The following is a 51,148-nucleotide window of genomic DNA, read 5'->3' on the forward strand; positions in this document are numbered from 1 at the left end:
GGGCCAGTCGGCCCGCGAACCTGAGGCAGGCCGACTGGCCCGCCAATGGATGGGTATCAGCCGCCCACCGAGTTGCGACGCAGGTCGCGGGCACGGGTGAGGATGATGTCTTCGAGCTTCTGCACGGTCGCAGCCTCGACCGGCGCGGAGGCCCAGCCGCCATTGGCCGCGACTTCGCGGGCAGCAGTGACGCGCAGCGCGTCGGCACGCAGGTCCTGGTCGAGGATCATGACCGTGACCTTCATCCGCTCACCGGGATTCTTCGGGTTGGTGTACCAGTCGGTCACAATGACGCCGCCCGCGCTGTCCGACTGGAGCAGCGGCATGAACGAGAGCGTATCGAGGCTGGCGCGCCAGAGATAGCTGTTCACGCCGATGGTGGTCACCTGCGAGGGCGCCATCACCGCGGCGGTCTGCTTCTTGCCGCCACAGCCCGTCAGAGCAAGTGCCGCCGCGGCGCAGAGCCCGGCGCGGACCATGTTGCGAGCAGTGAAGAGGCCGGTATCGGTGCTGCCTGTCATTGTCGTTCCCAATTCCTGAATCCTGGTGGCGAAAAGCGCTGTTACGAAACCCGCCGTCAACGCCTCTATAGCTGCCAACACACTTGCGGCAAGAGCGCCGGCGTTGACGGACCGGCCTAAGCGGGGACAGCCTAAACGCGACCTGAACGCCCGGCACGCCGACAGGCCGCATGGAACGCTTCTTTCTCCCGCCGCCGATCAGACTGTGTTAAGCTGATCTCTGACAGACACGGGAAAAATGTGCGAAGCGATTCCGGCGACAGAAAAGCCGGGCATTGCAACGCACGGCAACAGGGCCGATTGGGGTCAGACAGGTATCTGGCGAGAGTTTGTGATGAGTTCGGGGAGCAACATGGCCGCAAGGGGCGGCATCAGGACCGGCATATTGCTGGCTTGCTGCGTAAGCGTGCTCGCCCTGCCCAGCGCCGTCCTCGCTTTCACTGCCACGATCCGCGCCGCGAACTTCACTGCGCCATCGCTCGAATCCCTCGACCCCGAAGCCTCGGATGAAAACCTCTCGCGCGCCGTTGCCATGCGTTCGCTGGCCAAGGGCCACCAGTTCCCCTTCACCCCCGCCGGCACGCCCAATCGCCCTGACCGGGCCGTGACCGTTGCCGTGCGCGTCGACCCCGAGGCGGCCAAGGCCATCATCGTGCGCCACCGCTCGTCGGTCGCCAAGGCGGAGCAGGAACCGGGCAGCCTGCGCATGGCCCCCACCGGCTTCAACCTGGGCGTGGCGCGCGGCTACCAGAACTTTGCACAGAATCTCGTGCAACCGCCCGCCAGCCGCAACCCGGCGGAGATCCCCGATCTCCAGAAGTTCAGCCTGTCGCCCGGCGCTTCCGCGACCAACACCGATTCGCGCTTCAGCCCGCGCATCTCGATCGACGAAAAGCGTGCGGCGGGCCGGGCTCCGCGCACGTTCGCGGGTGACGCCGGCGAAGTCGATCTCGGCGGCGCCTATCGCGTGACCGACAATCTCAATGTCACTGCCGGCGTGCGCTATTCCCAGGACCGTGAGCGCCTCCTGCCGCTGACCGACGGCAAGCAGGACAGCCAGGCCGTCTATGTCGGGACGCAGTTCAGATTCTGACGAAAATCCGACGCCTCAAAGTATTGTGACAGTCCTATGAAGCAGATGGCCGAAAATTCATCGATCGGCGACTGCGCGCACTTGCCCTGACCCCGTGCATTTCCTAGCAAAGACGTGGTGGAGCCAAACTCATGCGAAAGGCACTCTATGGCACGCGTTGCAATCGTTACTGGCGGAACTCGGGGTATCGGAGAAGCAATTTCACTCGCATTGAAGGATCGCGGGCATAACGTCGTTGCGAATTACGCAGGCAATGATGAAAAGGCGAAGGCATTCACGGAACGGACTGGCATTCCAGCCTACAGATGGGACGTAGGCGACCACGAGGCGTGCCTCGACGGTTGCGCAAGGGTGGCCGAGGAGATCGGCCCGGTCGACGTCGTCATCAACAACGCCGGCATCACCCGTGACGGCGTGCTCCACAAGATGAGCTTCGACGACTGGAACGAGGTGATGCGAATCAACCTCGGCGGATGCTTCAACATGGCCAAGGCGACTTTCCCCGGCATGCGTGAGCGTGGCTGGGGCCGCATCGTCAACATCGGCTCGATCAACGGCCAGGCCGGTCAGTACGGCCAGGTCAACTATGCCGCCGCCAAGTCGGGCATCCACGGGTTCACCAAGGCGCTGGCACAGGAAGGCGCCAAGTATGGCGTAACCGTCAACGCCATCGCCCCCGGTTACATCGACACCGACATGGTTGCAGCCGTACCGCCGTCGGTGCTGGAAAAGATCGTCGCCAAGATTCCGGTGGGCCGCCTCGGCCACGCCTACGAAATCGCCCGCGGCTGCGCATTCCTCTGCTCGGAAAACGCCGCATTCGTCACCGGCTCGACGCTGAGCATCAACGGCGGCCAGCACATGTACTGATCTGGCTCGTGCGGGACGGCTGGCCTCGCCGGTACGTCCCGCACGATACCTGCGCTGCGGGCGCTCCAGTGGAAAGCCCGAAGCGCTGCGGCGCAAGGTTTACTGTCGCGCAACCTCTTCGGGATCCGATGGTTTTCATCGATCCGAACAACTAGGGTCGCGCCATGGCTTCCCCCTACCATCCCCCCATCAAGCGATCGGTCGAAATCGCCGGCCACAAGACCTCGATCAGTCTCGAGCCGGTATTCTGGGACTTGCTGAAGGACCGGGCCGCCGCGGAGAAGATCCCGGTCAATGCCCTCATCGCCCGTATCGATGCGGAGCGTCTCGAGGCCGAAACGCCGCCGGGTCTCGCCAGCGCCGTGCGGGTCTGGCTCGCGCTGAGCTACCAGCGGACCCTGTAACACCCATCGGTCAGGCTGGACGCGAATATCGCAGCGCGTCCTCCCGAACCGTCTGCGGACAGGATTGCCCGCCCAACGGGAAAGGGCGGCCACCTTGCGGCGCCGCCCTTCGGGGACCTCCCGACCGCCATCGGGATAAATTGCTTCACGTGGAACTTCAGTAAGTTGCCGGCGGATCGCTGGCAGGAAAGCTTTCGTCGCTCGCTTCGTCCACCTTGTTCCAGCTTGTCGGCCGGTTCTTCATGGAACTCGGTCCGGCTTCACGAACCTGCGAGAAGTTCTCGTCGCCGCCCGCATAGGCCATGTCTTCCTTGTCGCGGGTCGCATATTTGTAGAGCGCGTAACCGGCAGCGCCGGCTGCAGCCATCTTGATCAGGCCCATTGTCCAACTCCTCTCGTCTGTACAAAGGAGTAATGCATGGGAACTGCAGGTGGTTGCAGCCTTTCGGTCAGTCGCCGCCGACCCGTTCAACCTGGGCGCCGACCAGAGCGAGCTTTTCCTCAAGCCGCTCGTACCCGCGATCGAGGTGGTAGAGACGGTGCACCTGGGTCTCGCCCTCGGCTGCAAGGCCGGCAATCACGAGACTCATCGAGGCGCGCAAGTCGGTCGCCATGACTTCGGCCCCGGTCAGCCTGGAAACGCCGTGGACGATGGCCGTGCGGCCCGAAGTCTCGATATGTGCGCTCATGCGGTTGAGTTCGGGAACGTGCATGTAGCGGTTTTCGAAGATCGTCTCGTTCAGGACGCTGGTGCCCTCGGCCCGGCACAGCAGCGCCATGAGCTGGGCCTGCATGTCGGTGGCAAAGCCGGGATAAGGCGCGGTGGACAGATTGACCGGACGCAGCTTTCCATCGGCCGCGACGTGAATTCCGCCCGCGCGCGGTTCGACCGACACCCCGGCATCGCGCAGCGCCTGCACGGTCGCTTCCATGTCCTCGATCCGCGCGCCCTTGAGCATGACTTCGCCGCCGGTGATCGCCGCGGCGCAGGCATAGGAACCGGCCTCGATGCGGTCCGGCATGACCATGTAAGTGGCGCCATGCAGGCGCGGCACGCCATGAATGGTGAGGTCCGACGTGCCGATACCCTCGATCTGCGCGCCCATCGCCACGAGCAGGTTGCACAAGTCGACGATTTCCGGCTCGCGCGCGGCATTGTGCAGCGTCGACTTGCCGTTCGCCAGGACCGCCGCCATCAGCGCATTCTCCGTCGCGCCGACCGAAACGACCGGGAAGGAATAGCGGCCGCCGGGCAAGCCGCCATCGGGCGCGATCGCCTTCACGTAGCCCGCGGCCAGTTCGATCTGCGCGCCGAAGGCTTCCAGAGCCTTGAGGTGCAGGTCGATCGGACGGTTACCGATGGCGCAGCCGCCCGGCAGCGATACGGTGGCCTCGCCCATACGCGCCAGCATCGGCCCGAGGACGAGAATCGAGGCGCGCATCTTGCGCACGAGGTCATAGGGCGCGACCGAACTGGTGATGCGCGTCGCCTGCAGGGTCATGACGCGGCCGAAGTCTTCCGGGCGCGATCCGGCGATCATCGTCGAGACGCCGAATTGGTTCATGAGGTGCTGGAAACCGTCGATATCCGCCAGTCGTGGCAGATTGCGCAGGGTCAGGGGTTCGTCGGTCAGCAGCGCGCAAGGCAGCAGCGTGAGCGCGGCGTTCTTGGCACCAGATACGGGAATCGTTCCGGAAAGGCGCTTTCCGCCTTCAATGATGATCTTGTCCATTTATTGCCATTTAGTGGAATTCGTGAGGGCGGCAAGCATCGCACGCAACCTTCCGGTCACCGAAGAATTAGGCTTACTCATGTTGCACCGCCACATCCTAGAGGCTTTAATCAGCCCGCAACAAAGTGAGGCGAAGACTTAGTCCATGTCAGACAACAATTTCCGCAAGCCCGTCCGCAAGGCCGTCTTTCCTGTTGCCGGTCTGGGTACGCGCTTCCTTCCCGCCACAAAGGCGATCCCCAAGGAACTGCTGCCGGTGGTCGACCGTCCGCTGATCCAGTACGCCGTGGACGAAGCGCGCGAGGCGGGAATCGAGGAATTCGTCTTCGTCACCGGTCGCGGCAAGACCGCAATCGTCGAACATTTCGATACCGCTTACGAGTTAGAGGCGACGATGAACTCGCGCGGAAAGTCGCTCGATCCACTGGATCCGACGCGCATCCTGCCGGGCAATCTCGTCACCGTGCGCCAGCAGGTACCGATGGGACTGGGACACGCGATCTGGTGTGCGCGTGCCGTTGTCGGCGACGAGCCCTTCGCGATCTTCCTGCCCGACGAGCTGATGTACGGCTCGCCCGGCTGCATGGCGCAGATGATCGAGGCCTATAACGAAGTTGGCGGCAATCTCGTTTCGGTGATCGAGGTGCCGCACGAGGAAGTCTCAAGCTACGGCGTCATTGCGCCGGGCGAAAGCAGGGGCAACCTCACCGAAGTGAAAGGCCTTGTCGAAAAGCCCAAGGTAGAGGACGCGCCGTCGAACAAGATCGTTTCGGGCCGCTATATCCTCCAGCCCGAGGTCATGGGCCTGCTCGCCAACCAGGGCAAAGGCGCGGGCGGTGAAATCCAGCTCACCGATTCGATGGCCAAGCTGATCGGAGAACAGCCTTTCCACGCCGTGACTTTCGATGGCCGCCGCTTCGACTGCGGATCGAAGGTCGGCTTCGTCGAAGCCACTCTCGCCATCGCGCTCGACCGCGAGGACATGGGCGCCGAAGTGCGCTCGATGATGAAAGCCATGCTGGGCTGAGAGACCGCACGGGCGCGCTGCTGCGGCGGCACGGCGCCGGGGCGGGGGCTGTCACGGCCAAACCCGTGACGCGGAACTATTGGCGGACCGGATCGGCCAGCCGCGCCATGATCGAAGCAACATAGGCCTGCGTCTCGCGGATGCGCGGGATGCCTCCGGCCTGCTGCACGCGCATCGGGCCTGCGTTGTAGGCCGCCAGCGCCTTTTCGATATCGCCGCCGAATGCGTCCAGCTGCATGCGCAGGTAACGCGCGCCACCTTCCAGATTCGCCATGGGATCGGCGGCATCGACACCCATCTGCCGCGCCGTGCCGGGCATGAGCTGGGCAAGGCCGCGCGCGCCGGCCGGAGAAACGGCCCGCTCGTTCCAGCGGCTTTCCTGCCAGACAACGGCTTCGAGCAGGCTGGGGCTGATATCGTATTTCGCCGCCAGTTCGGCGACGCGCGCGCGCCAGCGCGAGGGACCGGCTGCATCGAGGGCATGGGTGATCGATTGCGGCTCAAGGCCTGCGTCGAGATGCCCGGGAACGGCCAGCGCTTCGGCGGGAACCGGTGCCTGATCGGTAATCCGGACGGGGCCGCCGGCAATCCAGGTATAGCCGCCCTCGCCCACCTGCAGGACATCGGCGCAGGCAACGCCCGGCACAGTCAGGAGCGCACCACCCAGGGCAGCACTGATAGCGTTACGCATGTCCAAAGGTCACGATTCCCTCGCCAGTCCCGGCCCCATACCGCAATTGCCGCTTGTGCCTCAAGCGGATTGCAGCATGGTAGCCGGGTCCGGCGAGTGCCCAGTTCGGGTCAGTCGAGGCCAAGCGCCTGTCGGATGGAGCGCCAGGACAACAGCTTGAAGTTCTGCGCATCGGGGGCGTTGTCCCCATCCTGCGCAATGAACAGTCCTTCCGGGAACTGCGGTCCGAAATCGCCGAGCACGACCTCGATCCCGTCGGTATCGCTGGTCCCGTCGATCGCCCCGCCATTGATGCGGAATCGGCCTGCAAGCTTGCCCGAAGCCGAATCGAACACGGCATAGGCATTGTCGCCCTGACTCGAAGCCACGAGCCAGCTGCTGCCCGGCAGACGGGCCATGGCGAGCCCCTCGACATCATCGACCAGCCCGTCCCCGGCCCCGACGCGCGCGAAAGCTTCGGCTTTCAATTCGCCCTGCAAGGGCACGCGCCAGATGCCGACATCCTCTTCAGCGACGAAAAGCGTGCCTGTCGCATCGTCGACGACGCAGCCTTCCGACTGGCTGGCGAACTTCACCTGCCGCAGAAAGTCCGGCACGATCCGGCCGTCCTTTTCGTACAGGCCACTTTCGGCAACCGTACCGTCCTTGAGCACGACATAGGCGCGCGCCAGTTCGTTCTGGCCGAGCGAACCGCCAAGGCAGAACCCATAGGCCTCGGCCGGCACGTGACCGGCAGGCAGGAAGGTATCCGAACCGATTTCCGTCAGCTTGCCCGTCGCGCCATCCAGCCAGAACAGCGCGATGCGCGGATCTGACCGGTCGGTGCGATCGCTGGCGGCAACCAGAATGCGGGTCGTGCCATCAGCCATGCGTACTTCACGCAGGTCGACATTGTTGATCGCCCCGGCCGCGAAGAAATCGCGAACCTTGCCGTCGAGGCCATAGACGTAGAGCCCGGCCTTCTTGTCGGTGCCGACGATCAGGCTCGCTGCGGGATCGACCGCATTGCGCCAGATCGCCGGGTCGTCGGCGGCATCGGCCCTGGCCGTGCCTACCGGCTGGGTCTCACCCCGGGCCGGAACGTCGATGGCAGGCAGATAAGGCCGCGGCGCCCCGCCGGTGGTCGCGCAGCCGGCGAGAAGCACGGCCGGGAGCATCGCCCCCGGCCCGGCATTCACAAGATGACGCCAACCCATCAGAAGTTCAGCCGCGCGCCGAACTTGAAGGTCGGGCCGTACTTCTCGAACTGCAGCAGGCGCTGCGCGTCGGCGAAGTTCTGGTAGGCGAAGAACTTGGCGTTGTTGATGTTGATGACGTCGAGCGTCAGGCGCAGATTTTCAAGCACCTTCAGCTTGCCCGAGAAGTCGAGCTGGAAGTGGTTGTCGACATAGCGGTCCTTGGCTGCCGAAGCGCCCACCTCGTCCAGGTACTTGTCGCGATAGGTGCCGGCCAGACGCAGGTCGATCGGACCCTTCTCATAGCCGAGCACGACGTTGAAGGTATTCTTCGACGACTTGGGCAGCGAGATCTTGCGACCGTCGGCCAAGGTGCCGTTGGCGTAAGTGTACGTGTAGTTGAGCTGTGTCAGCAGGCCGTCGAAAGGCGCCGGCAGCATCGTGTAGGCCTGGCTGAAGCTGGCTTCGAAGCCCACCACTTCGGCGCTGTCGCCGTTGATGGTGGTCTTGAACTGGTCGTAGAGCGTACCCTTGTAGGTGTAATCGTCGAAAGTCTGCGTGACGGCGTAGTTCTTTACGTCCTTGTAGAAGGCGCCGAACGAGATCGCACCGTTGCCCGAGAAGTAGTATTCAAAGCCAACGTCACCATTCCATGCCTCATAGGGCTTGAGGTCGGGGTTGCCGAAGTCAGCCTCGTTGTCCTCGTTGACCGTGGCCTTCGGCGCGAAGGCGGAAAGCTTGGGACGCACGAGGCTCTTGTAGCCGGCGGCGCGGAAGACGAGGTCATTCTGCGGCGCCCAGCGGACCGTCAGGCTCGGGAGCCAATCGGTATAGTTGCGCTTGATCTGCACCGTCTCGATCAGCGGCGAGTCGAACTTCTTGTTATCGCGCTCGGTCAGGACATTGCCGTTGAGCACGTTGCGGGTGTGCTCCATGCGCACGCCGCCGATCACGCGCAGGGCATCGGAATCCCAGCGGGTCAACGCGTAGGCCGAGGTGATGTCTTCCTTGATCGAGTAGTCGCTTGCCGCCGAGTCATTGGCGGAGTCGTATTTGCGCAACTCGAAGTTACCCTCGTTGGCACGGTAGAAATCGGCAGAGCCGTTCTTGTTGGCCACCGGGCCGAGGCTGATGCCGTCGAGGCGGTAGGTCTGCTCGCCCAGCACGTCGGCCAGGGTGAAGTCGCCGTCGTAGCCCTTGAAGACCGAGACGTTGAAGTCGTACGACTTCTTGCGCCAGCGCTGCTTGGCGCCCGCCTGGATGGTGAAGTCGCCATTGCCAGCCGCGAAAGTGCGGGCAAGGTCGGCCTTGATCGCGTACTCGCGGTCCTGGCTGTCCGAAAGCGTGGTCAGCTCAAGCTTGTCGAACTCGTAGGCCGAAGCCGAATTGACAAGGTCCGCGCCGCTGGCGATTTCGTAGGTCGGCACGCGCGGATCCGAATAGTCCCAGCGGATCGCGGCGCCATCGCCTTCGAAATCCTTGGCGAAACGCATCGGATCGACCGAGAAATTCTCGCGTTCAGAAGACTTGGCGTAGCTGGCCGACCAGTTGAACTTCCAGGTGCCGGTATCGGTGTCGCTGCCGATCACGACGGAACGGATGCGCTGGCGCTCGAAACGATCCTTGAGATCGCGCTCGATCGTGAAGCCGCCTTCCTTCTTGCCCTTGGAATTGGTGACCTGGGTATCGGCAATGGTCACGTTATTGCCGCTGCCCGTGATGTCGAGTGCATCGCCGAAATCGAACGTCGTACGGCGACGGTATTCGTGGTCGTCGAACTGGCTCCAGTTCCCCTTGAGGTAAGCGACGGTCGTGTCCGAAGCGCGCCAGTCGAAGTTGAGCGTCGCGTTGAAACGCTTACGCTTCACGTCGTAATCGCGATATTCGACGGTGGGGCTGTAGACGAGGCCGCCATCGGTCTTCTTCCAGCTATCCGATTCGACGTTATCGGTCTCGAACTTGCGTTCGTAGTAGCTCACGCCGCCCGAGACGCCGAAATCGTCGCCGATGCGCTTCGAGAAATCGAAGCCGCCCTTCGGCGTGATGTCACCCGAGTAGTCGTTGTAGCTGCCCTCGGCGCGGACCGCGTAATAGTCCTTCTTGCGGTCGAAGGCGCTGGTCGTCTTGATTTCGATCGAGGCGCCGATGGCGTCGGCATCCATGTCCGGCGTCAGCGACTTCTTCACTTCGATCGATTCAATCGTGTCCGAGGAAATGACGTCGAGCGCGACCTGGCGGGTGTCCGATTCCGGCGCGGGAACACGCACGCCGTTCAGCGAGGTCGCGTTCAGCTCCGGATCGAGACCACGCACTGCAACGAAGCGGCCTTCGCCCTGATCGTTGAGGATGTTCACGCCGGGCAGACGGCGCAGCGATTCGGCTACGTTCTGGTCCGGGAACTGGCCGATGGCATCGCGCGTCAGCACCGATTCCACGCCGTCCGCAGCCTTCTGGCGCGAGAGCGAGCTGGACAGGTTGGCCGCCTGGCCGACGACAAGGATGTCGCCCCCGCCGATGGCGCGCATGTCGAAATCGCCCGAGACGCTGCCCGCCTGCGGTACTTCGATGGTTCGCGATTCGATCTCGGCGCCGACGTAGCGCGCTTCCAGCGTGTAGGTGCCCGCCGGAATGTCGGCGATGATGTAGTTTCCGCTGCGGTCGGTCTCCACCGAACGGTCCAGCTCGACGATCCGGACCGAGGCCGACTGCAGAGCCCGGGTGCCGGTGGCGTCATAGACGTTGCCGGAAACTTCACCGGCGTGGGCGATCGAGGCGAAAGAGGCCGAAGCCAGCAGCCCCGCGAGGAGGCGAGCGGTAGAATTCATGTTGGTGAGATCCCTGTGACTTTTATTCGATGTCGCGGGGCGCCCACTAGGCACGAACGATGACACTGCCGTGCCAATCTGACGACAGTTTGATGACAATAGGTTGCAAAACAGCAACTTAGGTTAAATCTCTGGCCCGGGAAAAACGGCGCAAGTCCGCGCCTTCAGCACCGACAGCACTTACATTCGACATGGCGATGAAAGAAGAATGGTGCTGCTGGGGAGGATTGAACTCCCGACCTCACCCTTACCAAGGGTGCGCTCTACCGAATTATTCGGTAATACACGGCGCATAATCCGCAGTTTTCCGTTTACTTTCTCTCTGATTCCCCCCCATTGGATTCCGTACTTATTCCGTACGAAATGCGAAGGATAGTAGCAGTGGCACTTGACCTCAGCAGGGTTGGAGAACGTGATCGACTCAAAGCGCAGCGAGAGCCACATTGGCAAAGACTTCGTGCCGGTTGCTTTCTCGGCTTCCGCCCATCAAAGCGCAGCGGCAAGGGCACATGGATTGCCCGCGTCTATGATAGCGATAGCGGTAAGTACCATTTGAAGGCTTTAGGCGACTTCGGAGCGCTACCGGGCAATGCCATATTTGCCGCCGCGAAAAAGGAAGCCGAGGCACTAGCCGAACAAGTAGAAGCTGGCGGAGAGGTTCGCCGGAAGGTCGAAACGGTAGCAGATGCCTGCCGCGAATACCTGAGCGAAAACCCCGGCAAAATTGCTGAGGGCGTTTTCCGTCGCCACGTTTACGGCGATCCCATTTCAAAGTTGAAGTTGGACAAGCTGCGCCGTCACCATCTCAAGGATTGGCGAAAGCGGCTGGAAGATGCCCCCGCAATTGTCAGCCGCAAAAAGGACGGCGAGATACGCACAAGGGCGCGTGCCTTTTCTACTGTAAACAGAGATATGGTGCCACTTCGCGCCGCGCTGAACAAATTTCTTGCCGCAGGCACTCCAAATAGCGAGTCGGCTTGGCAGGAGGCACTCCGCCCTTTCGAGAAGGCGGACAAACGGCGCCTGCTCTATCTCGATAAGGCCCAACGCCGCTCTTTGGTGGATAATGTCGCCACCGAAGCGAAGCCGTTTGTCCGTGCGCTATGCTTGTTGCCGCTGCGTCCCGGCGCAATGGCTCATCTTGTTGCTGGGGACTATGACAAGCGCACCTCAGAATTGACAATCGGAATGGACAAGACTGGCAGCGAACGTCGTATCCTATTACCAGCCGATGTGGCGGCAATGTTTGCCGAACAAACACAAGACAAGTTACCCGCCGCACCTATGTTTATGCGGGCCAATGGCAAGGCTTGGGACCGCAACACATGGGGAGATGCGATAGAGAACGCGGCGAAGGCGGCGGAATTGCCGAGGGGTACAACCGCTTATACCTTGCGCCATAGCACCATCACCGACCTTGTAAGCGCCGGACTCCCCTTGCTTACCATCGCACAAATCTCAGGCACCAGCGCGGACATGATCGAGCGGCACTATGGGCACCTCACTGGCGATGCTGCATTGAGGGCATTAGGGGCGTTGGCGCTTTGAACACAGATTTCATAGCTCAAATTGCACTATACCGATCAGCGTTGCTTTTCTCACGTGCCAAGATCTCTGATCACAATACGAGCGAGCCATCTGCAACTCTAAATAGTCGCGATCTCGTTGACACTCAAAGGAACGGCAATAGAGACTCTCTGTTTTACTATCACAATTCAGGTCCGTAGATGGAGGAGTAAGAGGCATCCGAAAGTGTAGCGACAATCAGATGCCTCCCTATTGATCTAGCGCACCACCGCGTCTTTTTCCCTCACAGTGTCCGAACCAGTCCGATCGGGTCGAATTGCATCATCATAGGCGCTTAAAGAGGCCTCAATAATCTGCTTTGTGCGGGCCAATCGATCTTCAACCCATTCACGTAGAGATTGAGACGAAGGTAAAGCAAAGTCAGCTATTCTTGCAGGGGTAAGTTTACGACCGTAGGTGAACCTCCACTTCTCCGCATGCAACGAGGCGGCGGCAATAACTAGATCAACCTCATCTACACCCGATCTTGGCAGTAGAACAAGGCAATCATCGTTTACTGCACAATCTTCGAGCTGCACAAAGGACTCACCAATACTACCAGTTTGAGCGACGGTAACAAACGGAGCTTGAATTAGGCTTGGGAAATCTAACCATCCATAACACCCATTATAGCTTTCTGTTGGAGAAATCACGAGGGAGTCCCCATCAGCGATACCTTCACGGCTATGTAGCTCCTTCATGCCGTAAAAGATTTCAAAACTGCCACCTACAGTGCCTGGCTTGGCAGGTAGAGCGCTTGAGTTTTTCTTTCTCTGGCTGGTGAGCATTTCCTTGTAAGGCTTAACGGCAATTTCATGCGCCGAAACGGCACGTCGTTGCTGCACCACCTCAACAGCATATCGCGCATAAAAGGAAGCCATCCGCCGAAGGAGAACATCAACCGCGCTCTTAACCTCATCATCTTCGGGTGGCGCAGATGGTATGTAAGCTCCTACGGCCCACTCGTCTTTACCATTAATCGATGCCAATCCGGAGAAGCCAGCCACTGGCTGCTTATTTACGACTGAATCTGTAGCCGCCGGGATTTGGTTTGGCTCCGACGCTCGTTGAACCCGAGTGCCCTTTCTAAGCACCCAGCCGTCATGATGAAGCCGTACAAACACTGACTTTCGACTTGAAGAATGAGGAACACCCTTTTCAAGAAATATTATACTCGTCGTTGCCGATGCATATGGCTGAAACAATTCATCTGGAAGTTGGATGCTTGCAACCAATGTATTGTTTTTTAAAATTCTCTCTCTCCAAGCACCCTTATCTTTCTTAACAAGGATACTAGTCGGCAAAATTACGGCAAGTTTTCCGTTTCTCTTTAGACCATTTAGGGCGAGATCAACAAAATCTTCCGCAGCCGTATCCGTTTTCTTATGTGGAAACGGCGGATTCATGAGGGCAATGTCTGCGAAGCCTTTCTTGAAATCGCGAGAAGAAAATGCGTCAGCTTGATAAATGCCTGTGGAGCCATCCCCTCGCAGGATCATATTGGCAACACATAGAGCAGCCGTGACAGGCTCACTCTCGAAGCCGATTAACTGACTCGCCACTACCGCCACCATGTGCTCTCGTGACATATTATGCTCGCGGAGCATTCGATCCATACAAGCGACGAGGAAGCCACCTGTTCCACATGCAGGGTCAAGAACGATATCGTCCTTACCAGCCTGCACTATGTCAGTCATAAATCGAGCTATATGCCGTGGCGTGAAATACTGACCAATTGTATTCCCGCCTGTATACCTAAAGAATGTTTCGTAAAGTTGACCAAGATAATCATGCTCAGCAGTTAATACCGTAACATTTAATCTTTCCAAAATAGCAGCAATTCGTCGCGCACGAGAAGCTAGCTTATTGTTTGCCTCGGGAACTTTTATGCTGCTGGCGAGCTTAGGCTTTCCAGCCTTTATGAAAGCCTCTTTACAGGAGTAGTTTATATCTTTCAGTATAAACTCAGGATCACGACGAATATTTCCTTGAGACTGCCAAAGCGCCAACATAATCGCGGCGACTACAGCAGGTCTGAATTCGTCTTTAATGTTAGACTCTCGAAGTAGACGATTTATTTCTTCGGCCCGCTCTGCAAGCACTTCCGGAGGAGGAACTGTGGGGCGTAATTCATTAGTCGTTGCTGGAGAAGCAACACGGACAAGGTCGTCGCGTGTCGGTATCCAATTGATTGGCTGCCCTTCATACGTGATAGGCACCCAAAGCGAACCGTTCCATTTATTAACTCGCAATTCGAAGTCGGAATCGTCCGCGCCTGCGAGGCCGATGGCAAGGGGATGAAAGCCATCTTTAATAAAGGCCGCAGCATAGCTTTGTGCCTCTTCAACAGCGAGATCAAGCTCCGAGGCCCTAGCCTTGGCCTCGATCACCGCCATCGGTTCTTCGGTCTGCCTGTCGAGCAAGATGGCCTCGGGCACACCTGCCCCTTTTCCCCTCTTGCTAGATTTAGCAAGGACCGACGCTAACTGCGGAAAAGCCCTATATTCATGTTGGAAGAGGACATCACCAACTGGCGGACGCTTTCGGTTCCAGCCCTGTGTATCCAATAGATCATTCAAAAGGTGCTCCGACCGTCGTTCAGAAGCCCGTTTCGAAGATGCCGACGCCACATTATATCCTTCGCACTGATTATCCATCTCCCCTATGGCAGACGGATTCTCACGGCGCAAACTGGTCGGGTGTTCTTTTAGGTATACCTATCCGAGACGTTTTTAGAGACACGTTCGATTGTCTCATTAGGGTTGCGAATCACTTTATGAGACGATATCAGGTCGTAGTCTAGAGGCTATTGAGACAAGGTGTCGTTATGCTGATCGGTTATGCAAGGGTAAGCTCGTCGGGCCAATCGCTTGAGGTTCAGCTTGACGCATTGAGCGCTGCTGGCTGCGATAAGGTCTTTCAGGAGAAGAAGAGCGGCACCAGCGCAGACGGTCGACATGCTCTTGCCGACGCCATCGATTTCGTTCGGGAGGGCGATACTCTCGTGATTACGCGCCTAGATCGGCTGGCACGTTCATCGGTGGACCTGCACAACATCATCGCCCGGCTAAATGCGAAGGGCGTAAAGTTCCGGTGCCTTCAACAGGCAGGGATCGATACCGATAGCGGGATGGGCAAGCTCGTACTTGCCATCCTCGGGGCAGTCGCGGAATTCGAAACGGACATCCGCAAAGAACGCCAAAGAGAAGGCATTGAGAAGGCTAAGGCGAAAGGCGTCTACAAAGGACGGAAGCCTTCGGTTGATGTTTCTGCCGTCCAGAACCTTAAGGAAGAAGGCTTTGGTCCTAGCGAGATTGCTAAAAGGTTGGGTATCGGACGGGCCAGTGTTTACCGAGCACTAGCAACAGGGGCCTCCGAGAGCACGACAACCGCGAGCTAAGTCCGCCTAGAATGATCTGAGAATGCGGGAAAAGCTCGCATTCTGGCGCTCAACAGTGCCGTTTGACGACAAAGGGGGCCTGCATACCCGGCGAGGCCCTTTTGTTGCTGTAGGGTCTAGAATTGCAGGATTTCGCCACAATTCTAGACTGGTTCGCAGCGTCGCCTGTCTCGCTCGCGATTTTCAAGTTCTTCATATTTCCGGCGAACCTCAGCAAGTGCTGCCGGATCAATCTCGCCATTCTTCCTGCATTGCCTTGGCAACGGCCTATGAGGGTGCAATGCACAATTAGCACTACAACATGCCGCTATCTGCTGAAGATAAGTCCCGACCCAATATGGGTCGTATATGCAGTCCTTACACTTGAGACGAATAGCCTCCTTCGGTGTTGTTTTCATAATGTCTTTCAATCAAATAAATTCCTCCATTCCGTAACAATGCCGAATTACATTATTTCATCGCGGCGGTGAAATTACCTTAATCGCTATACACAGCGCGAACAAGCCTTAGTACAAACGATACTATTGCGGTGTTAATTCATTTATTACTTATGAGTTCATGAAATCCGTTATTTGAGTAAATGGGTATTTACGAATCCCCCTTCCTTTGCCATGAGAATCAAGCAGTTCGGCAAAATCCAACTGCGGGGCGTGGAATCCCCTTTGTTGCGTAGCTCGGTCGAGTTTCTCGGCCGGGTGACCGTTCGCGTATGTCCAAGGCTCGCGCCCAAAGGCGGCGGTGCCCCGGGCTACGCACGGGGATTCCAACACCCGGCTCAGGGCCGGGGAACGCCTCCAACAAGTACGGAGGTAGAGTTGTCTTTGAAGCCATACGCGACGACAGCAGCAATCATTCTAGCTGCTTCCATCACTCCCCTTGCACAGGCCAAAGTTAACGTCCCTTTGGTCGCTCTTAGCGATCTCGGACCTCAACCAACAGACGTTCAAGCTGGCGTTCGTCAGGCCGCACAGACATTCCTAAAGGACCCGTTCAGCGCAGAATATCAGATCGGCCCGCTCTATCCGGGTTATTGCAAGGGACGCGGCAAGTGGGACGTTCAATGGAAGGGTTGGGCTACCAACGTTCTGATTAACGCGCGGAATTCCTATGGCGGTTACACAGGCTACCAAGTGCATACCGTTCTATTCGATGGCGACAGGGGTGTCCGCATCATAAAGGGCGAGAACTTCGGAGCTTATGGCCCCTCAAAGGGTCTTTTGGGCGGCGGCGCAGGTGTTTGCCAGATCATTACGAGGTAACGACGATGCAGAAAGCTTCAACTCTGTTATCTGTCACTGCATTAGCCTTGGCAATTGCATCGGTAACGGCAGCTCCTCTATCCATTGCGGCCCCGCAAAAGTCCAAAGCTGAACCGGCTCAGTGTACGAAGCTCAGAACAGACTACGACGATGCCAGCAAGAAGCTCGCTTTGGCGCAAGCGTACGACGTGCTCGACCATAGTGCTATCAGATCGACGATGCGGAATTCCGAGAACAGCAATGTCATTGCTCAGGCCCGGATGACCTTCGATATCATGAAGGGCCAAGGCTGCTCCGTTCCAGATTACACCCCATCAGCAGGGCGATACGGTTTACAGTCCTTGCAATGTGCTTCGGCTTTGCAGGAGCAACGAACAAAGAATGCTTTTGCTGATCTCGACAATCGCCCTCGATCCTACGAGACACCAAAGGAGTGCGATACGACTGCGTGGACCCATTCCACTAATTGACGGCTAGAAGGGGGGCCTAAGTCCTAACAGGCTGCGGCCTCCCCAACAGGATTGCCTTTCCAGTGGGAACCCGGAAATATCTCGAATCTCACATTTTGCTGATATTTCAGTAATTTGAAATACTGCCTCCGACGCCCTTGTTCGTGAGACAGAATCTTATTTCCGATAAGCAACGATCCTTGACCTATGGGGCGGTTCTTCCAACCTTTCGAATGAGTCGATTTCCCCGGCGTTCAAGTCCTTCCTCCTGCAGGAAGTCCTTCACCGCTTCTCGTTGCCATAGCTTGCTCAGATAGTCTGAGTTGCTCCCTCCACACTCTTCCCGAACCTCTTTCGTGGTAACCTGCTGCCTACCGTCTGCGAACAGTCGCCGCACTACCTCCATAAAGGTCTGCTCCTTGGACGTCAGCTTCGGCGGCAACGGATGCCAATCGTTGATACTGCAAGCCGGAAATGCCTCTTCCAACAATGCGCGTCGCTTCCCCTTGTTCGGCGCGATCAGGTAAATTGTCGCATCACCGGCAACCCCTTCATGAATGTTCCGCAGATTCGAACGACAAGCAGCCTGATAGACGTGATGTGCAAACTCACCATCGGCTAGACCATCTTCGTAGCCCGGCATGTCCAATCTGTCCGTCGAAGCGGCATACAGGGCTTCATATCCGCTTTGCCCATAGTGCAGGCAACCGATGATAATGACGTTCTTGATTTCGCGATGATCGTTGCGGCCTAGATGACGGCCCCAGTGTAGGAACTCAACGTTATCCTGATTCAACGATACCTTGATTTCGTCGGTGATCGAACACCCGCTCACTTCCTTTGGGTGTACGACAAGCCAACGCTCCTCGGCCTTGGCATTGATCGTTGACGCGACAACGCTTAGCACATTTGCCCGGTCGACCTCTTTTACCAATGTCGACTTGTTCGCTCCTGTAGACCACCAATGCAGACTCAATCTACTATAGCAGACATCGACGGCTGGCAGGAATTCGACCTTCCCCGTTCTCCTCTCCCAATGCTTGTAGCTTTGCCGGAGCGGAACTGAGGCATCGAGAATAATGCAAGGGGCTAGATCATCAGGTAATTGCGCGCTTGCGCCGACCACGACCAAGCCACCAGCTTTTTTGTAGCGGTTGTCCTTGCGCAAGACGGCATAACGTCCGGCAAGATTGCCGAGACCTTCAAGAGCCCGCACATAATCCTTGTTGGTCCAGTCCTTTGTAACAATCCCAAGCTTCCTTGCCGCGTCTCCCAATTCCTTCGGAATGAACAGCATATGCCCTGGAATCCGGTCCTTGTTGTCGAGGCGCAATCGTTCGATTTGTGCCGCCAACTCGGGATTGCTGGCCCCTAGGACATCAACAAGTCCCTCGAACACTGAAAGCTTAAAGGATACGGGGATAGCTGGGGTAAGTCCCTCATCCCATAACCGCAATGACCTAGGCTTTCCGGCATAATGGAAGGCGGCTATGGCCTCAAATCCGCCTGCTTCGATCATTTTCCGCCGTGCCTGTTCATGGGTAACGAACAGAACCTTTGCCTGCCCGGCCTTAGCCCTCCCAATCCCGTAACTGGCATACTCCTTATCCGGTGACAGGCAGGCGTAATCAGCCCTGTCGAGGCCACAGCCTGTCTTATAAGTGTCGATTTCTTCCAGAGTCGACAGCATGATGATAACGCTGCCATCACCATCAAAACCGCGATTTTTCCAATCCCTGATGAAGGCCTGCACTGCCCTTGATTTGCCTCCGCCACAAGGAATGGGAGCTATGTAGAATGAGGGCTTACAGGTGGATGAAAGGCACTCCGTCATCTTCTCTTTGAGAACTTCTAGGCCCTTCTTCGAAGGGAACTCCGGGAATGTATTGAAATTATAAGATGGTAATAGTCTTTCTATTTCATGTTTTGAATAAGAATTATACATAATTAAATTTAAATCTTCCTGAAAATAGAAAAAAATCAGACCTCATATCCCTTATAGAGAAGAGTCGTATTTTCTTCGATCAGAAGGATGTATCAGAAAATTCAGCAACGAAAAGCCTTGGTGAATTTTGTTATTGATTTGGCTTTTGTAATTATTAATATTACCCAATTCTATTTATGTCATTATTTTTGGTATTTCATTGACATCAGGATATTTCCCATTCGCGGAATTAAAAGCGAAGCTACTTCCAAGAATGGTAGAGAAAAGAATTCAACCCTCTCAAAGACCTGAAGTATGAAGGAATGTTAATTTAAATTATATAATTGTTTATATAATATCTATAAATACGTGCGGTTTAAATTTAACAACTGATTTAAGACGTTTAGATTGATGTATTTCAAACAACGCACCATTCTTCATAATGCCGGTATTCCGGTGCATAAGAAGTAATATTTGATGGTTGGAAAGGCTCATAAGAGCCTGAATGCCCTTAGAACTGGAAAGTTCACAGTGGCTTTTTCTATCCGGAGTTACTCAGACGGCCTGCCGGATGATGGAATAGCCCTATTTGGCGATTACAGCCTCGTACAGCGCGATTTCGAGAAAATCGCTACCCCAGTGCCAAAATCAGAGAAAGGCGCTGTACGGCGATATATGAGGAATTTTCGCCGCTAGGCTGTCGAAGCCCATGGACACTTCGGGTGCCCCAAGACGACCGATGTCAGCCCCCTTGTTTTCCATACGCATTCCGTACGGAAGCAAAACCAGCCACCTAAGTATTTGTAAAATGGTGCTGCTGGGGAGGATTGAACTCCCGACCTCACCCTTACCAAGGGTGCGCTCTACCACTGAGCTACAGCAGCGCCTGCAACCGGCTTAGTCCGGCGCCGTCTCCCCGTCGATGCGGGGCAGGGGCGCGCTATTGTCTGCGTGCGGACCAATTGTCAAGCGTCGCTTGCGCTTTCCCGAACATGGATGCATTGCGCTGGCCATGAACGACGATGTCCGCACGCCTCAGGCATCCCCCGCAGCCGCGCAGACTCGCGAGGAAAGGCTGGCCGCCAAGCTGCGCGAGAACTTGCGCCGCCGCAAGGCCCAGGCCCGCGCCCTCGGCTCTCGCGACGATGCTTGCGGCGATGGACCGGCGGACTGAGCCGCTTGCGAAAACGAATCGGGCAGGCTTTCCAAATCGCCCCCGGAAAGCTAGGGGCTGCGGCCTGAAAGTTTAGTCCGACCCTTTCAAAGGTACCGCCACGGCCAAGACGCCGCCAACTAAAGGATACCCACCTTGCCTCGCCTGATCCTCGTCCGCCACGGCCAGAGCCAATGGAATCTCGAGAACCGTTTCACCGGCTGGTGGGACGTTGACCTCACCGAGAAAGGCGAAGCGGAGGCCCGTGCGGCCGGCGCGCTGATGAAGGAAAAGGGCATCCTGCCGACCGTCGCGTTCACTTCGCTGCAGACCCGCGCGATCAAGACGCTGCACTTCGCGCTGGAAGCCGCGGGCATCCTGTGGATCCCGGAAACCAAGGACTGGCGCCTCAACGAACGTCACTACGGCGGCCTGACCGGCCTCGACAAGGCCGAGACCGCGGCCAAGCACGGCGAGGACCAGGTGAAGATCTGGCGCCGCAGCTTCGACACGCCGCCGCCGGTCCTGGAACGCGGCAGCGAGTTCGACCTGTCCTCCGACCCGCGCTACGCCGGGATCGACGTGCCGCAGACCGAAAGCCTCAAGGACACCATCGCGCGCGTCCTGCCCTATTACGAGAGCTCGATCGTCCCGCACCTGCGCACCGGCGCGGACGCCACCGTGATCGTTTCGGCCCACGGCAATTCGTTGCGCGCACTGGTGAAACACCTGTCGAACATCTCCGACGAGGAGATCACCGGTCTCGAGATCCCGACCGGCCAGCCGATCGTCTACGACCTCGACACCGACCTGAACGTGGTCGACCGCTACTACCTTTCGGAGCGTTGAAGTGAGCGAACAGCCGACCGTCGCGATCATCATGGGCAGCCAGTCCGACTGGCCGACCATGCAGCGCGCCGCCGCCATGCTCGACAAGCTGGGCGTGCCCTACGACGCGCGCATCGTTTCCGCGCACCGCACGCCCGACCGTCTCGTCGCTTTCGCCAAGAGCGCCGAGGACGAAGGCTTCAAGGTGATCATCGCCGGAGCGGGCGGCGCGGCGCACCTGCCGGGCATGGTCGCATCGATGACGCACCTGCCGGTGCTGGGCGTGCCGGTCCAGTCGAAGGCGCTGTCGGGGCAGGACAGCCTGCTCTCGATCGTGCAGATGCCGGCCGGCATTCCGGTCGGCACCCTGGCGATAGGTGAAGCGGGCGCGGCCAATGCCGGCCTGCTTGCCGCCTCGATCCTGTCCACCGGCGATGCCGAACTGGCCGAACGCCTCAAGGCATTCCGCGCCGAGCAGACCGAGAGTGTGGCCGAGCGCCCCTCCTGACCGGCAGCCGAAACGCATTCGTTCCACCCCCAGACCAAGAAAGCACACTCCCGGGCCAATGATCCCCCCAGGCGAAACGATCGGAATTCTCGGCGGCGGCCAGCTTGGCCGAATGATCGCGGTGGCGGCCGCGCAACTCGGCTATCGCTGCCATATCTTCGCACCCGAAGCCGATTCGATCGCTGCCGAGGTGAGCGCGCAGTTCACTTGCGCAGACTGGCACGATGCCGAAGCTCTCGCCCGTTTCGCGGCGGACTGCGCGGTCGTGACCTACGAATTCGAGAACGTGCCGGTCGCGCCGCTGCTCCAGCTTGGCGACACCGTGCTCCATCCCCATCCACGCGCCCTGGAAACCGCGCAGGATCGCCTCAACGAAAAGACATTCGTCACGGATCTGGGCGGCACGCCCGCCCCCTTCGCCCCGGTCGATTCGGCAGCTGACCTCGACGCGGCCATCGCCGCCATTGGCGCGCCGGGCATCCTCAAGACCCGCCGTGACGGCTATGACGGCAAGGGTCAGTGGCGGATCATGAAGGCCGAGGACGCCAAGGGCCTCGACCTGCCCGCCAAGCCCCTCATCTACGAGGGCTTCGTGAACTTCTTCGCCGAATTTTCGGTCATCCTGTGCCGTGGCGCGGACGGCGACATCCGTTATTTCGATTCCGCCCAGAACGTCCACGAAGGCGGCATCCTCTCGCTCAGCACGGTCCCGGCCAGCGCCGAGATCGAGGCACAGGTTCCCGCCGCGCGCGAACTGGCGGCCAAGGTCGCCGACGCGCTGGGCTACGTCGGCGTGCTGACGCTGGAATTCTTCGCGACCAGGGACGGCCCGGTCTTCAACGAGATGGCGCCGCGCGTGCACAATTCGGGCCACTGGACCATCGAAGGCGCGGTCACCAGCCAGTTCGAAAATCACGTCCGCGCGATCTGCGGCCTGCCGCTGGGCGGCACCGGGCTTGCCGCCAAGGGCGTGGAGATGCGCAACCTGATCGGCGACGAGGCGCACGACTGGCCTGCGATCCTGTCCGATCCGGCCAACCACCTGCACCTTTACGGCAAGGCAGCCGCGCGCCCCGGTCGCAAGATGGGCCACGTCACCCGCCTGACGCTCGACTGAAGGCGCGAAGCGGGGTGAAGCAGGACATCTTCCTCATCTATGCCCGTGCCGCCAACGGCGTGATCGGGCGCGACGGCCAGTTGCCGTGGCGCCTGCCCGCCGATCTCAAGCGCTTCAAGGCCCTGACCATGGGCAAGCCGATGATCATGGGCCGCAAGACTTTCGAGAGCTTTCCCAGTCCCCTCCCCGGCCGCCGGCACATCGTCCTGACGCGCGATGCCGCATGGCAGGCTTCCGGCGCCGAAGTCGTCCATTCGGTGGACGAGGCGCTTGCCGCTGCGGGTGCAGGCGAAGTCGCGGTGATCGGCGGCGCGGAGATCTACGCCCTGTTCATGGACGAAGCCACGCGCATCGAATTGACCGAAGTCCATGCGGATTTCGTAGGCGACACTTTCATGCCACAACCCGGTCCACAATGGCGCGAAGCGGCGCGCGAAGAGCACCCGGCGGAAGGCGAGCGTCCCGCGCACGCTTTCGTGACGCTGCTCCGCCACGTATAGGCCCAGAAGACATGATTCGCCTCGACAACCGCGACCCCATCCCCGAATCCTGCCGCGGCGCGATCGTCGCGCTGGGCAACTTCGACGGATTCCACCAGGGCCATCAGGCCGTGGTCGGCGAAGCGATCGCCTGGGCCCGGGCTGAAGGCCGTCCGGCCGTGGTGGCCACCTTCGATCCCCACCCGGTGCGTTATTTCCAGCCCGATGCCGAACCGTTCCGGCTCACCAGTCTCGACCAACGGCAGGAACTCTTCGCGGCCGCCGGAGCCGATGCCATGCTCGTATTCCATTTCGACGCGGCGATGGCGAACATGACGGCGGAGCACTGGATCGAGGCGATCCTGGCCGGCCAGCTCGGCGCTGCCGGGGTCGTGACCGGGGATGACTTCACTTTCGGCAAGGGCCGCGGCGGCAATCCTTGCGTCCTGCGCGAAATGGGCCCGCGCTTCGGCATCGCTTCGCGTTCGGTCGGGGCGGTGCACGATGATGGCGGCCCGATCAGTTCCAGCCGCATCCGCGACGCGTTGCGCGCCGGCGAGTGCGAGACGGTCAAGCGCCTGCTGACCCGCCCCTTCGCCATCCGCGGCGTCGTCCAGCACGGCGACAAGCGCGGCCGCGTGATCGGTTTCCCGACCGCGAACCTCGAAATGGGCACGTACCTGCGTCCGCGCTACGGCATCTACGCCGTGACCGGTCACCTGCCCGGCGGGCGCACCGTGCTCGGCGCCGCCAACATCGGCATACGCCCGACCTTCGATCCCCCGCGCGAACTGCTCGAGCCGCATTTCTTCGACTTCTCCGGAGACCTCTACGGCCAGGAAATCGAAATCGCCTTCCACCACTACCTGCGTGCAGAGGCAAAGTTCGACTCGCTCGACGCGCTGATCGCGCAGATGACGCTCGACTGTGCAAAGGCCCGAGAACTGCTGGCGGGCGTAGCCTGAAACGCCGGTCTTTGCAGGCCAGCGCCACGCGATCAGCCCCGGGCCCTCGCCGGACACGGTGAGAGCGGCCCGGTACAAATCGGTAGCTCAGCCCTGTCCGATTCTGCTCAAATCTGGCGGAACTGGCGCTCGACACGAATGCGCACCCTTTTCCGAAGCCGCAGATTGCTCTAACGCCCGCCGATCATGACCGAACAGCGCGATTATCGTAACACCGTCTTCCTGCCGAAGACCGATTTCCCGATGAAGGCCGGGCTCCCCCAGAAGGAGCCGGGCATTCTTGCGCGCTGGCAGGAACAGGACATTTACGCCCGCACGCGCGAGGCCCGCGCGGGCCGCGACAAGTTCATCCTGCATGACGGCCCGCCCTACGCCAACGGCGACATGCACATCGGCCATGCGCTCAACCACATCCTCAAGGACATGGTCGCGCGGACCCAGACGCTGCTGGGCAAGGACGCGCCCTACGTTCCGGGCTGGGACTGCCACGGCCTGCCGATCGAGTGGAAGGTCGAGGAGCAGTACCGCAAGAAGAAGAAGAACAAGGACGAAGTCCCGGCCGAGGAATTCCGAGCCGAATGCCGCGCCTATGCGCAGAGCTGGGTCGACGTGCAGCGCGAACAGCTCAAGCGGCTGGGCGTCAACGGCCATTGGGACAAGCCCTACCTGACGATGGACTTCGCCGCCGAGGCGACGATCGTCACCGAACTGCTCAAGTTCGCCGAGAACGACATGCTCTACCGCGGCGCCAAGCCGGTGATGTGGAGCCCGGTCGAGAAGACCGCGCTGGCCGAGGCCGAGGTCGAGTACGAGGACATCGTCTCCACCCAGATCGACGTCGCCTTCGAGATCGTCGAGGCCGAGGACGAGGACCTGCTCGGCGCCTCGGTGGTAATCTGGACGACCACGCCCTGGACGATCCCCGTCAACCAGGCGATCGCCTATGGCAGGCACATCGATTACCACATGATCGAGGTCGATGGCGGCGCGCGCTACATGGTCGCCGAACCGCTCGTCGAAAACTTTCTCAAGCGCATCGGCGCCGAAAGCCACAAGCTGCACTTCTTCATCAAGGGCGCTTCGCTTGCGGGTACCAAGGTGCGCCATCCGATGCATGCGCTGGGCGGCTTCTTCGCCGAACCGCGCCCGCTGCTCGACGGCTCCAGCTTCGTCACCACCGAAAGCGGCACCGGCTTCGTCCACATGGCCCCCGACCACGGCGAGGACGACTTCGACCTGTGCAAGGCGAACGGGATCAGCCCCAAGTTCGCAGTCGAGGGCGACGGCCGCTACCGCGAGGACTGGGGCTGGCTCGGCGGCGAAGGCTCGGTCATCAACCCGAAGTTCAACGCGCCCGACGGCCCGATCTGCAACGACCTGCGCGAAGCCGGCGGCCTGCTGGCGGCCAGCGCGGACTACAGCCACTCCTATCCGCACTCTTGGCGGTCCAAGGCCAAGGTGATTTTCCGCTGCACGCCGCAGTGGTTCGTGCCGATGGACAAGGCGCTGGGCCACCTGCCCGCCACCACCCGCGCCGAGCAGCGCTGGGAAGGCGAAGGCGGCGCGGTCGACCGGCTGGACGAGGAAGAGGGCGCTGCACCGACGCTGCGCCAGGCGGCGGTGCAGGCGATTGCAGACACCCGCTTCGTTCCCGAAAAGGGTCGCAACCGCATCGGTTCGATGGTCGAAGGCCGCCCTGACTGGGTGCTGTCGCGACAGCGCGCCTGGGGCGTGCCCATCACCCTGTTCGTCAACCGCGAAACCGGCGAATACCTCGTCGACGCCGAGGTCAACGCCCGCATCATCAACGCCATCCGCGAATCGGGCGTCGATGCCTGGAGCGAAGCCCGCGCGCAGGAATTCCTAGGCCCTGACTACAAGGCCGACGACTACGAGCGCGTCACCGACATTCTCGACGTCTGGTTCGATTCCGGTTCGACCCACGCCTTCGTCCTCGAAAGCGGCAAGTGGCCCGAACTGGCCCCGCACGGGGATCACGTCGGCCCGATCGCCGATCTCTACCTCGAAGGTTCCGACCAGCACCGCGGCTGGTTCCAGTCCTCGCTGCTCGAAGCCTGCGCGACGCGCGGCCATGCGCCTTACAAGGCCATCCTCACCCACGGCTTCACGATGGACGCCAAGGGCATGAAGATGTCCAAGTCGCTGGGCAACACGGTCAGCCCGCTCAAGGTCATGGAGCAGTACGGCGCCGACATCATCCGGCTCTGGGCGCTCTCGGTCGACTTCACCGAAGACCACCGCATCGGCGACGAGATCCTCAAGGGCGTGGCCGACCAGTACCGCCGCCTGCGCAACACCTTCCGCTACATGCTGGGCGCGCTCGCCGACTTCGACGAAGCCGAACGCCTGCCCGTCGAAGCGATGCCGGAACTGGAGCGCTATGTGCTCGCCCTGCTCGGCAAGCTCGACAAGACGCTGCACCAGGCGGTCCACGACTACGACTTCAACGAGTACGTGCGCTCGCTGATCGACTTCTGCAACGAGGACCTGTCGGCCTTCTTCTTCGACATCCGCAAGGACTGCCTCTACTGCGATGCGCCGACGGATCCGAAGCGGCGCGCCTATCGCACCGTCCTCGACACGCTGTTCCATGCGCTGATCCGCTATGCCGCGCCGGTGATCGTCTTCACCGCCGAGGAAGTCTGGGGCACGCGCTATCCCGATGCCGACAGCGTCCACCTGCTCGAATGGCCCGTGATCCCCGAGGTCGAGGCCGACCTTGCGCGCTGGAATTCCTTGCGCGACCTGCGCGAGAAGGTGACCGAAGCGATCGAACCGCTGCGCCGCGAAAAGATCGTCGGCTCCAGCCTCGCTGCCGAAGTGACCGTCCCGGCATCGGCCCCCGAAGCCGACTTCGCCGAGCTGTTCATCACAGCGACAGTGACCCGCGGGCAAGGCGACACCGTGTCTGCGTCCCCGACTTCCCACCACAAGTGCGGCCGCTGCTGGCGCCACCTGCCGGAAGTTTCCGAGGACGGTGCCCTGTGCGATCGCTGCGACGATGTCGTGGGCGCGATGGAACACCCTGCGTGAACCGCCTCTTGCGCAACCGACTGCTGGGCCTGCTGATCGCGGCCGTGGTCTTCCTCATCGACCAGGGCTTCAAATCCTGGGTGGTGAACGGCCTCAACCTTCGCGAAGTGCAGGTCATCGAGCTGCTGCCGTTCTTCGACCTCAACTGGACGCAGAACTTCGGCGTTTCGCTTGGCCTGTTCACCGCCGGGTCGACCGAGGGGCGCTGGGCGCTCGTGGCGATGACTGCGGCAATCGCGACCTTCGTGTTCGTCTGGCTGCTGCGCGAGCGCAAGATGGCCGACATTGCCGCACTGGCCCTCGTGCTCGGCGGCGCGCTCGGCAATATCCGCGACCGTTTCCTGTTCGGCTACGTGATCGATTATGCCGACTTGCATTTCGGGGATTTTCGTCCCTTCCTGATCTTCAATATCGCCGATGCCGCCATTACCATCGGCGTCCTGATTATCCTTGCCCGATCCCTGCTTTCGCGCGAGAAGCCTGATTCAACGGTCGAAACGGCCCCGGAGAGTTGATTTGATGCCCAAGATGAAAACTGGCGCCCTCGTACTCGTCACTGCAGGCGCCGTGTTCCTGTCCGGCTGCGGCAGCACCGGCCTGTTCAACCGCAACCGTCCCGACGAGTTCGCGGTGCAGCGCCAGTCGCCGCTGGTCGTGCCGCCAGATTTCTCGCTGAGCCCGCCCAAGGAAGGCCAGCCGCGCCCGACCGACGGCACGCTGCAGCAGCAGACGCTCGACGCGATGTTCGGCGGCCCGCAGGCCCGCAGCGAAATCGAGAAGACCACGCTCGGCATGGCCGGCACGCCCGATCCGGCAATCCGCTCGACGGTCGGCGATCCCGCGACCTACACGGTCGCGAAGGGTCAGGTCACCCGCCAGATCCTCTCCGCCCCGGAAGGCGACGGACGCGACGCGCAGACCGCCATCGGCGGCTGATTGCCACATCGGAATGCGAAAGGGCCGGGGCGATTGCTCCGGCCTTTTTTGTTGGCAGAATGCCCGGTTGCGAGAAGCGGTCATGGCTGGCCTGGACTGCCAAGTGCCACAGCGAGTGGCAGGCGCTGCCATCCGGAACCTACGGCCTGACCTCGCCGCGATCAGCCGTCGCCTGTAACCCCGTCGTCTCCGGCCTCGGAGTCCTCCATCTCGACGAGGAGCTTGTCGATGCGCAGGCCGTCCATGTCGACGACTTCGAAGCGCCAGCCCTGTTCGGAGAAGACTTCACCCTCGCGCGGGACTTTCTTCAGGACCGCAAGCACGAAGCCGGCCACGGTGGCATATTCGCGGTCATGCGACAGATCGATGTCCAGCCGCTCGGCAAAGGCATCGGCCGGCATCGAACCCGACACGAGCAGTGAACCGTCGGCGCGTTCGACGACCATCGGCTCGTCGCCTTCGTCCTGATGGCTGACGAAACTGCCGGCCAGCGCGGCAAGCATGTCCGAAGGCGTCACCACGCCTTCAAGGTGGCCGTACTCGTCATGGACCACGGCCATCGAGACTTCCGCCTGCTGCAACTTGCGAAGCGCGTCCATCGCATCGAGCTGGTCGGGGATGACCTCTGCCTTCTTCATCATCGCGCGGATATCGACCTCGCGCCCTTCAACGAGCGCGGCGAGGACTTCGCGCACCTTGAGGATACCCAGTACCTTGTCGGGCACGTCCTCGTCGGCCACCGGCAACAGCGAATGCGGCGACCCGGCGATGCGCGCACGCAGTTCCTCGCTGGTGGAATCGACGTCGATCCAGTCAATCTGGTTGCGCGGGGTCATCAGTTCGCGCACCGGCCGGTCGGCCAGTTTCATCACCCCTGCCATCATCGCCCGCTCGTCCTCGTCGATCGCACCCGAACGGGTCGCCTCGGCGAAGATCATGTGCAGTTCCTCGGCGGTCAGCTGCTCTTCCCCGCCTCGGCGCACCGCCAGCAGGCGCAGGATCAGGCCCGATGACTTGTCGAGCAGCCAGACGAAGGGCGCCATGATCTTTGCCAGCAATGCCATCGGCCGGGCCATGATGATCGCCACCGGCTCCGCTGTGCGCAGGGCAAGCTGCTTGGGTACCAGTTCGCCGATCACGAGGCTGCCGTAGGTCGTCGCAATGATGACGAGGGCAAAGCCGATCTGGCTGGATACATGGTCCGGAACGCCCAGCAGCGCCAGCCGCTGGCCCACCGGTTCACCCAGGCTGGCGCCCGAATAGGCGCCGGCAATGATGCCGATCAGGGTAATGCCGATCTGCACCGTGGAGAGGAACTTGCCAGGGTCCGACGCAAGATCGAGCGCGGTCTGCGCCGCCTTGCTGCCCTTGTCGGCGGACACCTTGAGGCGCGCCGCCCGGGCGGACACGATCGCCAGCTCGGACATGGAAAACAGGCCGTTCAGCAGAATCAGGCCGGCGATGATGAGGAGGTCGGTCCAGGGAAAGGGCGTCACAATGTCCCTGCGCTAGCAGAGATTTCCGCAATAGCGAAGCGCTGCGTTGGCCGGCAACAAACGCTCACAAGAGAAACGTGCCTCTGGAACATAGGCGAGGCCCAAGCGTTTGGCGGGCATCATCAATTCGCCATTCATGTTCACTACTACACAGATGAATGCGAAGATCGCTATGACAGAGGAAGGGCCAAGACCATGAAAAGAACTCGCCTGTTCACGGCAACTGCCGCCGCCATTTCGCTGATCGCCGTATCGGGCTGCGTCACCGATCCGAACACCGGCGAGCGCAAGGTTTCACGCACCGCCATCGGCGGCGTGGGCGGTGCCGGTCTTGGCTACCTGCTGGGCAGTGTGATCGGCGGAAAGACCGCCCGCATCGTCGGCGCTGGCATCGGCGGTGTCGCCGGCGGCGTGGTCGGCTACCAGATGGACAAGCAGATCAAGGAACTGAAGGAACAGACCGCCGGTTCGGGCGTCGATGTCAGCCAGGAAGGCGACGGCATCCTCGTGAACTTGCCCGACGTGACCTTCGCCGTCGATTCGACCGCGATCAGCCCCTCGTTCCAGGCGACGCTCGACAAGGTCGCGCAGAGCATGATCCAGTATCCCAACAGCCTGATCGACGTCTACGGCCACACCGATTCGACCGGTTCGGACGCCTACAACATGGACCTGTCCAAGCGTCGCGCCGATTCCGTCGGCCGCTACCTGATCTCGCGCGGCGTTTCCTCCGCGCGCATCCAGACCCAGGGCATGGGCGAAAACTACCCGGTGGCCGATAACTCGACCCCCGAAGGCCGCGCGCTCAACCGCCGCGTGGAAATCAAGATCACGCCGGTGACGACTGACGAGGCCGCCGCCGCTCGTTAAAAGCTCAACCCGTAGACGGGACGGGAAAGGGGCCGGCGCGTGGGAACGCCGGCCCCTTCTTTTGTTCGTGGCCTCGGATTCTCGCGCGCGATCTTCCCCAGTTCGGCCGCGCACCGATCATTTCCTTTTGCGCATGGGCGCTCTAGTTAACCGGGTGTGACGCCCGCTTCGCGCAAGATCCTGCTCGTTTCCGCTGCCGGCCTGGGGCTGTGCGCCGCCGTGGTTGCGAACCGCGGGCTTGGCCAGGTGGGCGCGTTTGCCGTGCTCAATCCGGCCGTCGATGCCACGAAGGCACAAGAAGACATGCTCGCCGCGCGCCGCGAAGGCGATGCCGCACGCCAACGCGCCGAAAAGCTCGAGAAGCAGGCCCGGCAGGTATCCCAGCAGGCCGAAAGGACCGCGCGTGAGGCCGCCGCTGTCGCCGCCCGCATCCAGCAGACCGAAGCGGCAATCGCGGTACTGACGGCGAAGGTCCGGCTCGTAGCCTCGCAGCGGGCCGAACTGCGCGCGCGGCTGGCCGAGCGACAGACGCCGCTGGCCGGGCTGACCGGGGCGCTACAGCGCCTGTCGCGCCGCCCCCCCTTGCTCGCCCTGCTGCGGCCGGGATCGGTACGCGATGCCGTCTACCTGCGCGCCCTGCTCGATACGATGCTGCCCGAAGTGCAGCGCCGCACCGCCTCCCTGCGCAGCGAGATCGAGCGCGGCCGGGCGCTGGAGCGCAATGCCCGGGCCGCGGCCAACGACCTGAAGATGGCCGAGGCGGAAATGCGCCGGCGGCGCAGCGAACTGGCCACCCTGGAAGCCCGCCAGCGGCTCGCCAGCCGCAAGGCCACCGGCATCGCTGCGCGTGAAAGCGAACGCGCCCTGGCCCTGGCAGAAAAGGCGCGCGACCTGGGCGACCTCGTCGACGAGATGAGCAGGCAGGGCGAACTGCGCGAAGAGCTTGCGTCGCTGCCCGGGCCGATCATGCGTCCGCCGCGCCCCGAAGAGGCGCAGGTGATCGCTTCCTCGCAGTTCGTCACCCCACCCGAGGGGCTGCCCACATACATGCTGCCCGTCACCGGTCGCGTCGTGACCGGCTTCGGCGAGGATGCGCCCGGCCTCAACCGTTCGCGCGGAATCACCCTGGCGACCCGCGCCAATGCCCAGGCAGTCGCTCCCGCGCCGGGGCGCATCGCCTATGCCGGGCCCTACCGTGGCTACGATCGCATCGTCATCATCGAGCACGAGGGCGGCTGGACCTCGCTGGTCACCGGCCTTGCCCGTCTCGATGTCGACGTCGGCGAGCGGGTGGTGGCCGGATCGCCGCTGGGCATGACCGGCCCGGGCCAGCCGCAAGTTCTCGTCGAACTGCGGCGTGATGGCGAGCCCGTTAATCCCCTGCAATATATCCGGTCGCTATAGAGCGGTGACGAAGATCGCTGCTCGGCACCGTCCCGAGAGCCTGGCCCGCACCGCTGGCAATTGGCGCAAAGGGCCGGTAATGTACGCAATCATGTGCCAAGTCCGGCTCCGGCCGGCGTGACGAACGAGAGGCAGTCAAGCCCGATGAAGATCAGATCCATCCTGCGCGCGACCATGCTGGTTTCCGCCGTGGCGGTCCTGCCGGTGGCAACGTCCGGCCTTTCGGCCGTCGACAGCCGCGTAAATCCGGGTTTCGACAAGCTGTTCACCATCTACGAACTGGTGAAGCAGAACTATGTCGACCCGGTCGACGACGACAAGCTGCTCAAGGGCGCCATCGACGGGATGCTCGCCAGCCTCGATCCGCACTCCAACTATCTCGACGGGCCTTCGCTGCAACGGCTCGAGACGATGATCGACGGCAACTATTCCGGCCTCGGCCTCTCGGTCGTCGAGGAAGACGGCGCGGTCAAGGTGGTTTCGCCGTTCAAGGGCAGCCCGGCGGAGAAGGCCGGAGTCAAGGCGGGCGACTACATCACCCACCTCGACGGCGTGCTCTACTATGAGCGCGACCTCGACGAGGCGGTGTCCAAGATGCGCGGCCCGGCGGGCACCTCGATCCGCCTGACGATCTATCGCCCCGGTCGCGACGAGCCCTTCGACGTCAACGTCACCCGCGGCGTGATCGAACTTGAGCCGGTGACCTGGGAACTCAAGGACGACATCGGCGTCATCTCGGTCAACGAATTCTCGCGCGATGTCGGCAACGACGTGAACAAGGCGATTGCCGACCTCAAGAAGCAGGCGGCAACGGCAGGCGGCAAGCTCGACGGCCTCGTGCTCGACCTGCGATCCAACCCGGGCGGTTCGCTCGACGAAGCCGTGGCGCTGTCGGACCTGTTCCTCGACAAGGGCGTGATCGTCTCGCAACGCGGCCGCATCGCCAGCGAGAACCAGTACTATCGCGCCGAGACCATGTTCCGCGGCGACGTGGTGAAGGGCATGCCGGTGATCGTGCTGGTCGACGCGGGCTCCGCCTCGGCTTCGGAAATCGTCGCCGGCGCGCTGCAGGACCAGCACCGCGCGGTGGTGATGGGCGAGCGCACCTTCGGCAAGGGTTCGGTGCAGTCGTTCATCCAGTTGGACAAGAACAGCGCGGTCAAGCTGACGACGGCGCGTTACTTCACGCCTTCGGGCCATTCGGTGCAGGAAGGCGGCATCGTCCCCGACATCAAGGTGCCGCAGATGTCCGATCCGGACGCGCGGGCACGCGCCGAGCGGGCGGTGCGCGAATCCGACCTGCGCGGCCACCTGATCAACGAGGCGGCGCTGGAGGACAAGGACCTCGAGACCGACAAGATGGACGACCCGCGCTTCAAGGTTTCGGCCGAGGAGCTGAAGGAAAAGGGCATCGACGACTTCCAGCTCCACTACGCGATCGCGACGTTGCAGCGCACCGCCGGCAAGCCGGCGCTCGCCACCAATGCGCCCTCGGGCAAGAAGAACTGAACCGGCCGGACACGGGGAAGCTGATCATATGACCGTCGCCGTCGCCAAGCCCTTGCGCGCCGCCCGCCTGCTTGCGCTCGCCATTCCGGTGGCGCTGCTGGGCGGCGCCTACCTCAGCCAGTACGGCTTCGGCCTCTACCCATGCGAGATGTGCTGGTGGCAACGCTATCCGCACATGATCGCGATACCTTTCGCCCTCCTCGCCTTTTTCTGGCGGCCCGTCGCACCGCTGGTGGCCGTCGCCGCCCTTGCGGTGCTGGTCTCTGGCCTGATCGGCGGCTTTCATGCCGGTGTCGAATATGGCTGGTGGACGGGCGTGACGGCCTGCACCGCCAGCGTGTTCGACGGCGGCGGCGATCCCCTTGCCGCGATCATGAAGGCCCCGGTGATCCGCTGCGACGTTGCGCCGTGGGATCTGTGGGGGATCTCGCTGGCGGGCTGGAACTTCCTCATTTCCACCGGCGGCGCCCTGCTCGTGTTCATGCTGGTCGCGATGAACGGCAAGGTGCAGCTCAAGGCGCCGGAAAAGGCGTAAGACATAAGGTTTGGACGCAAGCATGGACGCGAAATCGGAACGCAACGCCCGGATCCTCAGGGTCGATCAGGCTGGTGAATTCGGCGCCACGCGGATCTACGCCGGCCAGTTGGCGGTGATGGGTACCCGCGCCGAACATTCGAGCGAGATCGCCGGCATGGCCGAGCAGGAAGCCGATCACCGCGCCCGATTCGACGCGATGATCGCCGAACGCGGCGTGCGCCCCACTCTTCTCCAGCCGCTGTGGTCCGTCGCCGGTTATGCGCTGGGTGCGGCCACCGCGCTCATGGGTCCCAAGGCCGCGATGGCCTGCACCGCCGCGATCGAGACCGAGATCGACCGGCACTACACCCAACAGCTCGAGGAGCTGGAAGGCGACGACGACACCGAATTGCGCGAGACGATCCGTGAATTCCGCGACGACGAGCGCGAGCACCGCGATGCCGCGCTGGCCGCCGGGGCCGAACAGGCACCCGCCTATCCGCTGCTGTTCAACGCCATCCGGCTGGGATGCCGCGCGGCCATCAAGCTGTCCGAACGAATCTGAGGTTCGCCGGAGAAATTGATCCGCATCAGGGCTTTCTTCCTGGCTTCACCTACCGTTCAAGGCCGGTCAGGTCTATATCCTGTCCGATAACGACCAATTTCGAAGCATGGAGCATAACCGATGGCCCGCCTCCTGACTGCCGCCGCAGCCCTCGCCGCCCTGTCCGCGGGCCTGACTTTCGCAGCCGCTCCCGCCACCGCGCAGGAAGATGACGGCGAGAAGGTCAATCAGGTCATCGTCTTCGGCGACGATCCCTGCCCCGAATCGTCGGGCAACGAGATCACCGTCTGCGCGCGCAAGGCCGAAGCGGAACGCTATCGCATCCCCGAGCCGCTACGCGGCGTCGATGCCCCCAAGGCCGATGCCTGGACCAACCGGGTCGAAGCCTATGAGACCGTCGGCGCTTTCGGCACGATGAGCTGCTCACCGGTCGGCGGCGGCGGTTCGCTCGGCTGTACCCAGAAGCTGATCGACCAGGCCTATGCCGAGAAGGCCAACGCCTCGGACGTGAAGTTCAGCGAACTGATCGCCGCCGAGCGCGCCAAGCGCCTCTCGACCATCGATGCCGATGCGGCCGCGCAGCAGAAGCGCGTCGAAGCGGCTGAAAAGGCATATCTCGAACAAAAGGAGCGCCAGCAGGCCGAAACCGACGCTGCCGAGGACAAGAGCGGCACCGCGACCATCGCCACTCCGGTCGAAGAGCCCGCAGACAAGTAAGCGCTACCGCCTGAGCCCTCCGGCCCGAGCAGCAGCACCGAACACGAAAAAGGCCGGGAGCGATCCCGGCCTTTTCCATTGGCGTTTCCTGCTCGCCCGAAACTCAGGTGAGAGCGATGTCGGGGGCATCTTCCTGCTTCATGCCGACAACGTGGTAGCCCGCATCGACATGGTGCGTCTCGCCGGTCACGCCGGAGGACAGGTCCGAGAGGAAATAGAGGCCCGAACCGCCGACGTCCTCGATCGTGACGTTGCGGCGCAGCGGCGAGTTCAGCTCGTTCCACTTCAGGATGTAGCGGAAATCGCCGATGCCGCTGGCGGCCAGCGTCTTGATCGGGCCGGCCGAGATCGCATTGACGCGAATGTTCTGCGGGCCGAGATCGTTGGCAAGGTATTGCACCGAAGTCTCGAGCGCGGCCTTGGCCACGCCCATGACGTTGTAATGCGGCACGACCTTTTCCGCGCCATAATAGGTCAGCGTCAGGATCGAGCCGCCGTTGGGCATCATTTCCATCGCCCGCTTCGTCACCGCGACGAGGCTGTAGGCGGAAATGTTCATCGTCATCAGGAAGTTTTCGAGGCTGGTGTCGACGTACTTGCCGCGCAGCTCGTTCTTGTCCGAGAAGCCGATGGCATGGACGACGAAATCGATCGTGTCCCAACGTTCACGGATCTGGTCGAAGCACGCATCGACCGCTTCCATGTTCGCCACGTCGCATTCGACGAGAAAATCGCTGCCAAGGCTTTCGGCCAGCGGCTTGACGCGCTTGGCGAGTGCTTCCCCCTGATAGGAGAAGGCCAGCTCGGCGCCGTGTTCATGCAGCTTCCTGGCAATGCCCCAGGCCAGCGACTTATCATTGGCTAGGCCCATGATCAGGCCGCGTTTCCCCTGCATCAGACCGGTCATTCGTGTTCATCCTGTACTTCGTTATCGTCCTGGGCCGAGGACGCCCGCGCCCGCCTGAGCAATTCGCGCTCTTCCGGCGATTCCGCGAGCGCCGCATTGAGTTCGGCGCCCACGACCATCCCTAGTCCGACAAGCCAGAAAAAGAAAAGCGCGATCATCACTCCGGCGAGACTTCCGTAAGTCAGATCGTAAACGAAGAAATTGCGCAACACCTGCGGGAGCAGCCACACGACCAGCAGCCACCAGCCGGTGACGAGTGCGGCTCCGGGCCACTTGGGGTAGATCCTGCGCTGGTAGGCCCGCGGGGTCAGCAGGTAAAAAAGCGCGTAGATTGAACCGAATAGCGTAGCGGTCGAGATCGTGCGCGACACTATGATCTGGTCGATCACCGAATCGAGGCGCGGGAACAGCACCAGCAGGACTTCCTCGATCGCCCCGATCAGGACCTGCGAGGACAGCGAAACCAGCAAGAGGATCACCGAACCGAAAATCAGACCGGTGGAAAACAGGCGATAGCGCCAGAAGGCCCGGTCCTTGGGCATGCCGTAGGCACGGTGAAGGATATCGCGGATCGTCTCGATCAGGCTCGTCGCGGTCCACAGGCCGAACAGTCCGCCAACCCAGAGCAGCCAGCCATGCCGCGCCGCCACGACATCACGGGCGACCGGGTCGATCACTTCCGCCACGCGTGGCGGCATTGCGATCAACAGGGCATCGATCGAGGCGTCGAGCCGGGCCTGCTCGCCAAGCGCCGAGAAGATCGCGGCCAGGGCGATGAAGAAGGGAAACAGTGCCAGCAGGGTCATGTAGGCAAGATTGCCGGCGTGGATGAACCCGTCGTGCCAAGCCCCTGAGAAGACCCGGCGCAGCACTGCAAAGAAACGCGATCCGGGCCCCGCCCGGCGCCGCAGCTCGTCCTTGATCCGGTCACGCCGCCGGAGCGCCTCGCGTCGCCGGGCCTCGGGAGAGAGGTCCTCCATGACCCGGTCCAGCGGGCCGTCCTGTTCTATCGGCGGTTCGGCCTGCACCGGGCGGTCATAGGTCCCTGGCCGTCACACGCCGAGCTTGCCGCGCACGTCGCGGGTATCGCGCCAGCCTTCCAGCCGCTTGGCTAAGTCGCTGTCATGTTCCGGCAGCACGATTTCGAGGGTGATGAGCTGATCCCCGCGCGAACCGTCCTTGCGGCTGAAACCCTTGCCCTTGAGGCGCAGGACCTTGCCCGAGCTGACCCCCGGCGGAATCGAGAGCATGACCGCGCCGGACGCCGTCGGAGCCTTGACCTTCGCTCCGGCCAGTGCCTCGTCGAGCGTGATGGGCAGGTCGATACGCAAGTCGTCGCCGTCCCGGTGAAAGAACGGGTGATGCTGGATATGCACCGTCACCGTTGCATCGCCGGGGCCGCCCGGCCCTGGCTCACCCTTGCCGGCAAGGCGCATCTGCGTGCCTTCCTCGACCCCGGCGGGCAGCTTGAGGTCGATGGTCTTGCCATCGGCAAGGGTAATGCGCTGGTCCTTGCGTTCGGCTGCGTCGGTAAGCGAAACGGAAAGTCGGTAAGACACGTTGGCGCCGCGCGGCGCGCGGCCGCGACCGCCGCCCATTCCTCCCGTGCCGCCCATTCCACCGCGTGGGCCGCCACCGCCGAAGATCCCGCCGAACAGGTCTTCGAGATCGATGCCGTCGTTGCTGCCGAAGCCGCCGCCAAAACCGCGCTGGCCGCCCGGCCCGCCGCCGTAGCCGCCGCCGTGACCGCCGAAGCCGCCCATCGTCGGGTTACCGTCGGCATCGATCTCGCCACGGTCGAACTGCGCGCGCTTGGCCTTGTCGGAAAGCAGGTCGTAAGCCGCGGTGACCTGACTGAAGCGGTCTGCGGCCTTCGGATTGTCCTTGTTGGCGTCGGGATGAAGCTCCTTCGCAAGCTTGCGATAAGCGGACTTGATGTCCTTCTCGCTCGCCCCGCGCGAGACGCCCAGAATGGTATAAGGATCTGCTGCCATGGTGACATTTAGCTAGGTGTCCAATTGGCTTACGGCAAGCACTGTGTGTACGGATGTGCTTCTGGCGGCTTTCCCGAGGGGAAGCGGGCCGCTATTGGCGTTCCCATGCCCTGTATTGCGCACCCGAATTGTCCCCGATCAAGGCAGGAACCCCGCGCTTGCACGACAAGAGGCGGCGCAGTGACAAGCCCGCGCGCAATCGGCACCGCGGCATTCGATGAATTCAACCCGACAGGATATTCCCATGGAAGCTGAACAGGCCCGCGAGGTCATCCCCCACGGCGATCCCCTTGCGCTGTTCACGGCGTGGTACGACGAGGCCCGCGAAACCGAGCCCAACGATTCCAACGCCATGGCACTGGCCACCGCGACGCCCGACGGCCTGCCGTCGGTGCGCATGGTCCTGCTCAAGGGCTACGGCCCGGACGGCTTCGTGTTCTACACGAACGGCCACAGCCGCAAGGGCCGCGAGATCGCCGCCAACCCCAATGTCGCGCTGCTGTTCCACTGGAAGAGCCTGCGACGCCAGATCCGCATCGAAGGCCAGCTCCAGCCGGTCAGCGACGCCGAGGCCGACGCCTATTTCCATTCCCGCGCCCGCGATTCCCAACTGGGCGCGGTTGCATCCGACCAGTCGGCCCCGCTCGACAGCCGCGCGACCTTCCTGGCCCGCTACGAAGCCGCGCGCGACAGGTTCGCCGACGGCGAGGTCGACCGGCCGCCGCACTGGGGCGGTTTCCGGGTAGTGCCCAGCGCCATCGAATTCTGGCACGATCGGCCCTATCGGCTGCACGAGCGCCGCCGCTTCGTGCGTGACGTAACGGCGGACGGTCATGCCGGCGCATGGTCCAGCACCCTGCTCTACCCGTGAGGTCCAGCACTTGAGCCAGAATCACGATCACGAATCGGCCGGACTGAACCGCAGCGCCGCTCTTGCCAGCATCAGCGCGGCCCTGTTCCTGCTGGCCATCAAGGCCTGGGCCGCGTGGTCGACCGGCTCCATCGCCATGCTCGGCAGCCTTGCCGACACGACGCTCGACCTCGTGGCCAGCATGGCCACGCTGCTGGGCGTGTGGATTGCCTCGCAGCCGGCGGACGACAAGCACCGCTTCGGCCACGGCAAGGCCGAAGCCATCGCCGCCCTGTTCCAGATCGTGCTGATCTCGATCTCGGCGCTGGGCATCGCCACCCGCGCCATCGAGGAATTCCTCTCCGGCGGGCGGGTCGAGGCGGCCGACATGGGGATCGGCGTCTCGGCAGTGGCGATCGTCGTCACTTTCGCGCTGCTTTCGTGGCAACGCTATGTGATCCGCAGGACCCGGAGCCTCGCGATCCATACCGACAGCGTCCACTACCAGTCGGACCTGCTGCTCAACGTCGCGGTGATCGCAGCGCTCGCGCTAGACCAGTATGCGGGGCTGCGCGGCGCGGACCCGCTGTTCGGCCTTGGCATCGCCCTGTGGCTGGGATGGGGCGCGTGGAATGCCTCGAAGGCCGTGCTTAACCAGTTGATGGACCATGAATGGCCCGAGGAAAAGAAGCAGCACGTACTGGAGCTGATCGCCCACAATCCCGACATCAGCGGAGTCCATGACCTGCGCACCCGCGTTTCGGGCAACAAGCACTTCGTGCAGTTTCACGTCTGGGTCGACGCCAACATGACCGTGCGTCAGGCCCACCGGGTAATGGACGACATCGAGGCGACCATTCACGCCGAATTCCCCGAAGTGGAAATCCTGATCCACACCGATCCCGACGGCCTCGTCGACGAAGTGGGCGATGCCGGCAAGGACATCCTGCCCCCGATCCGGGTCGAAGCCACCAAATAGCGGCGGCCCGCCTCAGTCCTCAGTTCGAGGGAAACAGCGCCAGCAAGGCGCCCAGCTCGTAGTGCAACGCCTGTTCCTGCCGCGCTTCGCTGGCTCCCAGCCGCACCACCGTCAGCAGCTGGCTTGGCGAACCGATGACGTACTGGCCATGTTCGCCAAGGCAGGCAAAGACGTCGGACTTGGCGGTGCCGGGATAGAGCCTTGCGTTCTCCCCCGGTTCGGCCCGGTTGAGCCAGACCCCGGCGCCATAACCCGGATTGCGCGGGCTGGGCGCCAGCATGAACTGGACCCAGCGACGCGGCAGGATCTGCGCGCCCTTTACCGAACCGTTGTGACGCAGGAATTCGCCCAGGTTCGCCCAGTCGCGCGCCGAGGCGTCGACCATGGCCGCCCCGATCATCGTGCCCGACCGGTCATATTCCACGCGCATGGTCCTGAGCCCGAGCGGATCGAGCACGCGGTTGTCGAGATAGTCCTCAACCGCACGGCGGCGGCGGCCCGGATCGCTGTCCGGCGACAGCACCCGCGCTGCGAGGTCGGAAAGAATCACCGCGCTGGCGGAGGAATTCTCGAAGACCTGCCCGGCCGGCGCTTCAAGCGGCTGCGCTTCGGCATAGGCGGCCATGTCGTCGCGGCCATCGAGGAACAACATGCGGATACGGTCGGACTGGCGGGCGATTTCGCCGCTCGTGGCATCGCCGGTCTCGCTGTGGCGCAAGCCCGAACGCATCTGCAGAAGCTGCTTGAGCGTGATTTCGCCGCGCGGATCGCCGGGTCGCTGCCACGCGGGGACCGGCGCCGATTCGTTCAGCCGCAAGCGTCCGTCGCTGACCAGCTGGCCGATCATCAGCGCCGTAACGCATTGACCCATGGCCCAACCCTGTAGCGGCGTCCTGGCCGAAACGCCCTCGCCATAGCGCTCGGCGATCACCGAGCCGCGCTTCATCACCACCAGCGCATCGGTCCGCCCGACCGCATCGTTATCGAACAAACGGTCGATCGCGCGGCCAAGAGCATCGCGGGGCGCTCCGCCTTCGTCCTTGATTGCGGCCTGCGCCTGCGCGCTGGGCGGCGGCGGCGCATCTGCTCCACTGTTACTGCAGCCCCACAGGGTTGGCAGGGCGAGGAAGGCGAGGATATGGGGGAGGCGGCGCACCGTCATGATGCGCGGTGTAGTGTGCGAGGCGCGAGCGGATGGCAACAGCCAAGGTAAATACGACTGGTGACAGGCAGCCCTCGCGCTGGAAGCGCAATCTCGTGCTGCTGGTGCTGGCCGTGGCGGGCACCGCCCTCGCCTTTTCATGGAACAGCCTGGGTGCGCAGGCGCGAGTCAGCACAGCCTATGGCGCGCGGGTCGGCTGCGTATGCCGCTTCGTCTCGAATCGCGACCTGAACAGCTGCAAGGGCGATATCGCCGTCGCCGGTCTGGGCCGTACCGCCAGCCTGATGTTCCTCTCCGACGATGCCGAGAGCAAGTCGCTGACCGCCAGCGTTCCGCTGCTTGCCAGCGCCAGGGCAACCTACACGAAGGAACGCGGCTGCCAGCTGGAACCCTGGGAGGACTAGGTCGCCTAAGGTTCAGACCGCAATGACTTCGGCTGCCTCGGTTTCCTCGATCCAGCCGCCGCCCACGACGCGCTCACCGCAATAGATCACGGCAGCCTGTCCCGGGGCGACGCCGTATTCAGGATGAGCGAACCGAATCGCGGTTCCTGCCCCATCGCCCAGCGGCCCTTCCAGCGTGACCGGAACCGGCTTGGCCAGCGAACGCACTTTCGCGGTCAGCGGCGCGTCGGGCAGAGGCCCGATCCGGTTCGTCTCCGACAGGCGCGCGGCGGCTACGCCGAGCAGCCGGCGCGGACCGACGAGAACCCGGCGCGTCTCGGCATCGAGCCGCACGACATAAAGCGGCTCGGGCTGGCCGCCGATCTCCAGCCCCCGACGCTGGCCGACGGTATAGTGGATGATCCCGCGATGCTCGCCGAGCACTTCGCCGCTGGTCGCATGGACGATCTCGCCCGGTGCCTCGCCCTCGGGGCGCACCTGACGCACGATCTTGGCGTAGTCGCCGTCGGGAACGAAACAGATGTCCTGGCTGTCCGGCTTGGCCGCCACGCGCAGGCCCGCCGCTTCGGCCAGCCGGCGCGTCTCGGTCTTCGGCAGACCGCCCAGAGGAAAGCGCAGGAAGTCGAGCTGGGCCTCGGTCGTGCCATAGAGAAAATAGCTCTGGTCGCGAGCGGGATCGACCGCGCGGTGCAATTCGGACCCGGCCGGGCCGAGGATGCGCTGGACGTAATGCCCGGTCGCCAGGCAATCGGCACCCAGTTCGCGCGCCATCGTCAAGAGGTCGGTGAACTTGGGACCCATGTTACAGCGGATGCAGGGGATCGGGGTCCGGCCTGCGAGATAGTCGTCGGCAAAGCGCTCGACCACTTCCTCGCGAAAGCTGCTCTCATGGTCGAAGACATAGTGGGCGATGCCCAGACGGTCCGCCACGGCACGCGCATCGCGGATATCGTCGCCCGCGCAGCAGGCACCCTTGCGCCCGGTCGCCGCGCCGTAATCGTAAAGCTGGAGGGTAACGCCGATGGTCTCCGCGCCTGTCGCCGCTGCAAGCGCGGCTACGACCGAGCTGTCGACGCCGCCCGACATGGCCACGACGATGCGGCGCGCGGAAAGAGGTTCGGGCAGCTGGAACAGGGCGGACGGATCGAGCCTGTCGAGCAGTCCGGCAATATCGGGAGTCGCGGTCATGCGCGGCTCCATACAGGGCTACGCCCCGTTTTCCTACCTTTCAGCGCGATTTCGAAACCTCTGGCCCGGAAACGGAAGGTAACTGCGCATCGGCGTCTTTACCCTCCCTTCACCATGTCTAGCGTATGGCAGTTCCATGAACATCGCCTTTGATCATGAAACCTGCAAAGCAGGGCATGCGCTGGGTCGCACGAGCGAGGAGTTCACGGGGTTCCCATCGGCCCCCGACTGGAACGACCTGCGAACGCGCCTGTTCGCGGCCCATGAGGTGCGGACGATTTTGGGCGGTGAAGGCGCGCCGGTCCGCTTGCGGACTCGCGGCAGCTTTGCAGGTGAGGCAGCATCATTGCTAAATACTTACGGGCTGCACTCAAGGGCTGTTAACCTTGAAGTTTCAGCCAATGGCAAGCCTGAAGGGGCCAAGGTCGCACCAGTTGCCGGCGACAACAATGCCGGCGGACGAGGGTAACGATGATCGAGAACCAGAAGATTCGCCCAGCCCAGGTGATCGGGCCGCTTGGTGAGCCGCTGACGATTGAGTCGCTGCCGCCCCCAAACACGACCCGCTGGGTCGTGCGCCGCAAGGCCGAGGTCGTTGCTGCCGTCAATGGCGGCCTGCTGACGATCGACGAGGTTTGCGAACGGTACCAGCTTACGCTGGAGGAGTTCGCATCGTGGCAAAGGGCGGTCGATCGCTCCGGCATGCAGGGCCTTCGTGTGACCAGAATTCAACACTACCGCGACCTCTACGAGCGTCAGCAGAAGTATTGAGTCACGGCTTTCAGCCCGGCTGAAATCGCCTGAAACGACGGTAAACGGTCGGTTTGCCGTCGTTTCTGATTCTGGCGCCGCCAATTTCCGCTTCCATAGCAACGCATTAAGCGCTCGACGCTGGTCGGACGGTATATGTCGTGAACCGACTGAAAGTTGCCAGTCGGTCAACGCACGTATATGTCGGCACGCATGAAATTCTGCCGCAAGTGCGGCCCGGATCACCGTATCCGGGACCAATAGCGGCAAATCGCTCCGCACCGGACAGGAGTGTTCGGAGAGGGGTTATTGCGGTGAGCCGATGAATTACGACACCAAGATTGAAACCGTGCAGGAAGAAGACGCGCGCGCTGCAGGCGAATTGCTGTCTGGTGCCGACGATCAGGACCGCGTCCTGCGCCGCCGCATCTGGGTGGCAGCCGCCATCGCGCTCGTCCTGATGATCGGCATCTGGGCCCTCACCCACTTGCGCGGCGGCAGCGACCTGACCGACGAAGCCGACATCCAAACGCCCGTCGTCACCGTCGTCATCCCCGGCAAGACCACCGTGCAGGGTGAAATCAGCGCCACCGGCACCCTTGCCGCGCGCCGCGAAATGCCGGTCGGATCGGTTGGCGAAGGCGGCGAAATCCGCCAGGTTCTCGTCGAGCCGGGCGACTGGGTGGAGCAGGGCCAGGTCCTCGCTATCGTCGACCGTTCGGTGCAAAGCCAGCAGATCGCCAGTCAGGCCGCGCAGGTCGATGTCGCCCGCGCCGATGCCCAGCTGGCCCAATCCAACCTCGACCGCGCGCTCAAGCTCGTCGATCGCGGCTTCATCTCGAAAGCAGATGTCGATCGTCTGACCGCCGAGCGCAATTCCGCCAATGCCCGCGTGCGCGTGGCGCAAGCCACCCTCGGCCAGTTGAAGGCGCAGGCGGCGCGTCTCAATATCGTTGCCCCCGCGGCAGGCCTCGTGCTCGAGCGCAAGGCCGAGCCCGGACAGGTCGTCGGCGGCGGCACCGGCGTGCTGTTCCGGCTGGCCAAGGGCGGCGAGATGGAACTTCTCGCCGATCTGAGCGAAGACGATCTCGCCAAGCTGAGCGTGGGCGTCACCGCAGAAGTGACTCCGGTAGGATCGGACAAGACCTTCACCGGCCAGGTCTGGCAGATCTCGCCCGTCATCGATCCCGAAAAGCGCCAGGGCAAGGCGCGCATTGCCCTCTCTTACGCCAAGGAACTGCGTCCCGGCGGCTTCGCCTCGGCCACCATCGAGACCGGCGCCGTCGTCGCCCCGATGCTGCCGGAATCGGCCATCCAGAACGATGACAAGGGCGCGTTCGTCTATGTCGTGGGCAAGGACAGCCAGGTCCAGCGCCGCGACGTGAAGACCGGCCTCGTCACGGCCGAGGGCATCGCCATCAAATCCGGCCTCAGCGGCACGGAGAAAGTCGTGCTGCGCGCCGGCGGCTTCCTCAACAACGGTGACAAGGTCCAGACCAAACTTGTCACCGAGAAGAACTGATCAGGACGCATGAGCCTGCGCAACATCTCGGCATGGTCGATCCGCAATCCGATCGTCCCCATCGTCTTCTTCATCGGCGTGATGATCGCCGGCATTGTCTCGTTTTCGCGCATGGACGTGAACAACATGCCGGACGTCGAATTTCCCGCCGTTCACGTGATGGTCTCGCAGCCCGGCGCCGCGCCGAGCGAGATCGAGACGCAGATCACCCAGAAGATCGAGGCGGCTACCCGCTCGGTCCCGGGCGTTGAAGAAATCCAGTCGACGGCGTCGGAGGGCAGTTCCTCCACTTTCGTGATGTTCTCGATCGGCACCGATCCGGATGTCGCCACCAACCAGGTCAAGAACGCGGTAGACCAGATCCGCAGCGACCTGCCTGACGGCATCCTTGAACCGCAGGTCACCAAGGTCGAGGCGGGTGGCGGAGGCCAACTTGCGCTCTTTGCGGTCAGCGCCGATGACATGACGATGGAGCAGCTCAGCTGGTTCATCGACGATACGATCTCCAAGAAACTGCTGTCGATCGAAGGCCTTGCCTCGGTTTCGCGCCAGGGCGGCGTCGACCGCGAAATTCGCGTGGTGATCGATCCCGACAAGATGGCCGCGCTCGGTGTGACGGCCCGCGACATCAACAACGCCCTGCGTGCGGTCAACACCGACGCAGCCGGCGGCCAGGCCGAGATCGCCGGATCGCGCCAGTCGGTCCGCGTCCTCGGCAATGCCGACACCGCCTTCGACCTTTCGCACACGCGCATCAACCTGGGCGGTGGCCGTTCGATCAAGCTGTCCGATGTCGCCAAGGTCTATGACGGCTACTCGGAACAGACCCGCATCGCCAAGCTGCACGGCCGCGAAGTGGTGACCTTCGGCTTCGAACGCGCGCTCGGGGCCTCGGACGTCACCGTCTACGACGAAGCGGTTAAGGCACTGGAAAAGATCAAGCAGGACAATCCGCGCGTCCATATCACGCAGCTGTTCTCGCAGGTGGACTACACCAAGGACCAGTACACCAGCTCGATGGAAGCACTGGTCGAAGGCGCGGTGCTGGCCATCGTGATCGTCTACCTGTTCCTGCGCGACTGGCGGGCAACCTTCATTTCCGCCATTGCGATCCCGCTCTCTGCGATCCCGACCTTCTGGTTCATGGACATGATGGGCTTCACGCTCAACTTCCTGTCCCTGTTGGCGCTCAGCCTCGTCGCCGGCGTGCTGGTCGATGACGCGATCGTCGAGATCGAGAACATCGTGCGCCACATGCGCATGGGCAAAACGGCCTATCAGGCGTCCATCGACGCCGCCGACGAGATCGGCCTCGCCGTTGTCGCCACCACATTCTCGATTGTCGCGGTGTTCCTGCCCGTCGGCCTCATGCCCGGCATTCCCGGCCAGTTCTTCAAGGCTTTCGGCCTGACCGTCGTCGTCGCGGTGCTGATGAGCCTTGCCGTTGCGCGTCTCATCACGCCGATGGTTGCGGCCTATTTCCTCAAGGCTCATGGCCATGCCGAGCATGGCGAAGGCCGCGCCATGGACCTCTACATGAAGGTCCTCGCCTGGACGCTCGATACGACCGAGGCCAAACGCCGACGCGCGCGGATCAAAGAGGTCCCTGCGGACTTGTGGTACTATCCGGCGGGTGCTCTCGCCATGGTAATCATCCTCGCGCTGGGCGCGGGGGCCGCGGCGGCGGTCTACTACCTGATTCACATGGTGCTGACTTCAGCCGGGCTGAAGAATGGCGCGGTGATCTTCGCCGCCCTCATCGCGCCGATTGCAGTGCCGATCGTCGCCTTCCTCATCGGCCGGATGGCCTACGGCGTAGCGGCGGGCTTCGGCCATTTCGGCCGCTGGTACCGATTCTTGTCGGAGCGCGTTACCGCGCGCTCGCGCGACCACCGCTTCTATGCCTTCTGCGGCGGCGTCTACGCGCTCGTGGTTACGGCTGCACTGCTCGTCGGTTCGCAGCAGCAATTCCAGCCCAACGAGAACAACGACACCAGCCAGGTCAATATCGAGATGGTCCCTGGCACGACCATCGAGCAGACCGCCGCCCTGTCCGACGAAGTCACCCGCCTGCTCGAGAAGCAGCCCGAAGTCGAACGCGTTCTCGAAGCCTCGCGCGAAGCAGCGGCCACGCTCTACGTCTCGCTCAAGCCCGCCAAGGAACGGGAAACGACCAGCAAGCAGTTCGAGCAGCGCCTCGCCCCGCAGCTCCAGAAGATCGCCGATGCCCGCGTGACATTCGCCAGCCAGGCTGGCGGCTTCGGTACCGGGCGTGACATCTCGGTCATGCTTTCGGGCAACGACTCCGAATTGCTCAATGCCACGGCGCAGAAGCTCGTCGAGGAAATGCGCGGCATCAAGGGCGTCGTCGCACCGCGCATCGCCGCGGACCTCAAGCGACCGGAGCTGGTCATCGTGCCGCGGCTGGACCTGGCCGCACAACTGGGCGTGACGACGACGGCGCTGAGCCAGACGATCCGCATCGCCACCCTGGGTGAAATAGACCAGAACGCGGCCAAGTTCTCGTTGAGCGACCGCCAGATCCCGATCAGGGTCATCATGCCGCGCTCCTCGCGCCGCGATCTCTCGACGATCGAGAACATGCCGGTGCCGACGGCGAACGGCGGCTCGGTCCCCCTCAAGCGCGTGGCAGAGATCCGCTTCGGCGCAGGCCCGACCCAGATCCAGCGCTACAACCAGTCCCGCCGCGTCTTCGTCGGGGCCGACCTCGGACAGGGCCAAGTCAAGGGACCGATCCTGGAGCAGATCCAGAAGCTCCCGATCATGCGAAATCTGCCAGCGGGCGTCTCGAACGCTCCGGTGGGCGAGGACAAGTGGCAGGCGGAGATGGTGAACAACTTTATCATCGCCGTCATCAGCGGCATCTTCCTCGTCTTCGCGGTGCTGGTGCTGCTCTACAAGCGCTTCGTCTCGCCGCTGGTGAACATGGCCTCGCTCCTGCTTGCACCGCTGGGCGGCATGATCGCCCTCACCATTGTCGGCCAGCCGGTCTCGATGCCGGTCTACATCGGCATTCTCATGCTTTTGGGCATCGTCGCCAAGAACTCGATCCTGCTGATCGACTTCGCGATCGAGGAAATGGCGAGCGGCGTCGACAAGCTCCACGCCATCATGGACGCCGGCCACAAGCGTGCCCAGCCGATCATCATGACCACCGTCGCGATGACCGCGGGCATGGTGCCGACCGCCGCCTCGCTCTCGGGTGACGGTGCCTGGCGCGCGCCCATGGGCATTACGGTGATCGGCGGCCTGCTGCTCTCGACCTTCCTGACGCTGATCATCGTCCCGGCCGCGTTCAGCCTTGCCGACGGCTTCGAGAAGCGGATCGGCCCGCGCCTGCGCAAGTCCCTGCTCACTTTCGAGCCGCATCACGCACACGAAACCGGTCACGCCAACGACAAGGGCGGCACAGCCGTCCCTGCGGAATAGTCGGCCAGGGCAAGGAAACAGGGAACCTTGCAGGGCACGGCGCGTAAGACTGGAGTGGTAACGCAAGACAGACCGAGGGAGGATCGCGCAAGGCGCATGCGCCTGTTCGCGACAGGGTTGCTGCTGTTGATGGCCGTGTCCTTCATGGTCCTGCGGCGCCTTTCTGCCCTCTATCCCAACTGGGACCCGGTGCTGGGCTATGCAATCGCGTTCACCGAGGCCGCAATGGTCGGCGGCCTCGCCGACTGGTTCGCGGTCACCGCGCTTTTCCGTCGCCCGCTGGGCCTGCCGATCCCCCACACCGCCATCATCCCGGTCAACAAGGACCGCATTGCCGATTCCATGGCGAACTTCCTGCGCGACAATTTCCTGACGCCGCAGGTCGTCGCCCGGCGCCTGCATGGCTACAACCTTGCCGCGAGCGCCGGTGCCTTCCTCGCCGATCCGCGCCGCGAGGAGCAGTCGCGCCTGCGGGCTGGGGCTGCCGGGCTATTCGCCGATATCCTGGAATCGCTCGACCCCGACCAGATGGGCGGCATGGTCAAGGCGGGCCTGCGCAGACAGCTCTCCAGAATCGATCTCGCGCCGCTGCTGGGCCAGATCCTTGCCAACGCTATCGCCGACAAGCGCCATCTGCCGGTGCTGGAATCGGTGCTGCGCAAGATCGGCGAGGCCATAGAGGCCAACGAGCCGATGATCCGCGAGATGATCCATCAGCGCGCCAATGCGATCATGCGCTGGACCGGGCTCGACGAACGCCTTGCCAACGGCGTGCTCGACGGCGCCTATCGCCTGCTTGCCGAAGTGATCGTCCAGCCCGATCACCCCTTGCGCGCCAAGATCGACGAATCGCTCGGCCGCCTTGCCGACGATCTGCGCCACGATCCGGCGATGCGCGCCAAGGTGGAGCGGATCAAGAACGAGTTGATCGAGAACCCGGCCATGGCGGCCTGGCTTGACGCCATGTGGGAACGCGCCCGCGAGGCGCTGCTTCGCGCGGTGCGCAATCCGGACAAGGCACTCTCCGGCAGCCTGGGCGATTCGATTTCCCAGTTGGGCCTTGCCCTCGGTGAGGACCAGCGCCTCCAGGCCCTCGTCAATCGCTTCGCCCGCAGGACCCTGGTCGGCGTGGCTTCGCGCTACGGCTCGGAGATCGTCCGGCTGGTATCCGAAACCGTGAAACGCTGGGATGCCAAGACCGTCTCGGACCGGATCGAAGGCGCCGTCGGTCGGGACCTGCAGTTCATCCGCGTCAACGGCACCCTTGTCGGCGGGCTGGTCGGCATGGCAATTCACACCGTGGAACGATGGCTGTGAACACAGGGAAACCTTTTCTGACCACCGGGCGCTACGACTTGTGGCAACCGGGACCGGGCGATCTCGAGGGGCTGGTGCGCCTGCTCGAGGGCAAGGACATGACCCGTTTCCTGGGGCCTGCGCGCGCGGACTACTTCTCGCAATTCGAACGACTGAGCCGCAATACCGGCAGCTGGGCGCTCTACGGCTATGGCACCTTCTACGTCCGCAAACGCGGCGAGGCCGAACTCATCGCCAATTGCGGCATCTTCCATTCCTGGCGCGGCTTCGGCAAGGGCATGGACGACGTGCCCGAAGCGGGCTGGATCGTGCGCCAGGACCACTGGGGGGAAGGTCTCGCCGGCGAAGTCATGGGCACGGTGCTGCCCTGGTTCGACAGGGTCCATGGCAGGCGCCGGATCGCCTGCATGATCGAGGAAGGCAATACCCCTTCCGAACGCCTCGCCACCCGCCTCGGCTTCAAGCACTACGGACAGCACGAAGCGGAAGACGGCAAGACGATCCTCAACCTCTTCGAGCGCCTGCCGGAGTGATCGGTCGGAACGGTACTCCGCGCTAGTGCATCAGGTACAGTATGGTCTGCTGATAGAACGACGGCGTCGGCTGACCCTTTGCGTCCAGCGCGGGCTCAAAGGCGGTTTCCCGGATAATCTGGCAGGCAAGTTCGTCGAATGCCCTTTCACTGTAGGATTGGGTCACTTCGCACTTGGTAGGCATCCCTTGGGCATCGATCATCGCGCGGACGTTCACCCGTCCCTGCCGACCGGTCATCGCCATCCCGAGCGGATAATGCGCGCTAATCCGCCTGACCATTTTCTCGACGCTTTCCGGCTTGGTTGGACGTGACAGGGTTGCCTGCACTTTCGGGTCGAGCCCCCAGCTCTCCATCATCGCGTCGACGCATTGCCGCATTGCCTTGAGCGGGGCATCCATTTTCCCTGTATGCAGGACGATGCGGCGCGGCCCGGAAACGAGCGCAATGCGATCGACCGCCTTTTCGAATTCCGGGTCCGGATCGGGGCTGACTGTGAGCCCTTCCTCCTCAAACTCGGTTTTCCTCCGTTCGAACGCTCCGGAAAACAGGAATGACTTACCGTATCCTTCCAGATTGCCCGCCTGAAGCCGGTCGATCGCTAGCGTTTCACCGGGGCCGAAGGCAATGCCTGCATTGGTACCCGAACGGATGCCGTTGAGGTCCTTGCCCGCCAGCGAAAACTCGAAGTGGTTGCGCGAACCATAGCTGTGCATGCGCAGGAGAAAGGGACTCTCGTCGGTGCCGAACTTGCGCAAGAGCATGCAGGCCTTGTCCGCATAGTTGACCACCCATTTCGATGCGGGTTCGAGCATGACCTCTTTCGCCCGCACAGGTGCAGTCATGCCGCCGGTCAGGAGGACCAGACAGAAGCTCCACAAGATCGTCAAACGTATCGGCATGCGCACAAGCTCCAGAACCAGGGATCATCCGGTCAGCTTCGGGCGCGGTCAGACAGAAAAAGACCCCCGGAAGCAAGCCTCCGGGGGTCTCTGTCATAAATCGTTGGAAACAGGCCTCAAAGCTTGCCGGTGAGTT

The 51,148-nt window shown here is 62.3% G+C and carries 47 protein-coding genes and 1 tRNA gene; 32 read left to right on the forward strand and 16 right to left on the reverse strand.

From position 1 onward, the window contains the following. Window positions 1–56 precede the first annotated feature (56 nt). On the reverse strand, window positions 57–521 hold the full coding sequence (locus SPHV1_RS05435; RefSeq protein WP_054945029.1) for a DUF3576 domain-containing protein: 465 nt from the start codon (window positions 519–521) through the stop codon (window positions 57–59). Between the two features lie 334 nt (window positions 522–855). Here SPHV1_RS05435 and SPHV1_RS05440 point away from each other — a divergent pair, with 334 nt between their 5' ends. From SPHV1_RS05440 to SPHV1_RS05450, 3 genes are all read left to right on the forward strand, one after another. Continuing rightward, window positions 856–1,614 (forward strand): hypothetical protein, encoded by a 759-nt coding sequence (locus SPHV1_RS05440; RefSeq protein ID WP_054945065.1) that lies wholly within the window; start codon window positions 856–858, stop codon window positions 1,612–1,614. A 147-nt stretch (window positions 1,615–1,761) separates the two neighbouring features. After that, window positions 1,762–2,484, forward strand: a complete 723-nt coding sequence (phbB, locus tag SPHV1_RS05445) for an acetoacetyl-CoA reductase (protein ID WP_054945030.1) — start codon at window positions 1,762–1,764, stop codon at window positions 2,482–2,484. Between the two features lie 164 nt (window positions 2,485–2,648). Next, on the forward strand, window positions 2,649–2,888 hold the full coding sequence (locus SPHV1_RS05450) for a ribbon-helix-helix domain-containing protein (protein WP_054945031.1): 240 nt from the start codon (window positions 2,649–2,651) through the stop codon (window positions 2,886–2,888). A gap of 157 nt (window positions 2,889–3,045) precedes the next feature. On the opposite strand, the gene SPHV1_RS05455 is transcribed toward SPHV1_RS05450, so the two are convergent. Next, on the reverse strand, window positions 3,046–3,270 hold the full coding sequence (locus SPHV1_RS05455) for a hypothetical protein (RefSeq protein ID WP_054945032.1): 225 nt from the start codon (window positions 3,268–3,270) through the stop codon (window positions 3,046–3,048). 67 nt (window positions 3,271–3,337) lie between these two features. Further along, the gene (murA, locus tag SPHV1_RS05460; RefSeq protein ID WP_054945033.1) at window positions 3,338–4,621 is read right to left on the reverse strand and encodes a UDP-N-acetylglucosamine 1-carboxyvinyltransferase; all 1,284 of its coding nucleotides are present in this window, start codon (window positions 4,619–4,621) and stop codon (window positions 3,338–3,340) included. Between the two features lie 145 nt (window positions 4,622–4,766). Between murA and SPHV1_RS05465 the strand changes: the two genes are divergently transcribed. Next, the gene (locus SPHV1_RS05465) at window positions 4,767–5,648 is read left to right on the forward strand and encodes a UTP--glucose-1-phosphate uridylyltransferase (RefSeq protein WP_054945034.1); all 882 of its coding nucleotides are present in this window, start codon (window positions 4,767–4,769) and stop codon (window positions 5,646–5,648) included. A 76-nt stretch (window positions 5,649–5,724) separates the two neighbouring features. On the opposite strand, the gene SPHV1_RS05470 is transcribed toward SPHV1_RS05465, so the two are convergent. The 3 genes from SPHV1_RS05470 to SPHV1_RS05480 all read right to left on the reverse strand — a co-directional run bounded on the left by SPHV1_RS05470 (window position 5,725) and on the right by SPHV1_RS05480 (window position 10,339). Next, window positions 5,725–6,339 carry a lytic transglycosylase domain-containing protein gene (locus SPHV1_RS05470; RefSeq protein ID WP_054945035.1) on the reverse strand — a complete coding sequence of 205 codons (615 nt, stop codon included), beginning with the start codon at window positions 6,337–6,339 and terminating at the stop codon, window positions 5,725–5,727. Window positions 6,340–6,449: 110 nt separating this feature from the next. Then, window positions 6,450–7,535, reverse strand: coding sequence for a phytase (locus tag SPHV1_RS05475; protein ID WP_054945036.1), 1,086 nt, complete (start codon window positions 7,533–7,535; stop codon window positions 6,450–6,452). After that, window positions 7,535–10,339, reverse strand: coding sequence for a TonB-dependent receptor (locus tag SPHV1_RS05480; RefSeq protein WP_054945037.1), 2,805 nt, complete (start codon window positions 10,337–10,339; stop codon window positions 7,535–7,537). The genes SPHV1_RS05475 and SPHV1_RS05480 overlap by 1 nt, the downstream gene beginning before the upstream one ends. Window positions 10,340–10,720: 381 nt before the next feature. On the opposite strand from SPHV1_RS05480, the gene SPHV1_RS05490 reads away from it, so the two are divergent. Then, window positions 10,721–11,887, forward strand: coding sequence for a tyrosine-type recombinase/integrase (locus tag SPHV1_RS05490; protein ID WP_054945038.1), 1,167 nt, complete (start codon window positions 10,721–10,723; stop codon window positions 11,885–11,887). A 236-nt stretch (window positions 11,888–12,123) separates the two neighbouring features. Here the strand turns inward: SPHV1_RS05490 and SPHV1_RS24310 are convergent, their stop codons facing one another. Next, a complete protein-coding gene (locus SPHV1_RS24310) occupies window positions 12,124–14,328 on the reverse strand; it encodes a class I SAM-dependent DNA methyltransferase (RefSeq protein WP_197277653.1) in 2,205 nt (734 codons plus the stop codon). A gap of 404 nt (window positions 14,329–14,732) precedes the next feature. Here SPHV1_RS24310 and SPHV1_RS05495 point away from each other — a divergent pair, with 404 nt between their 5' ends. The 3 genes from SPHV1_RS05495 (at window position 14,733) to SPHV1_RS24885 (ending at window position 17,034) form a co-directional block, all read left to right on the forward strand. Beyond that, window positions 14,733–15,305, forward strand: coding sequence for a recombinase family protein (locus SPHV1_RS05495; RefSeq protein WP_054945039.1), 573 nt, complete (start codon window positions 14,733–14,735; stop codon window positions 15,303–15,305). 572 nt (window positions 15,306–15,877) lie between these two features. Further along, window positions 15,878–16,564, forward strand: coding sequence for a hypothetical protein (locus SPHV1_RS25400; protein ID WP_197277654.1), 687 nt, complete (start codon window positions 15,878–15,880; stop codon window positions 16,562–16,564). A gap of 5 nt (window positions 16,565–16,569) precedes the next feature. Continuing rightward, window positions 16,570–17,034 (forward strand): hypothetical protein, encoded by a 465-nt coding sequence (locus SPHV1_RS24885; RefSeq protein WP_156367262.1) that lies wholly within the window; start codon window positions 16,570–16,572, stop codon window positions 17,032–17,034. Between the two features lie 184 nt (window positions 17,035–17,218). Here the strand turns inward: SPHV1_RS24885 and SPHV1_RS05510 are convergent, their stop codons facing one another. Together SPHV1_RS05510 and SPHV1_RS05515 are read right to left on the reverse strand one after the other, a co-directional pair. Beyond that, on the reverse strand, window positions 17,219–18,766 hold the full coding sequence (locus tag SPHV1_RS05510; protein ID WP_054945042.1) for a hypothetical protein: 1,548 nt from the start codon (window positions 18,764–18,766) through the stop codon (window positions 17,219–17,221). A 980-nt stretch (window positions 18,767–19,746) separates the two neighbouring features. Continuing rightward, a tRNA-Thr gene (locus SPHV1_RS05515) sits at window positions 19,747–19,821 on the reverse strand. A 128-nt stretch (window positions 19,822–19,949) separates the two neighbouring features. Here SPHV1_RS05515 and SPHV1_RS25405 point away from each other — a divergent pair. From SPHV1_RS25405 to SPHV1_RS05555, 9 genes are all read left to right on the forward strand, one after another. Next, window positions 19,950–20,111 carry a hypothetical protein gene (locus SPHV1_RS25405; RefSeq protein WP_197277655.1) on the forward strand — a complete coding sequence of 54 codons (162 nt, stop codon included), beginning with the start codon at window positions 19,950–19,952 and terminating at the stop codon, window positions 20,109–20,111. A 135-nt stretch (window positions 20,112–20,246) separates the two neighbouring features. Beyond that, window positions 20,247–20,939, forward strand: coding sequence for a 2,3-diphosphoglycerate-dependent phosphoglycerate mutase (gene gpmA / locus SPHV1_RS05520; protein WP_054945043.1), 693 nt, complete (start codon window positions 20,247–20,249; stop codon window positions 20,937–20,939). A 31-nt stretch (window positions 20,940–20,970) separates the two neighbouring features. Then, window positions 20,971–21,426 (forward strand): 5-(carboxyamino)imidazole ribonucleotide mutase, encoded by a 456-nt coding sequence (gene purE / locus SPHV1_RS05525; protein ID WP_174888124.1) that lies wholly within the window; start codon window positions 20,971–20,973, stop codon window positions 21,424–21,426. A 58-nt stretch (window positions 21,427–21,484) separates the two neighbouring features. Then, entirely contained in the window at window positions 21,485–22,543 is a 1,059-nt protein-coding gene (locus SPHV1_RS05530) for a 5-(carboxyamino)imidazole ribonucleotide synthase (protein WP_054945044.1), read from the forward strand. Window positions 22,544–22,557: 14 nt separating this feature from the next. Continuing rightward, a complete protein-coding gene (locus SPHV1_RS05535) occupies window positions 22,558–23,043 on the forward strand; it encodes a dihydrofolate reductase (protein WP_082430852.1) in 486 nt (161 codons plus the stop codon). An 11-nt stretch (window positions 23,044–23,054) separates the two neighbouring features. Further along, entirely contained in the window at window positions 23,055–23,987 is a 933-nt protein-coding gene (locus SPHV1_RS05540) for a bifunctional riboflavin kinase/FAD synthetase (RefSeq protein WP_176167975.1), read from the forward strand. Window positions 23,988–24,173: 186 nt separating this feature from the next. After that, window positions 24,174–27,041 carry an isoleucine--tRNA ligase gene (gene ileS, locus SPHV1_RS05545; protein WP_054945045.1) on the forward strand — a complete coding sequence of 956 codons (2,868 nt, stop codon included), beginning with the start codon at window positions 24,174–24,176 and terminating at the stop codon, window positions 27,039–27,041. Between the two features lie 8 nt (window positions 27,042–27,049). Next, the gene (gene lspA / locus SPHV1_RS05550; protein WP_054945068.1) at window positions 27,050–27,556 is read left to right on the forward strand and encodes a signal peptidase II; all 507 of its coding nucleotides are present in this window, start codon (window positions 27,050–27,052) and stop codon (window positions 27,554–27,556) included. 4 nt (window positions 27,557–27,560) lie between these two features. Beyond that, complete coding sequence (locus SPHV1_RS05555; RefSeq protein ID WP_054945046.1) at window positions 27,561–27,977, forward strand: DUF3035 domain-containing protein; 417 nt, start codon at window positions 27,561–27,563, stop codon at window positions 27,975–27,977. A gap of 161 nt (window positions 27,978–28,138) precedes the next feature. On the opposite strand, the gene SPHV1_RS05560 is transcribed toward SPHV1_RS05555, so the two are convergent. Next, window positions 28,139–29,473: a hemolysin family protein gene (locus SPHV1_RS05560; protein WP_054945047.1), complete on the reverse strand. Its 1,335-nt coding sequence runs from the start codon at window positions 29,471–29,473 to the stop codon at window positions 28,139–28,141. A gap of 195 nt (window positions 29,474–29,668) precedes the next feature. On the opposite strand from SPHV1_RS05560, the gene SPHV1_RS05565 reads away from it, so the two are divergent. The 6 genes from SPHV1_RS05565 (at window position 29,669) to SPHV1_RS05590 (ending at window position 35,055) form a co-directional block, all read left to right on the forward strand. After that, window positions 29,669–30,343, forward strand: a complete 675-nt coding sequence (locus tag SPHV1_RS05565; protein WP_054945048.1) for an OmpA family protein — start codon at window positions 29,669–29,671, stop codon at window positions 30,341–30,343. A 156-nt stretch (window positions 30,344–30,499) separates the two neighbouring features. Beyond that, on the forward strand, window positions 30,500–31,747 hold the full coding sequence (locus SPHV1_RS05570; RefSeq protein ID WP_054945049.1) for a murein hydrolase activator EnvC: 1,248 nt from the start codon (window positions 30,500–30,502) through the stop codon (window positions 31,745–31,747). A 144-nt stretch (window positions 31,748–31,891) separates the two neighbouring features. Beyond that, complete coding sequence (locus tag SPHV1_RS05575; protein ID WP_054945050.1) at window positions 31,892–33,256, forward strand: S41 family peptidase; 1,365 nt, start codon at window positions 31,892–31,894, stop codon at window positions 33,254–33,256. Between the two features lie 28 nt (window positions 33,257–33,284). Next, window positions 33,285–33,791 (forward strand): disulfide bond formation protein B, encoded by a 507-nt coding sequence (locus SPHV1_RS05580; RefSeq protein WP_054945051.1) that lies wholly within the window; start codon window positions 33,285–33,287, stop codon window positions 33,789–33,791. Window positions 33,792–33,813: 22 nt separating this feature from the next. Beyond that, window positions 33,814–34,338 carry a demethoxyubiquinone hydroxylase family protein gene (locus SPHV1_RS05585; protein WP_054945052.1) on the forward strand — a complete coding sequence of 175 codons (525 nt, stop codon included), beginning with the start codon at window positions 33,814–33,816 and terminating at the stop codon, window positions 34,336–34,338. A gap of 120 nt (window positions 34,339–34,458) precedes the next feature. Continuing rightward, the gene (locus SPHV1_RS05590) at window positions 34,459–35,055 is read left to right on the forward strand and encodes a hypothetical protein (protein ID WP_054945053.1); all 597 of its coding nucleotides are present in this window, start codon (window positions 34,459–34,461) and stop codon (window positions 35,053–35,055) included. 103 nt (window positions 35,056–35,158) lie between these two features. Here SPHV1_RS05590 and fabI read toward each other — a convergent pair whose 3' ends face one another. The 3 genes from fabI to SPHV1_RS05605 form a co-directional block, all read right to left on the reverse strand. Beyond that, the gene (fabI, locus tag SPHV1_RS05595) at window positions 35,159–35,962 is read right to left on the reverse strand and encodes an enoyl-ACP reductase FabI (RefSeq protein ID WP_054945054.1); all 804 of its coding nucleotides are present in this window, start codon (window positions 35,960–35,962) and stop codon (window positions 35,159–35,161) included. Continuing rightward, a complete protein-coding gene (locus SPHV1_RS05600) occupies window positions 35,959–36,942 on the reverse strand; it encodes a YihY/virulence factor BrkB family protein (RefSeq protein ID WP_054945069.1) in 984 nt (327 codons plus the stop codon). Before SPHV1_RS05600 ends, fabI begins: the two co-directional genes overlap by 4 nt. A 72-nt stretch (window positions 36,943–37,014) precedes the next feature. Further along, a complete protein-coding gene (locus tag SPHV1_RS05605) occupies window positions 37,015–37,956 on the reverse strand; it encodes a DnaJ C-terminal domain-containing protein (RefSeq protein ID WP_054945055.1) in 942 nt (313 codons plus the stop codon). Between the two features lie 244 nt (window positions 37,957–38,200). Here SPHV1_RS05605 and pdxH point away from each other — a divergent pair, with 244 nt between their 5' ends. Both pdxH and SPHV1_RS05615 read left to right on the forward strand, forming a co-directional pair. Next, the gene (pdxH, locus tag SPHV1_RS05610) at window positions 38,201–38,827 is read left to right on the forward strand and encodes a pyridoxamine 5'-phosphate oxidase (protein ID WP_054945056.1); all 627 of its coding nucleotides are present in this window, start codon (window positions 38,201–38,203) and stop codon (window positions 38,825–38,827) included. Further along, window positions 38,790–39,785: a cation diffusion facilitator family transporter gene (locus SPHV1_RS05615; protein ID WP_082430853.1), complete on the forward strand. Its 996-nt coding sequence runs from the start codon at window positions 38,790–38,792 to the stop codon at window positions 39,783–39,785. The genes pdxH and SPHV1_RS05615 overlap by 38 nt, the downstream gene beginning before the upstream one ends. A gap of 19 nt (window positions 39,786–39,804) precedes the next feature. On the opposite strand, the gene SPHV1_RS05620 is transcribed toward SPHV1_RS05615, so the two are convergent. Beyond that, window positions 39,805–40,947, reverse strand: a complete 1,143-nt coding sequence (locus SPHV1_RS05620; RefSeq protein WP_054945058.1) for a serine hydrolase — start codon at window positions 40,945–40,947, stop codon at window positions 39,805–39,807. A 32-nt stretch (window positions 40,948–40,979) separates the two neighbouring features. Between SPHV1_RS05620 and SPHV1_RS05625 the strand changes: the two genes are divergently transcribed. Next, the gene (locus SPHV1_RS05625; RefSeq protein WP_054945059.1) at window positions 40,980–41,351 is read left to right on the forward strand and encodes a hypothetical protein; all 372 of its coding nucleotides are present in this window, start codon (window positions 40,980–40,982) and stop codon (window positions 41,349–41,351) included. A 12-nt stretch (window positions 41,352–41,363) separates the two neighbouring features. Here SPHV1_RS05625 and mnmA read toward each other — a convergent pair whose 3' ends face one another. Next, complete coding sequence (gene mnmA, locus SPHV1_RS05630) at window positions 41,364–42,539, reverse strand: tRNA 2-thiouridine(34) synthase MnmA (RefSeq protein WP_054945070.1); 1,176 nt, start codon at window positions 42,537–42,539, stop codon at window positions 41,364–41,366. 136 nt (window positions 42,540–42,675) lie between these two features. Here mnmA and SPHV1_RS05635 point away from each other — a divergent pair, with 136 nt between their 5' ends. From SPHV1_RS05635 to SPHV1_RS05660, 6 genes are all read left to right on the forward strand, one after another. After that, window positions 42,676–43,008 carry a hypothetical protein gene (locus tag SPHV1_RS05635; RefSeq protein WP_054945060.1) on the forward strand — a complete coding sequence of 111 codons (333 nt, stop codon included), beginning with the start codon at window positions 42,676–42,678 and terminating at the stop codon, window positions 43,006–43,008. A 2-nt stretch (window positions 43,009–43,010) separates the two neighbouring features. Further along, a complete protein-coding gene (locus SPHV1_RS05640; protein ID WP_007012660.1) occupies window positions 43,011–43,310 on the forward strand; it encodes a DUF1153 domain-containing protein in 300 nt (99 codons plus the stop codon). A gap of 301 nt (window positions 43,311–43,611) precedes the next feature. After that, the gene (locus SPHV1_RS05645; protein WP_054945061.1) at window positions 43,612–44,811 is read left to right on the forward strand and encodes an efflux RND transporter periplasmic adaptor subunit; all 1,200 of its coding nucleotides are present in this window, start codon (window positions 43,612–43,614) and stop codon (window positions 44,809–44,811) included. Window positions 44,812–44,820: 9 nt separating this feature from the next. Then, window positions 44,821–48,261 carry an efflux RND transporter permease subunit gene (locus SPHV1_RS05650; RefSeq protein ID WP_054945062.1) on the forward strand — a complete coding sequence of 1,147 codons (3,441 nt, stop codon included), beginning with the start codon at window positions 44,821–44,823 and terminating at the stop codon, window positions 48,259–48,261. A gap of 96 nt (window positions 48,262–48,357) precedes the next feature. Beyond that, complete coding sequence (locus SPHV1_RS05655; RefSeq protein WP_079729965.1) at window positions 48,358–49,578, forward strand: DUF445 domain-containing protein; 1,221 nt, start codon at window positions 48,358–48,360, stop codon at window positions 49,576–49,578. After that, window positions 49,569–50,111, forward strand: coding sequence for a GNAT family N-acetyltransferase (locus SPHV1_RS05660; protein ID WP_054945063.1), 543 nt, complete (start codon window positions 49,569–49,571; stop codon window positions 50,109–50,111). Before SPHV1_RS05655 ends, SPHV1_RS05660 begins: the two co-directional genes overlap by 10 nt. Window positions 50,112–50,133: 22 nt before the next feature. On the opposite strand, the gene SPHV1_RS05665 is transcribed toward SPHV1_RS05660, so the two are convergent. Beyond that, window positions 50,134–51,012: an energy transducer TonB gene (locus SPHV1_RS05665; protein WP_082430855.1), complete on the reverse strand. Its 879-nt coding sequence runs from the start codon at window positions 51,010–51,012 to the stop codon at window positions 50,134–50,136. Between the last annotated feature and the right edge of the window lie 136 nt (window positions 51,013–51,148).

It is taken from the genome of Novosphingobium sp. KN65.2, from assembly GCF_001368935.1.
In the GTDB taxonomy this organism is placed as follows: domain Bacteria; phylum Pseudomonadota; class Alphaproteobacteria; order Sphingomonadales; family Sphingomonadaceae; genus Novosphingobium; species Novosphingobium mathurense.

Bases quoted from the DNA above. Each gene is read 5' to 3' on its own strand.
- SPHV1_RS05435 (WP_054945029.1), bottom strand. From the start codon at position 521: ATGACAGGCAGCACCGATACCGGCCTCTTCACTGCTCGCAACATGGTC.
- SPHV1_RS05440 (WP_054945065.1), top strand. From the start codon at position 856: ATGAGTTCGGGGAGCAACATGGCCGCAAGGGGCGGCATCAGGACCGGC.
- phbB (WP_054945030.1), top strand. From the start codon at position 1,762: ATGGCACGCGTTGCAATCGTTACTGGCGGAACTCGGGGTATCGGAGAA.
- SPHV1_RS05450 (WP_054945031.1), top strand. From the start codon at position 2,649: ATGGCTTCCCCCTACCATCCCCCCATCAAGCGATCGGTCGAAATCGCC.
- SPHV1_RS05455 (WP_054945032.1), bottom strand. From the start codon at position 3,270: ATGGGCCTGATCAAGATGGCTGCAGCCGGCGCTGCCGGTTACGCGCTC.
- murA (WP_054945033.1), bottom strand. From the start codon at position 4,621: ATGGACAAGATCATCATTGAAGGCGGAAAGCGCCTTTCCGGAACGATT.
- SPHV1_RS05465 (WP_054945034.1), top strand. From the start codon at position 4,767: ATGTCAGACAACAATTTCCGCAAGCCCGTCCGCAAGGCCGTCTTTCCT.
- SPHV1_RS05470 (WP_054945035.1), bottom strand. From the start codon at position 6,339: ATGCGTAACGCTATCAGTGCTGCCCTGGGTGGTGCGCTCCTGACTGTG.
- SPHV1_RS05475 (WP_054945036.1), bottom strand. From the start codon at position 7,535: ATGGGTTGGCGTCATCTTGTGAATGCCGGGCCGGGGGCGATGCTCCCG.
- SPHV1_RS05480 (WP_054945037.1), bottom strand. From the start codon at position 10,339: ATGAATTCTACCGCTCGCCTCCTCGCGGGGCTGCTGGCTTCGGCCTCT.
- SPHV1_RS05495 (WP_054945039.1), top strand. From the start codon at position 14,733: ATGCTGATCGGTTATGCAAGGGTAAGCTCGTCGGGCCAATCGCTTGAG.
- SPHV1_RS24885 (WP_156367262.1), top strand. From the start codon at position 16,570: ATGCAGAAAGCTTCAACTCTGTTATCTGTCACTGCATTAGCCTTGGCA.
- SPHV1_RS25405 (WP_197277655.1), top strand. From the start codon at position 19,950: ATGAACGACGATGTCCGCACGCCTCAGGCATCCCCCGCAGCCGCGCAG.
- purE (WP_174888124.1), top strand. From the start codon at position 20,971: ATGGGCAGCCAGTCCGACTGGCCGACCATGCAGCGCGCCGCCGCCATG.
- SPHV1_RS05530 (WP_054945044.1), top strand. From the start codon at position 21,485: ATGATCCCCCCAGGCGAAACGATCGGAATTCTCGGCGGCGGCCAGCTT.
- SPHV1_RS05540 (WP_176167975.1), top strand. From the start codon at position 23,055: ATGATTCGCCTCGACAACCGCGACCCCATCCCCGAATCCTGCCGCGGC.
- ileS (WP_054945045.1), top strand. From the start codon at position 24,174: ATGACCGAACAGCGCGATTATCGTAACACCGTCTTCCTGCCGAAGACC.
- SPHV1_RS05555 (WP_054945046.1), top strand. From the start codon at position 27,561: ATGCCCAAGATGAAAACTGGCGCCCTCGTACTCGTCACTGCAGGCGCC.
- SPHV1_RS05565 (WP_054945048.1), top strand. From the start codon at position 29,669: ATGAAAAGAACTCGCCTGTTCACGGCAACTGCCGCCGCCATTTCGCTG.
- SPHV1_RS05575 (WP_054945050.1), top strand. From the start codon at position 31,892: ATGAAGATCAGATCCATCCTGCGCGCGACCATGCTGGTTTCCGCCGTG.
- SPHV1_RS05580 (WP_054945051.1), top strand. From the start codon at position 33,285: ATGACCGTCGCCGTCGCCAAGCCCTTGCGCGCCGCCCGCCTGCTTGCG.
- SPHV1_RS05585 (WP_054945052.1), top strand. From the start codon at position 33,814: ATGGACGCGAAATCGGAACGCAACGCCCGGATCCTCAGGGTCGATCAG.
- SPHV1_RS05590 (WP_054945053.1), top strand. From the start codon at position 34,459: ATGGCCCGCCTCCTGACTGCCGCCGCAGCCCTCGCCGCCCTGTCCGCG.
- fabI (WP_054945054.1), bottom strand. From the start codon at position 35,962: ATGACCGGTCTGATGCAGGGGAAACGCGGCCTGATCATGGGCCTAGCC.
- SPHV1_RS05600 (WP_054945069.1), bottom strand. From the start codon at position 36,942: ATGGAGGACCTCTCTCCCGAGGCCCGGCGACGCGAGGCGCTCCGGCGG.
- SPHV1_RS05605 (WP_054945055.1), bottom strand. From the start codon at position 37,956: ATGGCAGCAGATCCTTATACCATTCTGGGCGTCTCGCGCGGGGCGAGC.
- pdxH (WP_054945056.1), top strand. From the start codon at position 38,201: ATGGAAGCTGAACAGGCCCGCGAGGTCATCCCCCACGGCGATCCCCTT.
- SPHV1_RS05615 (WP_082430853.1), top strand. From the start codon at position 38,790: ATGCCGGCGCATGGTCCAGCACCCTGCTCTACCCGTGAGGTCCAGCAC.
- SPHV1_RS05620 (WP_054945058.1), bottom strand. From the start codon at position 40,947: ATGACGGTGCGCCGCCTCCCCCATATCCTCGCCTTCCTCGCCCTGCCA.
- SPHV1_RS05625 (WP_054945059.1), top strand. From the start codon at position 40,980: ATGGCAACAGCCAAGGTAAATACGACTGGTGACAGGCAGCCCTCGCGC.
- mnmA (WP_054945070.1), bottom strand. From the start codon at position 42,539: ATGACCGCGACTCCCGATATTGCCGGACTGCTCGACAGGCTCGATCCG.
- SPHV1_RS05635 (WP_054945060.1), top strand. From the start codon at position 42,676: ATGAACATCGCCTTTGATCATGAAACCTGCAAAGCAGGGCATGCGCTG.
- SPHV1_RS05640 (WP_007012660.1), top strand. From the start codon at position 43,011: ATGATCGAGAACCAGAAGATTCGCCCAGCCCAGGTGATCGGGCCGCTT.
- SPHV1_RS05645 (WP_054945061.1), top strand. From the start codon at position 43,612: ATGAATTACGACACCAAGATTGAAACCGTGCAGGAAGAAGACGCGCGC.
- SPHV1_RS05650 (WP_054945062.1), top strand. From the start codon at position 44,821: ATGAGCCTGCGCAACATCTCGGCATGGTCGATCCGCAATCCGATCGTC.
- SPHV1_RS05655 (WP_079729965.1), top strand. From the start codon at position 48,358: ATGCGCCTGTTCGCGACAGGGTTGCTGCTGTTGATGGCCGTGTCCTTC.
- SPHV1_RS05660 (WP_054945063.1), top strand. From the start codon at position 49,569: ATGGCTGTGAACACAGGGAAACCTTTTCTGACCACCGGGCGCTACGAC.
- SPHV1_RS05665 (WP_082430855.1), bottom strand. From the start codon at position 51,012: ATGCCGATACGTTTGACGATCTTGTGGAGCTTCTGTCTGGTCCTCCTG.